The organism is Psychrobacter sp. I-STPA6b (assembly GCF_020662265.1).
Lineage (GTDB): Bacteria > Pseudomonadota > Gammaproteobacteria > Pseudomonadales > Moraxellaceae > Psychrobacter.
In genome coordinates, this window is the sequence record NZ_VEWM01000080.1 from 1 (window position 1) to 57,671 (window position 57,671).

Here is a 57,671-nt window from a genome sequence, read left to right on the forward strand (position 1 = left end):
GACTAAACTGATCGCTTCAAGCTTGAACTCTCGGCTATATCTTTTGCGTTTACTGGTCATACTGTTTCTCCTTTTTTACTGGTAGTATAACCTCTTATTTGTTGTCTAACTTTATTATGCCACTACAATCTTCACCATCTAATAAGGAAACTATCTCTTTAGCTTTTTCTAGGTCATATGTGTATAAAGGGTCTTCAAGTGTCACCGTTATGCCCTGTGATGTAATATAATAATGCATTTCAAACATATCTTGATTTTGTTCTTGCATGTTTTCCTCCTAATTAATCAGACCCCAAACATGTTGACAGGCGTCACAATAGTCTTTTCTTTTACCCAAGACTAAATATCCTGAATTTGGATTTTTATCTACTTCATAAGCCCATGTCCAACGAATATTTTTAACTCTAGTACCACCAAATAACAATTTGTCAGTAGCTCGGAATTCAGCACATCTACCCACAGTACTTGTTCCTATACAATCCCCAATCTTAACACCCATTTTGAGTGCATGTCCCCTCAATCTTGTTGAAGAGCTTCGATGTTGACCATTGAATGCTGCTACTCCTATCCCTTTCTTGTAATCAAATGCACCTGCTACAGTGTAAACTTTATTACGCTTTCTATTTCTTGCTGAATTAGGTGTGGTAGCTACTAATAGTCTTATTTTTACATGTGCCTCGACAAATCCTTTTGCATAATTACAAAAATCATTTCTTTTACCTTTACAGTTTCTAAGAGCCGTCTTAAAATAGCGAAGACCTAAGCGGTTTGCTATTGCCATACCACCTGCTGCTGAAGAGGTACTACCACTTCCAATACCCAAAACCCTAGCTGCTGCTGAGCCACCATGTGAGAGCCCCCTTATGGCAGCTGAGGATAAATTTGCTCTTATGTTAAGTCCACTCATCACACTCCCCAAGCTCATATGCCCACTCGGGTCAATATTCATCACAGGGTTAGCGTCAGCATACAAATACTTATTTAACGTTGTTGGATTACTGGCTTTACCCTGCCACGTATCCATCTGCGTAAACCTGCCCACGCCCTGATTATAATATCTGGCTCTTAAGTAATACTGATTTAGACTTCTATCGTATTGTTCTCCTGTATATAGATAAATATTATCGGTATTGCCTGTTTTGGTAGTGATTTCACCATAAACATCATACTGATAGCTATCTGTGATTTGTCCAGCCTGATTGGTTAAAAACTTAGTTGAACCTAAACCATCATAACCAAAGTAGCTGGTATTGCCATTCACATTTTGGCTGATTAAATCATCGCCATAGCTGTAGCTGGCTACAGGGGTGTTGTTCTGCTCCTCTAATATGACTTGAGCGTAAGAGCGGTTTTTGTCCGTAACACAATCAATAGTTACGCCATTTTTTGATTTGGCATTACGGATACCATCAATATCATAGCCAAAGGATACATCATTAGCTTGCACAAGCTCATTTCTGGCATTATAGCTATAGTTTGAATTTTTGAATGATTAAACATTTGTGTTAATTTAAGCCTACTATGTTTCCATCTTTGTCATAAACAAATTCTAAAAAATCACGAAAATCTATGACATCTAACGGCTCATATATTGGTAGCCCTGTAGTTTTTAATAGTTCTGCTCCACATTTTCTTAGATTAGTCCAATCCTCACCATTGTAAAACCCTTCAGCATCCATTCTAAAATTACCGTATGTCAATAAACGATGAAATTCTTTATAAACTTCAAAGTCACTATCTGACTCAAAATCAAAGTGGTCATAAAAAGCATCTTGAAACTTTTCCAGTGTGTTTAAAAATTGTACTAAATGATTACCACATTCATCTTTATTAGAGTTAATACCACCAATGATTCGTTCTTGTTCAATAGGAGGCAAAGTTAAAACACTTAACAACATCCACAAAAAATCACCAGCATCTTCATAATGTACATATGCTACAGAATATGTTTTCATTTTATACTTCATCCTCACCATTTATTGACATGATAGTGTAAGTTTCCATCTACCCAATATGATAATTCATCTCCCTTGACTCCATCAGAACCCCCATGACCTTCACGTGCTTCATGATAATCCATTCTCACTAATTGACGATTCACTATCCCTTTGGTGCCTTTGGTTTACACGCCAATACCAAACAATGAACCATATACTTCCTCTTTTTTTGCACCAAATACAATTTTAACTGGGACTTTTTTATTTCCCCAACTTACCTTGGCAGATGTTTGTATAGTGTTTTGCATATTTATACCAAAAGTCAAAGGCATATATACTAAAAAACCAGTAACTCTAACGCTTCTTTTAGAGAGGTCTTCAGACCAATTACCTAATCCTGTACCAATTGCTATAGGAAAATTAATACTTGCACTTTGAATTGCTTCCGCACTTAGTTGAACCTAAACTATCATAATCCAAAACATTGTATATCTATATCACATTTATTTATATAGGATCTACCCAAAAGAATAACTTAGCCAAATTTGAACTGTATATAAAAATTATCAACTCGTCATAGTCATCTTCTAGGATATAAACTTCCTCATATCCGTCTAATTTAAAATTATCAACATCTAACTGTTTGTTCCCTATTGTTATTACAGAATAAGGATAAATTTTAATCCGATTGATTATTACTGATATTTTTTTATAAAACTCATCTATATTGATTTCTTTATAAATAAAAGCTCTCCTTTCTTCATTAAATAAAGCCTTATTTTTTTGATTATATTCCAATTCATTAGCTTGAAACCAAACTACCTCTAAGCTTTTATCAAAGCTCAAGTTATTATGGCTTTGCTCAATCCATAGTATATCGCCATAACCTTCATCTTGAGTCTTATATTCAAGCTCTATATTCATATTTATTTACCGTATCGGATAACCTTGCAACATAATCCCATTTTAACATAGTATTGAATCTTGTAAGGTCTAATATATGCTGAAAAAACCGTAGCTAAAACCAGAAAGGGATTAGAATATCTTAGAAATTGCTATTATAAGATAATTTCCTTCTACAAATGGCTTGTTATTAAATACTTAACTCATTCTAATAGAATATATCAATTTTTTTATAAATGGTAAATAATATTTACAAAAAATCCTGTCAATATCTTTAAGTACAGGTTTGATGATAGTATGGACTTGCCAATCTTCAATACTATCTATAAAGAATATCTCTTCGAATAACTCCCAAGTCTTTATCATTTCAGGTGAAAAATTAAGTTTAGTGACACCATGTTTCTTAGCACTTTCATAATTGAAACTATATTCATTAGTTAATAATGATGTCATTAGCTCTTTGGTTGGCTCCATTATTTCTGAAGAAGTATTTGTACAACCCTCAAAATCGCATTTATATAGCGTTATGCCAATATAATTAGAGTTAATACAGCTTAAGTTACCGTTTAAGTCTACATTAAAGTTATTTTCACACTCATTTGCAAACTTTATCTCTTTGGCAGATGTTCTGATATAAGGAATAATATAGTTTCTATTTTTTACGAAGCGAATACCGAAATAGACATAAAGATTCACCTTACTATCTTTATAGATAGAAATAGAGTATGCTGAGCCTTTATTTTTCCAGTTATCTAATATTTCTATATTATAGTTATCTTGAAGTATATTAAGAGTTTCTATTAATATCATTTTTTCAAATTGTTTTAACATTCATTATAATTCTATATATTTTTAGCAAAAACTTTAGAATATTGCCTAGCAAACAAAATATCTTCTTTAAATTTACTAGAACCTATTATTTTATAATCGCAAATCTTCAGCTTCTATATTAAACCGACGTTTTAACATTATTTTCCAGTACTCTACTGCTACTGTTTCAAGATCCTCAAAAATTATTGAAAATTCATTTTCAGGCATTACTTTATTTGCTAAATATCTATTCCTTGTTAATCGACCATGTAAACGCTCTAAAGATACCATCATATAATTTCTTTGAAATTCTTCTGTAGGTTGATTTTCTCTATAATAGTCCAACCAGTAACCACAAAAGTTAAACTCATTCATCTCAGGGTCTCTCAAAGGTAAAGAATCGCTCCATCCTACAGATACTCCATACTCTCCTCTTGTATAGGCTATATTAAAGAAAACAACTAGATTTGTTTCTTTATAAAACCTTTTCAAATAAACAAAATCTGTAAGTTTTGGCAACTTAACATACAAGCTAGGCGTATTTGTCAAACTCCAACCAGAGTAATTCTGTAAAAAATTATCTTTTAAATTTGCAAGTCTATTGGTGGCATCTGCCTTATTTAATATCATTATATAGCCCTCATAAAAAAATCATCTAAAAACATTAAATCTCAATGTTAATTATAATCTCGACTCATTAACCCTACTTGAAAAACCAATCTTGTCATTTTTTGAACAATGATTTTGCTGTGCTCCATTCAAGTTAGCTGGTTTTTGGGGTTATAGTCTAAAAAGGAGAACTATCAAGCTAACGAATATTTTTAATTCTATTCAATAAAATATTGCTAAAAATTATCTATAACTTTATCCAAAATATTGATATCCTTATTATTCTTAACTAAATATAGCTTAAACCTATCAGAATAAGTCAATGACTCAATCATTTTTTCTTTGTTATTTTTCACAAAAGTTTCACTTTCAGAATGATTTATCTTTATCTCTGTACTTCCTACATAAGGTACTAGCTCGCAATCTACAAAATCTAAGATAATAGCACCTTCTTCTTTTGTGATATTATTTGAGCAATCTTTTTGATATAAATACCAAAAGAGTAGAGTCTCTTTACCTATAATCATATCTATTAGATTCAAAATATTTATAACACCATCTGTATGATATTTATCTAATAGATAGGATTGTATTTTTTTATGAAAGTAAGTGTATCTTTTGTTTTTTATTCGGTGTTTGGTGGTAATACACCCCCGTTTATTACTATAGCTTTCTTCAAATTCTAGTGATGAAAACCACCCCAAATCATATCGTTTATTTTCCCGCAACTTCCCTTTAAATCCATCAAAATTTATTTCATCTTGAATATATTCTTCATATTCTTTTTTAGCAAGTACTGATAGTTGAGGTATGACTTTAGAGATTTTTTCTGTTCCACGAATTAAATTTTTATCATGCTTTTTTAGTATTAACCTTAGCCAATAACTCAAATCAATAACATCTGACAAACCCGCCATATGACCATGGTAATCTATATACATTTGACCTATATTATCCAGTATGTGAAACACATAATCGCTGTTATCATCACTTCTATCAATACATATAAGCTCACAATAATCTACTAAAATTGCCATAATTTAAGATCCTTCGTGTTTATATCTTAATTTTAGACACAACTTTGGCATAAGCAGTTCCTGTAACTTGTACTGCCATTGATATTTTGACTGTTTAAGTCATCACCATAGCTATAACTGGCTACAAGGATTTCATTTTATTTCTCTAGCAATAATGAAAGTTATCAAGGCGTACCATATTTTAAATCATAAGGTTTAAATCCAAATTTTTCTGGTCTAACTGAAAATTCATCAATTTTATCTATTAGAAATTTTTGTTTATTTTCATTGACAAATTCAAACTCGTATTTTATTTCTACTACATTAATACTAATCGCAACTTGAATGCTATTCAAATATATAGTTATAGTATCGTTGTCATCTTCTAAAATATGGCAAAGCTTTATAATATATTCCAGTTCATTTTCTTGTATATGTTTAGTAGTAGATAAACTACTATTTCTTTCTGAAAAAAACTTCACTATGTATTTCATGGTAAAAAATACACACTATCACAGATTCTACGAGAGGGGAAAATCATAGTTAGAAGTGGTATTAGTCAACACTTAAACCATGATTTCGGTAGTGTTTCTAGGTTTGAAATATCATAATCAGTAAGATAACTATCAATAGTTTTTTTATTCTCAAAAACATCTAAAAGGCTATTGCTATAATATTCTAATATGGTATCACCAGCTCCTATATCTAAAAAATAGACTGGAGAAATGATAGATTTATCTTTATATAAGATAATAAAAAGAAATTGTGAATTATAATCACATACAGGAAATAAAGCCTCTGGCCATTGAGTATTCATTTGGCAAGACTGTTCAATAAATTCTTTATATATATAAACTGCCTCTGTAATAGGCAAAATTGATTGTTCAATGAGTAAAAACTTACCTTCATTGATAAATTTCTTATCATAATCCATGCCCAATATAAATTCTTTATATTGATAGTATATTTCTGGTAATACAAAAGGATTTATCAAGGATTCACATTGTTCAAAACAATCCATATTATTCATATTAACATTCCTATTATCTTAAACATACCAATCCATTTAAAAAACATCTTGTCTATTATAAATCGGTGCTGGGTACATATAATCTGGCAGACATATCTCAATCGGTCTTTTTAAACCAACAGGATACAACTCAACCTCTAACAATCCATCTGTTGCTAATTTTCTTACATACTGCCATTTTTTGCTATTTTTTAATTCATTTGGCTCAAACATTAAGACATCTATCTCTAAAAATGGTTTATATATACCTTCAAATATAAACGAACATAATTCTTCAAGTGACCCAGCAAATTTATTATTTGTAGTAGGAATGGATTTCATATGTGGAAAAAAGTCAGAAAAAGTATTGTATAAAAACATTTTAACAAGCTGTAGAATATAGTTACCTTCATCTGACAACCTATCATAAAAATGACCATAATCATAAGATGGTTTACCAATCATTTGCTTTTGCTCTGGATAACCCATACTAAAAAAAGTAATAATTTTCCATATCTCCGAGTATTTCATTCTTTGATTAAACATTTCATCAACTCAATTTTATATAACTCAATATTATTAAGAAGTCAGTCTAAGCTCCATTTTTTTCAAAGCCATATTTTTCTAGATTCTCAATATAGTCGTCTATGTTATCTAGCATATCTATAACTTCTTCAAGTGTGCATTCTTTATAATAGTAAGGCAGAGGTAAACTAATATCTACCAAAAAACTATAAGGCTGTTTTTCTATAGTAATATATTGTGGTATACCTGTACATATTAGCTTATTTAGTCCTGAGTATATGCCTTTATATCTTTTTTTAGGTCGGGTATCTATCATCTAAAGTAGACTTTGAAACATTATATTCCAGAGATAATAAAATTTCATCAGATTCTAGAAATCTCTAAATCACTGTCAGGTATTTTTTTAATAAATTATTTTGATGGATATAATTGATAAATACTATGATATCACCATAGTATTCATTGTAATAACTCAATAATTTATAAAAACATCCAAATATTATTCATGATTACAGATTGTAACCTTAACGCTATATATTGGTGCATAAAATAAACCCATATAAATAATCCTATATTGGTAACTTAGAGATAGCAACGGCGTCAACTGAGTCATCAACCTCAAAATACTTATTTAACCTATTGGACTACTGGTTTTATATTATAAATCCATCTGTACAAACCTATCACTTTAATAAATAAGCCACCTGCATTCATTGCCTTGATTAAGTCACTGTTTGTTAAAATCAGCTTCTCAATTTTTCTATAAATATGAATGTTCAACAAGCTTTAGTAGCATCATTTAAATATTACTTATTTAATTTTTTATCTAAAAAGCCCGATATGAGTTAACATCTGTTTTTTTCTTCGGCAAGCCCCAGCCTTATACTTTCCAGTCAACACACAAGCCGTTTGCCCAGCATGATTGTGATAGGATATATTGCTTGTGCAAGGACGCATGGTATGTATGTTTTATTTAGCCTTCAGCCTTACTTTATGACTACATAACTACTGATAACCTTATATGAACTTATAAGGATAAGTCATCAATATGATGTGTCACCATATACTGACTATGTCCTCTAAATATTGTAGTGACACACTGCTAACTGGATTTAAAAAACTGTATTCAAAAGTAGAATAAAGCATGATACTAACAACGAAAAATCCTGTAATCCATGACAATAAACAATAGCAAATAATGATAAATGATTCACCTACTCATTAATATCTGGCTTTAGACACTTTTTATCCACTTTATGTTTTAGATGGTATCCATATGACCTCAACGCATCACTCATCCAAAAGCACCCATATTCAGGCAGTATCTTATTTGTTGCTTGGGATATCAGTCATTCCAAGCATACCAACTGCATTGGCAAACACAGAAGCGCCAGCAGCTCAAGCTACAGATACAATGATTACCTCTGTAACCATTGATGAGACACCAGTGTCTCAGTATGTAGAGACAACCTCCACTGAAACAATACGCTTAGCACCACAAGCAAACAACATACAAAACAATCTTCAAAGTAGCATACAAAGTAATATTCAAAGTGGTGAGCAAAATGACGTGCAAAGCGTTGCGTTACAGACTTATATCGACCCAAAATCAGGTATGGTTATAGATGATACATACGCACTGGATGTGCCAAGTCTGCTTAGCCTAGACCAAGCTCAACGAGTACTAACACAAGTGTCACCAAAGATGGCTGCCAATAATGCTGCCATTGCTGCCAGTGAGCTTCGTGCCGAAGCAACAGAGTCTTTAAAGCAGCCGATGGTGTTTTTAAATGCCTCGGCCACACACTATGATATCAATCATGATGTGAGCTTATCTCAGCTCAAGTCTGGCATTCATGATGGTATCAATCAAGGTATTAACAATCTAGGCTTAGGAACGCTGCCACCAAGTATTGACCCTTCATCTATCATTACCAATCACATTCCTGATAATTATGAGTTTCATCGTGAGGGTAACAATACTCGTGCAGGCGTTGCTGTTGTCTGGCCAGTCTATACTGCTGGACGTACAGATGCCATTACAGGATTTGTTGATGCACGCACTCAAGAGGCTCAAGCTGATGCTTTGTTAGATGGTAATACGCTATACACGACCTTAGTACAGCGCTATTTTAATGCCCAGCTTGCCATTATTGCTGCATATTTGCGTGACGATGCACTACGCACTATCCAAGAGACTGACCACATGGCACAGCGCCTATTAGATGAAGGTTTTATCTCGACAGTAGAGCGACTAGAAGCAAAGTCCGCCCTTGCTGAAGCACAAAGTGAGGCCATCAAAGCACGCAATGATGCCAGACTTGCTATGACAGCATTACAAAGTTTATTGCGTACCCCTACACCCATTAAACCAACAACGCCACTATTTGTATATACCAGACCACTACCAGAGTTAGCCTACTTTCAAGATTTGGCATTAAAAAATCACCCTGGACTTAAAAAAGTCGATGCGAAATATCAGCAGGCCTCTCAGATAAGAGCATTTTCAGATACTGGCTTTAAACCTACCATTAATATTTTTGGTTATCATGAGATTGATAAAAATCCTAGTTGGGTTGCTGGAGTATCAGCAAACTGGAAGCTATGGGGCGGTTTAAATAAAAGTGCACAACTGGCGGCTGGCGATGCCTCTTTGCGACAAGCACAGCTTAGTAAGCTTGATGTGAGTGATAATATCCTACTATTGGTCGAAAAAAACTGGCAAGCCGTTGATAATGCTCGTGTCCGCTTTTTATCATTAGGCAGCAATGAGCAACTCACTGCTGAAGTGCTACGTCTAAAACAACTTGGATTGCAAGAAGGGGTAAATACTGCCATTGACGTTGCACAAGCACAGACTAAATACCTAAAAGCACGCACAGAAAGAGCAGCAGCAGCGAATGATTATGTTCAAGCTCTTGCCAACCTAATGGAAAGCTGTGGTACACCTTTGGCATTTAATGACTATATGAATCAAGCAGATGTACGTTTACCACAGTTATATTAGAAGCAACTATATTAGAAACAGCTATATTAGAAATGGTTAAAAAGGTTTCAGTGGTTACTGATGCTGAAACTGACAGCGAATAGAGATTTATCAAATATTTTACACACATTGAGCATCAATACACTGCAATAACCTGCCTAAAATTGATGATACAACATTGATGGCATAACAGCTTATTGTAGATAAAAGATATTATTTTAAAGGATAAACAGTATGACCCCATCGACCACAGTAAAAATAAGAAAACTGGTCATTATCTTACTGGTAATCAGCGCACTCGGCTTTATCTTTTATGGTCTGAAAAAAAGTCACGATAGCAATGATGAACCCATCACTCTACAAGGACAGATGGAAATGCAGACCACTGCCATCGCCTCCAAAGTTGCTGGACGTGTTGCCAAAGTCTTTGTCACTGAAGGTGATTTTGTAGAAGTTGGTGAGCAGCTTATCGAAATGGACTCACCAGAAATCACCGCAAAAATGAATCAAGCATTGGCAGCCAGAGAAGCCGCTCAAAGCCAGCTTGATAAAGCAGAGGCAGGCGCACGCCCCCAAGAAGTTGCGCAAGCAAAAGCGGGCTGGCAAGCACATCAAGCTGCTGCTGAGCTTGCCCAAAGTACCTATGAACGTGTCAATCGTCTTTATAATGAAGGCTTGATGGCTCGTCAAAAACGTGATGAAGCGTATACACAATATATTGCCCAACATGAGCAAGCTGAAGCTGCCCGCCAACAGTATAACTTAGCACTAGAGGGTGCAAGGTCTGAGGACAAACAAGCAGCAGCAGCACAGGTGGCACAAGTCGATGCCAAAATCGAAGAAGCGCAAGTGGCTCAAGATGAAGCAAACTTAAAAAGTCCCATTGCAGGTATTGTGGATGATGTCATCATCAATGCTGGTGAAGTTGTTGGTCAAGGTGTACCGCTGATGACCTTAGTAAACCCTGAGCAGCAGTGGGTCGTATTAAATGTCACCGAAAACTACCTTAATCAATTTGGCATTGGACAGCATTTTACTGGGCATATCCCTGCTCTATCAACACCTGAGCGTCCTTATCAACAAGAGTTTGTGGTCTATGCCAGCTCTATGCTTTCAGACTTTGCCACATGGCGTGCAACCAATAGTGAAGATGGATTTGATGTGCGTACCTTTGAAATCAAAGCACGTCCAACCACACCAAATAAAAATATCCGTGCTGGTATGAGTGTAACCATCAAGGTAGACCCCAATCTTTCTAACGCTAACCCTTCTGGTGTCAGCCATAACTAGCCCATAAGAGCAGACAGACGAAGAGCGCCTACCATGACTTTAGACGATACTTTGCGTACAAAGACCAAACGCCCCTACTCTCAAGATAGCGCCCCAGGCAATATCTTTCAACGGATGGCTCAGGCCTTCTGGCGTAGCGCACGCTACGAGGGGAATTTTTTACGCCATAATCGCTGGGATTTTAGCGTTCTATTTTGGATACCACTTGCTGTTATCGTGCTGGTCTGGTGGATTTTTTCACGCCCATTTATTGTTAATCTACCCATTGGAATGATTAATGATAGCCATAATAGCTATTCGCAAACCTTAATCCGCTATCTTGATGCCAGCCCAGACCTAGCAGTGACACAGATATTTAAAAATAGCAATGAGGCAAATGATGCTTTATTACGCCAGCAGGTCTATGCGGTCGTCATTATTCCCAGAGATTTTGGTGAAAAAATCAACCAAGCTCAAGCCTCTCCTGTATTATTAGAGGTTAACGCCCAATTTGGCTCACATTCTGGTATTATTCAGCGTGGGGTACAATCCGCAGTTGGAACATTTTCCGCTGGGGTGGAGATTAAACGTAGCATCAAACAAGGTAGTAACCCAAGCCAAGCCAAAATAGACTACTCTCCCATTTCCATTCAACGAGTTAGCCTATTTAATGCAGGCAGTAATTATCAGCTATTTTTAGCCTCTACTGTCTTACCAGCTCTACTTCATATATTGGCAATGGTTGTTGGAGCAACTACAATAGGACGAGAAATACGTGACTGCACCTTTGCTGATTGGTGTCAGTTACTCACTGCCAAAACTTATACCAATACTCATACTCCAGCAAACGAAAATTCATTAACATCAATCCACTTTCCATCATTTGCACAACAAACATTTGTTGCAACGCCGCATTCAAATGTTGGTAGCACAGGCAATGGCTATACCCTAGAACATCGCTTAGCACCCCCTCAGCACTTGCTCAATACATCAACCAAGCAAGCCACACAACCCATGCAGTCCAAACAGCACTCCCCTTCACTACTGATACTGATAGCAGGTCTTCATGGTAAATATCTGTGGGCAATATTGGCATATGCTCTATGGGGTGCCGTTGCCTTAACACTGGCACTACAGCTTAACCATGCTAGTATTGGTGCATGGGCAGTCACTTATGTTGCCTATCTACTGCTATTATTACTGTCTATATGGCTGGGTGCAATTTTTAGTCTTGCTGGCTATTCACTGCGTATGGGGTTATCAATAACGGGCTTTGTCTCTGCACCATCCTATGCCTTTGCAGGGGTCGCTTATCCTTATATTGCCATATCCGATAGTGCTAAATATTGGGCAGATGCCTTGCCATTAACCCATTATCTTAAACTTCATATTGGCTTATTACAGATGCATGCACCACTTGATACATACCGTGGTATTTTATATGGTTTATTAATTGCCACATTGGTTTCGATGCTACTTACTGCATTGTTATGCAAGCGAGCATGGGCGCATCCTGAGCGCTGGGGGGCACGCTAATGACCCATCATCTTAATCATTCTCATAAGCAACACTCTCAGCAAGATAACTCACAAGGATTTTTAGAGAGCTTTTTAACCACTTTACGCTCAATATTTACAGATAAGGGCGTTATCTTGATGTTGGTCATCGCTCCAATTATTTATGGTTTCTTTTATCCTTGGCCATATAATGACCAAATCATTGTAGATATTCCCGTTGGTATCGTGGACTATGATAATAGTAAACTGTCACATACCATTATGCGCTATAGCAGTAGTAGTCCTCGATTAGAGATTAAAACGTTTGATAATGAGCAAGCTGCAAAAGAGGCTCTATGGAATTATCAAATCGCTGGCTATTTAGTGATTCCCCCTGAGCTAGAAAAAAACGTCTATTCTGGACGACCTGCTCATGTCAGTATTTTGGGTAACGGGGGGTACTTTATACTCAATAAATATGTGCAAACAGGATTTACACAAGCAGTTGCGACCGTATCGGCAGGTATTGAGGTTAAGCGCCATGTAGCACATGGTGAGCGTATTGAGCATGCAAAAACAAATACCCAAGCAGTACCCTTGCGTATCGACCCGCTATACAACCCAATAGAAAGCTATGGTGTCTATATTGTACCTGCCGTTGCTATCTTGATTTTACAGCAAACCCTATTGATGGGTACTGCCATGCTGATTGGCACATGGGCAGAAAAACGCCAACAATATGCTTCCTTGTTAGGTTGGCTTGGACGCATCTGTGCATTAAGCTTTATTGGTATTGTTATTGGTGCATTTTATTTTGGCTGGATATTTAACTTTCAAGGCTACCCTAGAGGGCATAATCCCATTGGGGCGATGGTCTTTTTAGTTATCTTTACCTTTGCTGTCTCTGCTTTGGGCTGTTTACTAGGGTTATGGTTTCGTCAACGTGAACGTAGCTTACAGATTCTGATTTTTAGCTCACTGCCCATCTTTTTTCTTAGTGGCTACCCGTGGCCAACTCAGCAACTACCAGAAGCACTACAGTATTTACGCTGGGTAATACCGACCTCTTCTGGTATGAATGCTTCTGTACAACTGAATCAAATGGGTGCTTCCTTGGTACAGGTCAGCCACTACCTATATGCACTTGCCCTATTATTTATTGTTTATTTTTCACTATTAATCATTGTTGATAAACGACAAAAACGCAAACTTCATTCACCTTAACAACCATTACCTCATGTCACCATATGACCAGCCAGCCATCACAACGCTGGCTTTTTTCATGGTTTTTCCATCAACTCTACATCCTCCTTCCTTAGTTAACTTATAAGCTGTTATGGCTAATTAATTAAACAACTCTATCCAATAAATACTTAGCAAATATTCATACAATACTAAGGAAATGCCATGCAAAAAACACTGTTTATCAAGCTGTCCATCATCATTGGACTGTGTATTCTCTTTGCCGTTGGGCTAAGTATGATACAGTCACTGGTCTATGAGCGAAAAAACTATGCCAGCTCTGTCATTCAGGAAATTAGCACCCAGCATGTCAGACCACAAGAGCTGATGACCCCTTTTATTGTCATTCCCACCACCGTCACACCTGAGTGTCATGAGGTACAAACAAGTACACAAGCGAATGAACAAAAAAAGGACTGCAAAGAGCCTTATACACATCTCATCCCAGTTTTACCAGAACAAACACAGGCAAAACAAAACCTAAATGTTAGCACTGACACCTATCAGCGTGGTATTTATCATGCTACCAGCTACAAAGGCACACTTAACTTTTCTCAGCAGTATAATATCAAAGCAAACTTGTCGCCTGATGATATCCACAACCTCTATCTACAAACGGGAATTAAACCCCGTCAAAATACCAATAGCCCAACTGTAGATGCTGTGACAACGAATGATACACCACAACAAAGTGACCGCATTGATAAACACTTTAATGATATTCAACTTATCATTCCAGTGTCTGACTTACGTGGTGTCTCACAGCTTCCTACCGTTACTATTAACAATCAGGAAATAAGCGCCAGCTACCCAACAACGCCTTTACTCTTAGGCATCAACTATGTCACTGTAAATCTACCTGCATCTGTATTACAGAATGGCTCTCTACAAGTACAAATATCGCTACCGTTAGTTGGTATCAGTGAAATACAAACCATACCTTTAGGACAACATTTTGACTTAAATATAAATAGCAACTGGCATGCACCAAACTTTATTGGTGATGCACTGCCAAATGAAAAGAACTTTACATCTCAGGGCTTTGATGCACATTGGCAAAATCAATATCTCACCATTAATAATAATCAAACATTGACTCGTTGCCTACATGCACCACTACAGACTTGCTATATTGAAGCTCAATATAACACTGATAATGGCTCAAATACTGAGGAAGTAAACGACTTTATCCATCTAAACAGCTTTGGCGTGGACTTTGCTGAGCCGAATAATATCTACCTACAAACCCAACGTACCATGAAATATGCACTACTACTGATACTGGTTTCTTTTGGTACTTTCTTCTTATTCGAAATCATCAAATCAACCCGTATCCACCCCATACAATATGTATTAGTTGGGGCGGCACTATTGGTATTTTATGTCTTACTTCTACCACTAGCAGAGCAAGTCAAATTCTGGCAGGCCTATGCCATTGCGGCAGGTGCATGTGTCAGCCTAATTGGTTGGTATGCCTACTATATTCTTGGTAGTGTCAAACGCGCTGCCATCTTTACTGCCCTGCTTAGCGGTTTATATGGTGCATTTTATGGCATCTTAACCACCGAAGAGCTTAATCTATTATTAGGTGCAGTATTCTGCTTTATTATCTTGGCAGCAGTCATGTATATGACCCGTAAGATTGACTGGTATGAAATTGCCTAGCCAACTTCATACATTGATTTTATATATTGATATCAAATGTGGCGATAAGTTATTTCAACTCAGTATTGCACAATAGTCAAAAAAACATAGTCAAAAAACCATAGTCAAAGCAAAACTGTTTAGTGACTCTTTGACTATATTTTGACTCTTATATTTATCACCACATAGGATATGTTGAGCTTTTAGCTTGTTAAGCCAAATAATTGTAACAACTTTAACCATTTATAACTAAGGATACTCTGATGCTAGCGCAATCACATTTAAACACCAACCAAAACCATCAAGCACACTACTTAAATAGTGGCCAATTATATAGTAGAAGATTACACAGTGAGCAAAGAGCGCACACTTCACAACATCATCACTACCACTATAACCATAGTCACCAGCCCAATAAAACAATACCCCCCTCTAGCAAAGAGGCTCAGTGGCTTGGTATGAGTAAAGAGAATTGCTTGGCTAAATGCCAGACACAAGATATCAGCCAAATTGCATTTGCACATTGGCTTGCTTTACCCCAATTAGGAATTTTATTAGTTTTTAAGAAACAGCAATGTGTCGCTGTTGAGAGACTTTTAAACTGCAAGGAATTTTAGGCACAAAAAAAGCGACTCCACCAGCACATCCTCGGCACACATTGCTTCTACTACCGTTGCTACCTTCCGGTCCTGGCGGGATTCATAGAGAAATGTTGCGAGGCTACCAATGGAGCCACCGAACCCGTATTATACATCATTCATGTTGTATTGCAAGTGTTAAAAGTAAATCTACCGTTAATCATCTATGACTACTCTGAATGACAAATATCAGACCTGTTGAATACACATATCATCTATCCAGCTTTCTTTTCAGGTTTATAAGGCTATTCAACTTAATAGTAACGTTAGACACAATAAACCTACCATTATAGCCAAATAAATCTTGATATGATAAATAGGCTGTTTATTCAATAACTAACTAAGGATATCCATTATGAAAAGAATGCTTCACTCTCTACCACAAGCGATTGCTCTAAGTACAGCCATCATAGCAACACTTGGCTTTAGTGCTACTTCACATGCTGAGCCATCGGGCTATAATCAAATTAGCTTTTCAACACAAGTACAAACTGAAGTAGAAAATGATGAAATATCTGCCAGTTTATATAAGCAAGTCCAAGCCAGTACACCACAAGCATTAGCAACACAGCTAAACAGCGCCATGAACCAAGCCATCGCCACTGCCAAACGCTACCCAAGTGTTAAGGTCTCTACTGGACAGCACCACAGCTACCCTCGCTATGATGATAACCGTAAAATCATCGGCTGGACAGGTAGAGCCAGCATTCACCTAACCAGTACAGATTTAGCAAAAACCAGTGAGCTAATCGCTGAGCTACAAAATACGTTAATCTTAAATCAGATAAACTTTGGCGTCTCTCAATCCAAACAAGACCGCGTCGAAAAAGAGCTATTGACTCAAGCATCGAAGGCATTTCAACAACAGGCAAGTAGTTTAGCCAGTGCTTGGAATGCCTCAGGTTATCGAGTAGTTTCTGTTTCTTTAAACTCTCAAGGTAACTATGCACCACCTATGCTGATGCGCAATATGGCCATGAGTGAAAGTGAAAATATAACTCCACCAGCACCAAACTTTGAATCAGGCAACAGCACACTAAGTGTCAGCGCCAATGGTACAATTGAGCTGGTACAGTAAATCTATGAATCAGTTTTATTTATAAGTTATATTTAAAAGGCACTTCCACGATTACCATATGGGTTAGGTTGGGTGGTGCCTTGTTTATTTGGTATTTTGGCATTATCAGGCACGGACTGCTGTCGTAACTGAACATATGCTTTTTTATACCATGGTAAGCGATTATAAGCCTCAATACGCTCAGCTTCAGCTTGCTGTGCTTGGCGTTGCTGTCTGACATAAGTATTTTGAATCACATAAATAGTTCGATTCACTGGTGCAGTTTCTGCTCCCGTTTGTTCATTTTTAACCAGAACAGACAATGTATGTTCACCAGGATTTAGCTGAACTGTAGCTATACTAGCACTTAGACCCGTTGCAACTTGATGACCATCTAGCAGTATCATAGCAGTATCATTTGCTCTAAGTGATGGTGCTACTTGCACCTGTATATCGATACTTTGTCCAGGTTTTTGATAGGCACGACTGTCACTTGGTTGGGTAATACGAACTTGATAATTTGGCATGACTTGAGCCGATGCTGTTTGACTGTTGGTTTCAGCATGCACAATACTCATGCCAGCCATACTACCTAACGCAAATAGTACGCCAGCACAATAGGTTGTTATTATTCTCATAATGAAATTCCTCAGTTTTTTATATTATAGTCAACGAAGTTATAAACTGGTACAAGGCAGGCAAGTGCAGATAGTACGGTTGTACAGCAAGCGAGCCTAACACCGTAACAGTTATCAAGTTCATTGACTATAGTCAATTTTGTATGTTCTTTATATCATGTTACACAATATAAAAAAACCCAGCCACCATCATTCATAAAGAATTAAGTAGCTGGGTTTTCTCATGATAATTTATCATTGAAGATAAACTATCAACTTGTTATCAATGCTTAGCAGCTATAGTACATATCAAACTCTACTGGATGTACTGTTGTATTTAGACGCTGTACTTCTTCCTCTTTTAGAGCAATATAGCCTTCTAGCATATCTTTAGTAAATACATCACCTTTTAATAAGAAGTCATGGTCATCTTTTAGTGCTTGTAATGCCACTTCTAAGTTTTCAGCAACAGTAGGGATTTGTGCTTCTTCTTCAGGTGGTAAGTCATATAAGTTTTTGTCGGCTGCATCACCAGGGTGCATTTTGTTTTGGATACCGTCAAGACCTGCCATCAATAAAGCAGCAAATGCTAAGTATGGGTTTGCAGTTGGGTCAGGAAAGCGAGCCTCAACACGAACAGCTTTCGGACTAGTGACGTATGGGATACGGATTGATGCTGAGCGGTTACGTGCAGAATAAGCCAATTTAATTGGTGCTTCGTAGTGTGGCACCAAACGCTTATAACTATTGGTTGATGGGTTAACGATTGCATTCAATGCACGTGCATGCTTGATGATACCACCGATAAAGTATAGTGCTGTCTCTGAAAGACCTGCATATTCATCACCAGCAAATGTGTTTTGTCCATCTTTTGAAATAGACATATGCACATGCATTCCAGAGCCATTATCACCAACAATAGGCTTTGGCATAAAGGTTGCTGTTTTACCAAATTGATGTGCTACATTATGTATCACATATTTTAACTGTTGTACTTCATCCGCTTTACGCACCATGGTATTAAATGAAACGCCAATCTCAGACTGACATGAAGCGACTTCATGGTGATGAACTTCAACACGGTCTGCACCCATGATATCTTCTAAACGCTCACACATAACTGAACGCATATCTTGTGAGCTATCGACTGGTGGTACTGGGAAATAGCCGCCTTTTACGCGAGGACGGTGTGCCATATTGCCCCACTCGTAGTCTTCATCAGTTGACCACGCTGCCTCTTCTGCAGTGATTTTATGACGAGCACCAGACATATCAATTGACCATTTTACATCGTCAAATACGAAAAATTCAGGCTCAGGACCAAAATAAGCAGTATCACCAATACCTGTAGATTTTAGATACTCTTCAGCACGACGAGCGATTGAACGAGGGTCACGCTCATAGCCTTGCATGGTTGAAGGCTCAATGATGTCACAAGTTACAACAACTGTTGTTGCATCAAAAAATGGGTCAATAAATGCTGTTTCTGGGTCAGGGCGTAAAATCATATCTGACGCTTCGATACCTTTCCAACCAGCGATAGATGAGCCATCAAACATTTTACCATCTTCTAGTACGTCTTCATCGACTGTTGACGCAGGATAGCTAATATGTTGCTCTTTACCACGAGTATCTGTAAAACGGAAATCAACCCATTTTGCATCAGATTCTTTAATTAGGTCTAATAATTTATTTGACATAAACGCTCCATATGTATTTAACTTAAATAAAACTAACAGCAAAACTGCCCATTAGTTAGATGCCTAAAAATATGATTTATAACGAAATCTCATATATTCACACCTAAAGTTATAACCATCCACTAACTATATAGGGTGATGAGGATTTGTTTTATAAAAAATTTTCCATTTAGTATAGGGTAAGCCCGACAAAAAACCTAGTCATAATTAGCCATAATTCTAAATTCGTAGCTCTAAATGTTCAGTCCTATGACAGCATAAAGACCACAATACCCTGCTTTATCTACCCTAATCACTGTTAATAATGATACTGCAACGGGTATGCCAAGTTTACTATACTGGGGGCTATTTTTACCAAAAAAATCCTAGAGCTTATAAAAATAAAGAGAAAAAATACCATTGATACCTCAATTATTACCAGATACGTCCTCGTATTCTCGATATTTCCTACCTAAAGAGTATTTTGCTAATTCTATGGTTCTGTTATTACTTAACAGATGGATATATCAATAGCCCTCCTATATCACTGCACTAAAATAGTGCATATTATTCACATTACCAGATAAGTAAGTGCATATTTTTTGTGCATAAATATTTAACGCCCTATTTTTGTGCATACTAATCATAAAATCATGCTAAGCAGACAGTAACAAATAGATATTAGTAAACAGGCTAAAGGTAAATAGGTAGATTAGAAATACCTCAACCAATGAATATATGCGGTGAACGATAACCCGAGTGACTTAATTTCCGATATAATACGCTGCCTGTTTTTTTCTGCTGATTTTGAGCCAGTTATGTTATTAATGATTGATAACTTTGATAGCTTTACCTATAACATTGTGCAGTATTTTGAGCAACTGCAACAAAGCGTACAGGTAATAACAAACAATGCGGTTACCATTGAGCAACTAGAAGCCATGAGCTTTGATGCCATCGTTATTGGACCTGGACCTTGCACCCCATCTGACTCAGGCATCTCATTGCAAGCCATTGAACATTTTGCTGGCAAAGTACCTATTTTAGGTATTTGTTTGGGGCATCAAGCGATTGCTCAAGTTTATGGTGCATCCATTATTCGAGCAGCCGAAGTTATGCATGGGCGTACTTCATTTGTATATCATCATCAACAAGGTATCTTTGCCAATATTGCTTCTCCCTTTCTTGCAACCCGTTATCACTCACTGGTTATTGACAAAAATACATTAGCTGATACGCTTGAAGTGACAGCATGGACAGAAGATGAAGCCGGTATGCCTTTAGAAATCATGGGTATTCGCCATCGGCAACACTGTATTGAAGGGGTTCAGTTTCATCCTGAATCTATTTTAAGTGAGTCAGGATTTACCTTGCTCAATAACTTTTTGTTGCATAACAATCTTGGTGGATTACCACTAACAGCACTGCCTTCTGTTGCCTTAAACACAAACAGTTAGGGACTGATAATAGTCAGCCAAACACCCACTCTCAAATATTAAAATGAGTCACTATAAAGAGAATTTTATGAGCCAAAATACACAAGTAATGGATGAGTCTGCACACCAATTGATGACGACTGCGCTAAACCGTATGTTACAGCGTATCGACCTTACCCAAACAGAAATGCAGGAAGTGATGAACATCATCATGCAAGGCGGTTGCTCCGATGCAATGATGGGGGCATTATTGGTTGCACTACGGATGAAAGGTGAGTCTATTGAAGAGATTACGGCGGCAGCCAGTGTCATGCGCCAACTTGCCAGCACTATTGAGCCTCAAAACTGCAACTATCTTGTAGATATCGTTGGTACTGGTGGTGATGATGCCAATCTATTTAATGTTTCAACCGCCGCCGCTATGGTTACCGCAGCAGCAGGTGCGCAAGTTGCTAAACATGGAAATCGTGGCGTATCTTCCAAATCAGGTAGTTCAGACGTTTTAGAGCAAGCAGGTATTAATCTGGCACTAACACCAGAGCAAACCCAACAATGTATTGAGCAACAAGGCATTGGCTTTTTATTTGCCCCCAACCACCATAAAGCCATGAAACATGCCATCAATGTACGACGCACATTAAAAGTACGCACCATTTTTAATATTTTAGGTCCTCTCACCAATCCGGCTGGTGTACCAAATTTAGTTATTGGTGTGTTTACTCCAGAGCTATGCGAGCCTCTGGCACATGTTATGAAAAACTTGGGTGCAAAGCATGTGATGGTCGTTGGTGCAAAAGATGGGCTTGATGAAATCAGTCTGGCAACCAGCACCAAAGTTGCTGAGCTAAAAGATGGTCAAGTCTCAATTTATGAGCTACTACCAGAAGATGCTGGTATTGAGTCACAAACACTGGTTGGTTTATCTGTGCAATCATCTGAAGAAAGCTTAGAGATGATTCAACAAGCCTTGAGTGGTGAAGAAACACATAACAGTCGTATCTTAAAAGCACGAGATATGATTGCTCTAAATGCAGGGGCTGCCATTTATGTGGCAGGACTTGCCAGCAACTTCCCCAATGGAGTCAGCCAAGCACAAACCATTATCCAGACGGGGGCTGCCTTAACAAAACTGCAAGAACTGGCTAAGTTTACCCAAAGTTTTAAAGACTAGTTTCAAAGCCTAATTTTAAAAATTAGCCTTTGAAAATAATGGATGTCATATCTCTTAAACCATCTGTTGACATCATTATTACAACAACTTTTTCATTTTTAATGATTTTAAACCCTACTATAGAGCAATTATTCATGAGTGCATCCAACATACCCTCAATTTTAAAGCGAATTGTTGCAACCAAACATCAAGAAGTCCTTGATGCCAAAGCAGCTCATCCACTCACTCAACTACAAGAGCAAGTCAGCCAAATTCAACAAGATAAAGCCCTTGCTACCCGCCGTGGTTTTGTACAAGCTTTACGGCAAAAGCAACAAAATGGGCAAATCGGTGTGATTGCTGAAATCAAAAAAGCTTCTCCCTCCAAAGGCGTTATCAATCATAACTTTGACCCCACTGCATTTGCCAAACAGTATGAGCAAGCAGGGGCGGCATGTTTGTCTGTCTTAACTGACAAAGATTACTTTCAAGGTGCGGATGATTATCTCAAACAAGCGAAGGTTGCCTGCCAACTGCCTATTTTACGTAAAGACTTTATGGTAGATGACTATCAGATATACCAGTCTTATATTCTTGGCGCAGACTGCATTTTATTGATTATGGCATGCTTAGATGATGCAACTGTCAAACAGCTTCATCATACAGCTTGCCAGCTTGGTATGGATGTATTAATTGAAATACATACCCAAGAAGAGCTAGAGCGCGCCTTGGCACTACCTAAAAGTGAACACAATATCTATGGTATCAACAACCGTGATCTAAATACCTTTAATACCGATCTAAATACTTCTTTGCAACTTGCCTCACAGCTACAACAAACACTGGATAATCCATTGATTGTCAGTGAAAGTGGTATCCATACACCAGAAGACATTCATCTGATGACAGATGCACATATCAGTAGCTTTTTGATTGGAGAGCAGTTTATGAAAACCCAACATCCTGGTACACAGTTACAAACCCTACTTGATAGCGTCGCATCAAGCCAGTAAAGTAGTCACTAATTTTTTTAATTGTTAAAAGTTTATTATTATGTCAAATTCATTATTTTCTAAAGAAATGCAAAACCAGCTTAAAGAGCTAAAAGGTCAGTTAAGCCGTGGGCGAGAAACTGCCAGCACTGACCCTGAAAACCAAAAGCCTACTGAGCCAGTTGCTCTACCAACAAAAAAACAAGTCGAAAAAACCGTAAAACGCCTAGACAGTGAGCATATTGATGATGATAAAGTGCTGTTTATGCAGGCAATGGCAGGTGTCACCCCTATTCAAGATAACAACACCATCTCACCTGTGCAAAAACCAAACATCAACAAACCAGATGCTACCACTTTATCAAAACGTGCGGCTGCTCAAGGGGCAGATACAGACACATTAGGTGCAGGACTGTCTGATATGCAGGCTCTACTCAACCCTGTTTCTGGTGAATCCTATCTTGCCTATAAAGTTGCTACCTTGCAAAACAAAGTATTTAATCAGCTCAAGCAAGGCAAGTTACGCTGGTATGATGCTGTTGATATTCATGGTTGCACTATTGATGAAGCACGAGATGCCGTTACTCAGCTACTTTCCCAAGCCAAAAAGAACGGCGAAACTGTTGTCAAAATTGTACACGGCAAAGGTACGGATGCTGTCCTCAAAACCTGTGTCAATGGCTGGTTACAACAAATCCCTGATGTCTTAGCATTTTGCTCAGCACCTCCAAAAGATGGTGGTAATGGTGCTGTCTTAGTATTATTAAAAAAAGCAGCCTCTAGCAAAGACTAACCACCTACCAGTATTTTAAATCTATAAACAAAATACTATGGACCGTCAAAAAAATAAGCCTAGTTAAACTAGGCTTATTTTTTATGGCTAATACTATATATCTACATGTCTCATATCTACTCAGAATCAGCAGAATCTATCTGACCACGACGCTTTATCTGTTCAGTTAATACTGGCAGAGACTCATGACTACTGTCACTTTGTGCTGGTTTTTGGGCATTTGTATCTAACAACATTTGTTGTACTGGTAGCGCATGCTCTGCACCATATGCCTCGACTTTCGCTAACACATCAAGTAATAACTGGGTTTGTTTATCATAAAAATCAGCCGCACCTTGTGCATTAATATATGCTCGCAACTCAATCACAAAACAATCCTGACGCAGCTCTGCTAATCTAACCTGATTCCACTCACTATTAGTCAGCTCATGCTCATCAATAAACTCATTAAGACCGACAATCAACTGCTGTAATACCGCCGTATCTGTAGTACGCTTAATATACAAGTTATGCAAAAATGAAAACATATCACGCTGAGCAAAGTTTTCAATGCGCAATGAAGAGAAATCACCATTTGGCACTGTCACAACGGTTCGATTCAGTGTTCTAATCCTTGTCGAACGGATGCCAATATCAACGACTGTACCTTCTTGATCACCAAACTTACAATAATCACCAACACGTACTGGCTGGTCAGCAACCACAACCACACTACCAACCAAGTTTTCTATCATCTTTTGCGCACCCAGTGCCAGTGCCAAACCACCCACACCCAGTGCAGCTATCCCTGTGGTTAAATCAAAGCCCAAATTGCCAAAAATAAAAATCATGGCAAAAATTAGCAAAATCGCTTTTACCAATTTACGCAACAAACTTAAAATAGAAACTCGCTCTGTATGATTGCGACGATAGCTCAAACGCTCTGCACGATTAAACACCGCATCAATAACGCGCAACAACAACCATGTCAGTGCAAACCATGCCACAATATCCTTGATACGACTGACTGGCTCACGCACTGTCACAGATACGCCAGCATATACCATCACCTCTGTTAATATCATTGACGTAACTACCAACGCTAAAGGCAGAATCACCTTAGCATCAACTGGCAAAGGCTTGCGGCGAATATAGGGATATACCAGCTTGAGTAATAAATACAATACACCAACCAATAAATAGGCAATAAAACAACAAGTCAGCGCCAATAAAAAGACAGCTACAATATCTGCCAAGTTATAGCCATAAAATTTGCGCCCCTCTAATGGTGTCAGTGTATACCTATCTACCAGTGTGGACTGCGCCTCAAACCCTGCACGTTTAATCGCCCGAATTGTACCATCAGAAAACTGCCAGTAATGATTACCATGCTCTGCGATTCTTCGCTCTAAAATGAGATCAATTGTATGCTCATCACGGCTGACTGTTCCGACTTTTTCTTGGTTTGGTGGCAGTCTATCTGCCATATTACCCGCTGGACTACCACTAATCTGTAAGTCTGTCTGTAGTCGTCCACCAGTATCTAATGCCAACTGTACCTGACGTACTGTTTCATTGACATTATCATTAGGGCTCAAATGTAGATAATTGGCAGCCAATGTTGGATCATTGTCAGATAAAGCGCGAATAAACCCTTGTACCGTACCACGTGGTGTCTGCCGACCAAAAGGATCAACAATGTCCTGATCTGCTATTGTGGTAACTGCCTCAATATCTGTGGTCGAACCCACCGCAAATACTGTCGCTTGTGCAGCACTCATGCTACATAGCAGATAAATCATAAGGCTAAAAACAGTGGTCAATAACCACGTAGCGATACAAAATGATTTCTTTTTCAATGGACTCAATGGAATGAACACAGCTCGCATCATGATGACTCACAATTAGAAATAGAAAATAAATAATGAATAAACAACCTGTTATGTTAACAACTTTTTGAATCTTTGCACGCCTACTTATTATTGAATAAACAAAATAGGACACTAAGTGAGTTTTGGTAATAATTTATATACATTTTCATTTAACTTCATGAATAATATTCATCTTCACATGAATAAATTATGGCAAATTAACGTTTATTAATTGTCAAAATTTAACGATAATGTTACTCGAATTTTTCTATCAATGAATTGCCCCTAGGATGCACTATGATCTCTCACCCAGCCAACACACAAACTCGCTTTTCTCGCACTCCGCTAAATACAATTTTACTAAGTATTTTAGCAACGGCTAGCCTTACCATGACTGCCAATGCTCAAGCAGATGTAGAAACGAGTCGTACAGCCAACGTTGAGGTATCAACTGACAACTCACCAGAAACCGTACTTCCCGAAGTCGTTATTACCGCTACTCGTACCCCTACTCTCGTAAGCGACACCATCGCTCAAACTCGTATTATTGATCAAGAAGAACTGCAACGTTATCAAGGTCAAACGGTACTTGATGTGTTAAAAAAGCAACCAGGGTTTAGCTATTATCAATATGGTGGCATAGGTACAAAAAGTAGTTTTTATCTACGTGGCTATGACAGCAAACAAGTACTAGTACTCATTGATGGCATACGCTATGGAGCGATGGACTCAGGACAACCAAAACTAGCATTGTTGCCTGCCGATCAAATAGATCGTATTGAGGTATTATATGGTGCTTCAGGCTCTAGTATTTATGGCTCAGATGCCATGGGTGGGGTCATTCAAATTTTTACCAAAGGTAGAGACGCCAGCCATACCAATGCCTCTATCAATGCAGGTATCGGCTCACACAATCATTATCTATATGGTGTCACTGCTCAATGGGTAAGTCCTTCTTCAACAGGCGGGCAAACTGTTGCCAGCATTTCTGCAAGTCATAATCAGACTAAAGGAATCAATGCCACATTACCTAACGCCAGTAATCCTTTCTCACCTTACTATCCAGATAAAGATGGCTTTAAAGCAGACAATGCTAGCCTCTACCTTAAACATGATATCAATGAACAAATCAGTCTAGGATTAAGTGGTTTATATAGTAAGTCAACAACTGATTATGATAATGGTGCAACCGTACCTAATACCTATCAACAACAAGAACAAGGGGCGGCCAACGCCTTTATTCAACTAAATACAAACCAATTAAATACCAAGCTACAGTATGGTGAAAGCCTAGATAAAATCAATGCAGTAGATAAAAACTCTCCTAATGGCAATGAGTTTGAAACCAAACAAAAACAAGCCAATCTAGTAGCTACATATCCACTGCAAGTTGGTCAAGTCATTGGTGGAGCAGAATGGTTAAAACAAGAAGTAGATAGTGCGTTATATAGTACCAATAATCGTACAGTTAAAAGTGTGTTTGCTGGCTATCAAATCTCAGGTGAACCATACAACCTACAAGCCAATGTTCGTTATGATGATAACTCCCAATACAAAAGTGAAACGACTTATAACTTAGGTGCTGCATACTCTATTACCCCTTCTACTCGTGTAGGTACTTCATATGCCACCGGATTTCGTGCGCCAAACTTAAATGAACTATATGGTGGTTCAGGTAACCCAAATCTCAAGCCCGAAACCAGTGATAATTACGAAGTGTTCATTGAAAATAACAGTCAACTACAGACTACCCGCCTAACAGGATATCACTCTAAAGTCGAAAATCTTATTGACTATGATTCTAATAATAGCTGGAAGATGGGAAATATTGATAAAGCTCGTATTCAAGGCGTCACTGTAACCTCAGACTGGAATATCAATAACTATTTGTTAGGCTTTAGCTACGATTATCAAGATGCCAAAAACAAATCTGGTAACTATAAAGGTGATCAAATAAAATTCCGCCCCAGACATAAAGGCTTAGTGTATGCTGGGTATCAAGGCAATGATTTTGACGTACGTGCTGAGGTGCAACACATCAGTGACCGCTATGCTCTTGATGGTATCTCAACCAATCGTTTGGGTACAAAAATGGATGCTTATACCTTAGTAAATCTAAGTGCTAGCTACTATCTGTCACCTAGTCTTAAACTAAACACTCGTATTGATAATTTAACAAATGAAGACTACGTTACTATTGATACCTACAATACACGCTATAACACTGACGGCACCAACTTTATGGCTGCCCTAACCTATACTTGGTTCTAAAAATCAAATATGTCCTTCTGATAACAAAAAGACCAACATAACGTTGGTCTTTTTTATTTCAATCCTTAATCTCACCAACTCTTAGATAAAACTAACGATTAAATAGATTCAACAAAATACTACCAACCACACTGATAATAATCATAGTCATAACTGGAAAATAAATGCGAGTATTACCAGATTCATAGCGAATGTCTCCTGGCAGTCTTCCTATCCAAGAAAATATATTAGGAAACACTAACCACACCACACCCACTAAAACCAAAATAATGCCCAGAAAAATCAACACTTTTGCCATACTAAATTCCCACATCAAACCACTTAACCATATAATTTTACTAACATTTTATAAAATTACATGTCTACAAGTCATACTTGGTAGCTATCCTATCTGATTTTATTTGTTATAATGCGTACGCTATACAATTGAGAAATCTGACACAAATATGACTGCTCTTCAATACATCATTTGCAATCATCATAAAATGTCGCCAGTATATGACATCAATCATAACACCGCATTGATAACGCATTAATAAACTGACACTAACAGCATCAATAGCACAAAGCCTCTAAAAGACTCATTTTAATTGATAGGACAGATTGGATATGAATATTTTAATCATTGGTTCAGGTGGTAGGGAACATGCTCTGGCATGGCAGTGTGCCAAGGATAAAAACGTAAACACCGTCTATGTAGCATCTGGAAATGCTGGTACTGCCTTAGAGCCACACTGTGAAAATGTCACTCTAGATGTTACTAATCATCAAGCAGTGATTGACTTTTGCCAGTCTAGTAACATTGACTTTGTGATTGTCGGTCCAGAAGCACCACTGGTAGATGGACTGGTGGATGACTGTCAAAAAGCAGATATTGCCATTTGGGGACCTACACAGTACTGCGCACAACTTGAAGGCTCAAAAACCTTTGCCAAAGAGTTTATGATTGCCAATAATATTCCAACTGCTCACTATCAAGCATTTACTGATGCCACAGCAGCAAAAGCCTATGTTAGTGAACAAGGCGCACCAATTGTAGTCAAAGCTGATGGCTTGGCGGCTGGTAAAGGGGTCATCGTCGCAGAAAGTATCGAAGATGCTCACCAAGCCATTGATGATATGCTTGCAGACAATAAGTTTGGTGAGGCAGGAAGTCGTGTGGTCATTGAGCAGTTTTTGACGGGTGAGGAAGCCAGCTTTATTTGCATGATTGATGGTGAAAATATCCTACCAATGGCAACCAGCCAAGACCATAAACGTATCTTCGAAGGTGATACAGGGGCAAATACTGGCGGGATGGGTGCTTATTCACCAGCGCCTGTTGTTACTGCTGAAGTTCATAACAAAGTTATTGAGCGTATTATTCGCCCTGTTGTTCAAGCGATGAAAGACAGTGGTCATCCTTATACAGGCTTTTTGTACGCAGGACTAATGATTGATGAACATCAAGACCCCTACGTGATTGAGTTTAACTGTCGCTTTGGTGATCCAGAAACTCAGCCAATTATGATGCGCTTACAATCTTCACTGGTAGAGTTGGTTCAGCAAGGCATTACGGGTAACTTGCCAGCAGAAGCACAGTGGGATGAACGTGCCGCTTTAGGTATTGTTTTGGCATCAAAAGGTTACCCACAATCCTCTTCAAAAGGCGATGTTATTACTGGCTTGCCACAAATAACAACTGACAGTGACGATACTGTCAAAGTATTTCATGCAGGCACAAAATTTGGTGACACCTCTCAAGATGGTATACCAGTCGTTGAGACCAATGGCGGGCGTGTGCTGTGTGTCACTGCTTTGGGCAAAGATATTTTAGAAGCACAACAAAAAGCCTTAGTGACGACTGCCTCTATCCGCTTTGATGGCGCTCACTATCGTCGTGATATTGGACATCGTGCCATCTCTCGACAATCGTAACACCTTTATTTTTATTCTGGCAAACAGGTATTTATGGCTGATAATACGACCAAGAAAACACTCGATGAACTCAAAACATCAAGTTTTGACCGACGTTTATCAATTGCTAAAGCATCTTTACAACTTGGCAAGCGCTGGGCGGGTAATAGCATGTCTGGGCTGTTTTTGAATAAAGAGCAGCGTGACCTACGCAATCAAAACTTTCGCCAAGAGCAAGCCCAATACCTTGCTGATGAGCTGGGAAAACTGAAAGGTTCGGTGGTTAAAATTGGGCAGATGCTCGCACTATATGGTGAGCATTTTCTGCCTGCTGAGATTACACAAGCACTACACAGCCTCAATGATAATACAGCAACTTTATCATGGTCTGTTATTGAAAATGCACTCAAATCACAGCTAGGTGATGCTTATCATGAGCTTGAGATTGACCCCCAGCCCATTGGTACTGCCTCACTGGCTCAAGTACATCGAGCGACCATCACTGCTACAGGGCAAGATGTGGTACTTAAAGTGCAATATCCTGGTGTTGCCGATGCCATTGACTCTGACCTCAGCCTATTTAAGCAACTACTAAAAGTCACCAATGCTGTGCCACAAACACGCGCGCTTGATGAATGGTTTGCAGAAATCCAAGATTTGTTGCATCATGAAGTCGATTATCATGCCGAAGCTGATACCACAGAGCGCTTCTACCAGCGCCTCCAGCATGATAATCGTTATATTGTGCCACAGATTATCCGCCCCTACTCGACCAATCGCTTGCTATGTATGACCTATGAATATGGCGTACCTGTCACAGATGCTAGCTTGCAGTCACTCAGTCAGGCACGCCGTAATGCTTTAGGGCAAGCAACCATTGATATTTTATTACAAGAGATATTTCATTGGGGTGAGATGCAGACTGACCCCAACTTTGGTAACTACCTAATCCGTACCCATGACGAAACATCTGGGCTACCTGACCAAATCATTTTGCTTGATTTTGGAGCGATGCGTCAGTTTGATGAACAGCTTTTGCATATTGCACGAGACTTAATGCAAGCAGGCTTTTATCATAACCAGCAAGCCATGGAAGATGCCATGAAAGGCTATGCTTTCTTTGACAATATGAGTGATACTGTGCGCCATGATATGGCTGAAGTCTTCTTAATTGCCACTGAGCCATTTAGCCTGCCTGAGCATAATCCAGATATTCCTGCAGAGCTAATTGATGAGCAAGGACAATATCGTTGGGCAGATAGCCAGCTACACCAACGTATCATGAAAAAAGCCAGCCAATCAATGCAGTCATTAGAGTTCAGTCTGCCCCCTAAAGAATTTATGTTTATCAGTCGTAAGTTTATCGGTGCTTATACCTTTTTGACTGTATTAGACGCACGTACTGACAGCCGTAGATTAATAGAAACGGTGGTTAACGCTTCATAGCACCATATAATATCATTGCTACCCCTAGTATTCTCACTCTAAAAATACATACCTTCTTATTTAAATAGAGAAGGTATGCCACTTAGATAAATCCTAGATAAAGATAGCATTTAAATAAAACACATGGCTAGAGCAACGGCAATCACTACTGCCAATACCCAATAGAGGGTTTGATGTTATAGCAGTATTTGTATCAGCGCTTATATCAGCACCTAATTGTTTACTTTGCAATGCTTTATTTGGTAGCACCTTAACCTGTGACAGCTTATTATCGTTTAATTTACCTTTTAATAACTGTGCCAAGCGACACTCCGCCATCAACTCTTGATTTTCCTGATCACTCAATACCCAACAACCAAGCATCTGCATCGGCTCACGTATATAGTCAATATGCCAACGCTTTGCTTTTTGAGCATCATTACGCCAGTGCCGACCAACACGACTGGCTATTCCTCCCGCACCTCTAGCACTACCCACATAAAAATAAAACCCTGAAGACAAAGTAAAATCACCCAACTTTCCCACAGTTACACATACTTCATCTGCTAGGTACATGACCAAAATATAGAGACCTTTTGTCTTAGGTAGCATCTCTGCTGTTTTAATCCAAGTGAGATGTTGATTGATACTGTCATTTATTAATATGTCATCTATTAACGAAGATAGTAAAAAATCTGGCGATTGATGTACTGATTTTTTCATATACTTGACTTTCAGTGCGACAACTGCAAAAAACTAGCTAGTTATGGCTGATAATACCACTGATCAAAACGAGTTTTATAATTAACTGGTTTGCATAAAGTCAACTGCCAGCATGCCTCTCCCCTTGCCAGATACTTCACCTCAAAGTGCGTACGCTGACTATCTGCTGGTACGGGCGTCTTAATGGTTGGCAGGCACCAAACATTTACAGATTGTGATTCAGCATTGTCAATATAACTTTGGATGTTACTAGCTAAAATGATTTGTCCACCCTCTTTAAGACGTGATAATAAAAACTCAAAAAATGGCATATTTAACCACTGCTGATTTGGATTATGCGGTTCAGGGTTTGGATATAATAAATACACAGCATCAATGCTGGCAGGGGCAAGTGCATGTACCACCCATGCAATCGCATCTGCATGTATTGGAAATAAATTATTTAACTGTTTTTGCTGTGCAATTTTGGCAAAAGCTTGAAACTTTGTACGTGTACGCTCAATAGCAATCAGTTGCTGTTTGGGGTGTTGCTCTGCATACTCAACAGCATGCTTCCCCTTACCAGCACCGATTTCTATCAGTAGTGGCTGTGACTCATCAATAACAGGTATGCTAAAGTCTCTTGGTAAATGTAACTTTTCAGGTTGAAACTCTCGGTTATGACGGTGGGATAATGACATCAATTTCTTCTCTTGTATCAATATATTTCTAATATCAGCTCTGATAAACAATTTTTTGTTTAACAAATTGAGTTTATTATCGTCCGTGATATGATACTAGAGCATATCATTAATTAGAACACTTGTTTCTTTTTTTAACTCACTTATAGATGAATATCCAAACTTTATGACTCAACCGCACAGCAATACACCAAAAATGTACCCTTGCCCACGCTGTAAAACTGCAACAACATGGCAAGATAATCCCTATAAACCCTTTTGTAGTGAGCGATGCAAGCTCATTGATTTGGGTGCATGGGCAAATGAGGACTATAAAATAGCATCTGCTGATAGTCCTTTTTCTACAGAGCTACCTGAGTAATAGCCCTTTCCACTGATATATAATGATAAACTCACCTATCAATGCTTTTCTTTTATTGTGATTTATAGAATAAGGCTTTTTTATGACACACTCTTACTTAATGCCAACGTATACTCGCCAGCCCATCACCTTCACACGGGGTGAAGGCAGTTGGCTATATACTGAAGATAATACCGCCTATCTTGATGCTTTAACTGGTATCGCTGTTTGTGGGCTCGGACATTGTCACCCTGAAATCACCAAAGCCATTCAAGAGCAGGCTCAAACACTCATACATACCAGCAATTTATTTGGGATTGAATGGCAAGAGCGTGCTGGTGCAGTGTTATGCCAAGCTGCTGGGATGGATAATGTCTTTTTTGCAAACAGTGGCGCTGAGGCAAATGAAGCCGCCCTAAAACTGGCACGACTATATGCACACAATAAAGGCTTCAAACGCCCTAAAGTGATAGTTATGGAAAAGTCCTTTCATGGACGCACCTTGTTGACTGTCTCAGCAACGGCAAATCCCAAAGCACGCGAGGGTTTTTTCACCCTAGATGATGATTTTATTCGTGTACCATTTGGTGATATTGATGCCATTAAACAAGCCGCAGCAAATAATGACGAAATTGCTGCTATTTTATTAGAGCCTATCCAAGGTGAAGGTGGTCTCAATGATGCTGCTAATGGTTTTGAGTTTTTAGAGCAGATACAAGATATTTGCAATGCCAATGACTGGCTATTTATGCTTGATGAAGTACAAACCGGTAATGGACGTACAGGTAAATACTTTGCTTATCAGTATAGTAGTGCCAAACCTGATGTATTAACTACCGCAAAAGGGCTAGGTAATGGTTTTCCTGTCGGTGCATGTATGGTCAGAGGTCGTGCTAACGGACTGTTTGGTGCAGGTAGTCATGGCTCAACCTATGGTGGTACTCCCCTAGCCAGCCGTGTGGTATACAGTGTTTATGAACAACTAAAAGATGGTACTGTCATGCAAAATGCTGTGCAAGAAGGTGACTTTATCAGACAAAGCCTGACAGAAAAGCTGGCTGAATATCACGTGACTACCCGTGGACACGGTATGATGATTGGGATTGTTCTACCCAGTGACTGGGATTGTAGCACTTTAGTGGATACAGCTCGTGAACAACAAAAACTGATTATTAATGTGGTTGGTGGGCATGTTGTACGTCTATTACCACCTTTGAATATGAGCCGTAGCGAAAGTGAGCAGTTAATTGAGCGACTGGTTAATGCCATTCAAACATTGGCTAAACAACAGTAACCATAAACCACTTTGTCATTCTTTGACTATCTTACTGATACATCGTATTGAAAATGCAATATCTCAATATAATAAAACAGCCCAATAAGGGCTGTTTTTATATGCTACATCATAGTCTTAGCTGAGCAATCCAGAAACAAACGATGTCGAAGTATCTATAAAAGATACCCAATAAAGTTTTCAACTGTTGCTACAGATAAAACTCATTACTTTGAATAGTTTTCAAAGTATTCTTTTAACACTTCCAAACATCGTGTAATTTTTGCAGGTTGTTGCTCTCTATCTAAAGTTACCGCATACAATACATAATCTGGTAACTGATACTCAGGTAACACTTCCACCAACTCACCTGAATCCAATTCTTTTTGGATATCCAGTGATATCATCCGTACCAAGCCATGCCCTGACTTAGCCAATGCGGTTGCAACAAAGACATTATTGGTTTGGATACGAGTATTACACTTCACCTTTGTCTTTTTACCTGATTCACGACATACCATCTCAAGCACATTAGGGTCTTTAACCAGCTCAATACCAATTAACTCATGCTTGCTAAGGTCTTTGGGTGTTTCAATTTTATCATGCTGTTGTAGATATTCTGGTGACGCAACCAATACTTGCTTCACCTCAGCCAAAGCATGGCTACTCATTTTGCTATCTACAATACTAGGACTCATACGAATAGCAATATCAACTCGCTCATCAATCATATCTATATAATGATTGTCTGCTAAGAAATGCACAGCCAAATCATCATGTGCAGTTAGCCATGTTGATAGTGCAGGCAAAATATGATTGACGCTAAGCTCAGGTGTGGTTGCAATACGTAGGCTTCCAGCCAACTCATCACGCAACTGATTCACCCGCATACGTCCTTGTTCAGCCGCATCTACCACATCTTTAGCAGCCTCATAAAACCCTGCTCCTGCTTCAGTAAGGCTTAGCTTACGAGTTGAGCGATGTAGCAACACAACACCCAAGTCATTTTCTAATGAGCGAATTTGCTGACTAACCGCACTGGTGGTTATTCCTAATTCGCGAGCTGAGCCACTAAATGAACCATGATTAACGACACTAGCAAATACTGCCATCCCTCTTAAATTGTCTAACATATTATTGATACCTACCTTTGGAAATGAAGGGTAATAATTATAACGCAAATTCTTGTTATTTTATATTTTTCTTGTAACGAAAATTCGCCTATATGATTGATAATACAGAGATTACATTACATTTGTCCATCAACACAACGTACAATATATTTAATTATATATTAAAGATGACTTCAATGTGATTTATCTCAACTTATGTTTCTAAATTCAGTTTCAATTTAACAATACTTCCTTGTCCTTGAGACTGTAAATATTGCATTACTGGTGACTGATTTAGCTTTTGTTTCGCCATTAACTCAGCTTGCTCTAAGCGCATTTGTTGTCGTTTTTCTGGTATTAAAGTCTGTGCAGATGCTAATAAGCTTGAATCGACCTCAATACTTAAAGAAACCATGCCCAAATCTTGTTGTAATTGCTGTGCCAAAGCATGAAATGTACTGTGCATATGCTTGGTATCAAATGCCACTTTAAATACACCATCACCATGCACATCACCTGTCATCACACCTTGTCGTGCTAGTGCTAACTGGTCTTGGGCTAGCTTGCCTGCTTTGCGCGCACATTGTAACCAATAATCCCATTTTTCTGCTGTCCACTGCCCCTCTAAAAGCTGTTCTGGACAATTTAACAACGCTCTGGGGTCATCAGGCAGTAACTGAGACGTATTCTCGTTTGGTTCAACGTTTGGTTCAACGTTTGGTTCAACGTTTGGTTCAACGTTTGGTTCAACGTTTGGTTCAACGTTTGGTTCAACGTTTGGTTCAACGTTTGGTTCAACGTTTGGTTCAGCGTTTGGTTCAACGTTTGGTTCAACGTTTGGTTCAACAGCATCTAGGCTAACATTAGAGAACTGCTCAGAAAACCGCATCGCCTCTTGGTCATATCCATCATAACGACTATCTAACGCATCATATCGTATATCTTGCGTATCGTATGCACTTGCTAAGCCCGCATTATCTGTTACTCCCGTCGCATCTACCGTTTCTACAGAGCGTATATCATCATAGCTCTCTTCTCTGGTGTCTTCTCTTGTATCTTTATCTTCCCTAATATATTCCTCAGTATCTTCTTCAACAACTTGCTGAGAAGATGATATGGATACAGATTGCAATTGTTCAGCTTGTGGTTGAACGACTTCATTAACGGGTAATGGTCGAAATGCCAGCAACCGTAACAGACACATCTCTAATGCCTGCATCGGTGTATTTGCCAACTTAATATTCTCTCGACCTTGTATGGTGATTTGATAATATAACTGCAAAACATCAGGGCTTATTTGCTGTGCCAAATGCTCAATATCTTGGGCATGATAAGCACTGACATTTAAGCTCACATTAGGTACTATTTGTACCATTGCCAACTGATGAAGTAGTTCAGCAAGCCCATCAAACATACTACCAGCATCAACTAACTGCTGGCGCATCTGCTCAATTTGCGCCCCTACAGCCACCGTATCTCCCACAAAAATAGCATGCAACAACTTCACTAAATCTGCACTATCTATCAATCCCAGCATGTCATTGACAGTCTCATCACTCAAAGCACCTTGCCCAAAGGCAATGGCTTGGTCTGTCAAAGATAACGCATCACGTACTGAGCCTTTTGCAGCATGTGCTAACTGCCATAACGCAGCATCAGTAAAACTTACCTGCTCTTGAGTCAAGATATGATGAAGATGCTCACTAATCGCTTGTTGAGTTAAAGGACGCAACACAAATTGCAGACAACGAGAAATAATAGTGATAGGAAGTTTTTGGGGGTCAGTTGTTGCCAACAAAAACTTGACATGCTCTGGTGGCTCTTCTAACGTCTTTAATAGTGCATTAAAACTGTGTGTTGACAGCATATGCACTTCATCAATCAAATAAACCTTATAACGCCCTTGTGTGGGTGCATAAGGTACATTATCTAACAGCTCACGTGTATCTTCGACTTTAGTACGTGAAGCCGCATCAATCTCTATTAAATCAATAAACCGCCCTTGGTCAATTGCCACACAGCTACTACACTTCCCACATGGCTGGCTGGTGACGCCCGTATCACAGTTCAAGCATTTTGCCAAAATACGAGCAATGGTAGTTTTACCAACACCTCGTGTCCCTGTAAATAAATAAGCATGATGAAGACGACCATAATCAATCGCATTAATCAGTGCTTGTGAGACGTGCGTCTGTCCGACTAAATCATAAAAACTCTTTGGACGATATTTGCGAGCTAAAACTTGATAAGGCTGTGACATAGGGGCAATCAAACTTATAAATTAAAAGAAAAAAGTACCACAAAAAGTATAACAAAAAAGCCAACCATAAAGGCTGGCTTTATCCATATAAATTATATATAAATAAAAATATCAGAGTAATTTAACTTTCCTAACTTATTAAATTAAACCTCTAAATTTCAATTTTTGCTCCCAATACTTTAGCAAACTGTGCTAACCAAACAGGATGTGCAGGCCATGCAGGGGCTGTCACTAAATGACCATCTGTCACAGCTTCTGTCACCTCAATATCTGCATACTCACCGCCTGCCAAACGTACATCAGGTGCACAAGCGGGATAAGCAGAGCATTTTTTATCAGTCAGTACATTAGCGGTTGCCAAAAGTTGCGCCCCATGACATACGGCAGCGATTGGCTTTTTAGCACTATCAAACTCTTTGACAATCTCCAAAACCCGATCATTCAAACGCAGATATTCTGGCGCACGCCCACCGGGAATCAGTAAGCCAACATAGTCTTCTGTATTAACTGCCGCAAAGTCATAATTGATGGCAAAATTATGTCCCCGCTTTTCGCTATATGTCTGATCACCTTCAAAATCATGAATCGCAGTTGCTACCGTATCACCCGCTTTTTTATCAGGACAGACTGCATCTACTTGATAGCCCAGTGCTAATAAAAACTGGAATGGCACCATGGTTTCATAATCTTCAGCGTAATCACCAACAAGCATTAAAATCTTTTTATCTGACATCGACTGACTCCTTATCTTAGTTATAGATGTATTTGATATAAATACCAATATTTTTATTGGTACTTATATCATAGCCTCTAATATGATAAAGAACAATGACACAAAGATGACAGTTTTAAGAGCCTATATTTGTTTTTTATAGCAGGGTAATAAATATTCAATATAGACCCTCATATCACACATATCCACAGAATATGTTATCTATATAATATAGTTAATCTACTTTACGGCGCATATGCGGGAACAAAATCACATCACGAATACTTGCTGCATCAGTAAATAACATTACCAAACGGTCGATACCAATGCCTTCACCTGCGGTCGGTGGCAAGCCATACGATAATGCCTCAATATAATCGGCATCAAAGTGCATTGCTTCATCATCACCTGCATCTTTTTCAGCAACCTGACCATGAAAACGCTCAGCTTGGTCGGCAGGGTCATTCAGCTCACTAAAGCCATTTGCCAACTCACGCCCGCCAATAAACAGCTCAAAACGGTCGGTAATCTCTGGATTGTCATCATTACGGCGAGCCAATGGCGATGTTTCAGCAGGGTATTCAGTAATAAAGGTTGGCTGGCGTAGCTTATGTTCTGCCGTTTCTTCAAAGATAATGGTTTGCAGTTTACCAATACCAAAGCCTTCTTTAACCTGTTGTTTTAAGGTATTTTGGGCATAATCGGCTAAGTAATCTCTGTCGTCAATTTTGCTCATATCAAAATCTTCGGCATATTGAGCAATCGCCTCTTTCATCGTTAAGCGAGCAAATGGGGCTTTTAAGCTGATAGCCTCTTCTTGATAAGTCAGCTCTGTTGTTCCCAAAATATCATTGGCTAATTGATTAAACAGACGCTCAGTCAAATCCATCAAATCATGATAATCAGCATAAGCCTGATAAAACTCAATCATGGTAAATTCTGGGTTATGACGAGTTGAAACACCTTCATTACGAAAACTGCGGTTAATCTCAAATACCCGCTCAAAGCCACCGACTACCAAGCGTTTTAGGTACAACTCAGGGGCAATACGCAAATATAACGGCATATCTAACGCATTATGATGAGTAATAAATGGACGAGCCACTGCACCACCGGGGATTGGGTGCATCATTGGCGTTTCTACTTCCATAAAGCGTTCATTCAACATAAATTTGCGAATACCACTAATCACCTGACTGCGAATGATAAAGGTATCACGACTGGCTTCATTGGTCATCAAATCCAAATGGCGATTGCGATAACGTGCCTCAACATCAGCTAAACCATGAAACTTATTCGGCATTGGACGCAAAGATTTGGTTAATAAAGTAATCTGTTCGATATGCACATACAAGTCGCCTTTACCTGAGCGACCGATATAACCTGATACGCCCACAATATCACCCAAATCAAGTGATTTAATCAATGCTAACGTGTCTTTATCAAGCTCTTTGCGAGCGACATAAAGCTGAATACGCCCTGTCATGTCTTGGATAACGATAAATGCCCCACGATTGAGCATCACTCGCCCTGCAACATTAACTTGCGTTTTCTCACCTGCAGATACTTTCTCTTCAATCTCTTGCTTAGAAATATCAGCAAACTTGGTCTGCAAATCTTGAGCATAGTCGGTGCGTTTAAAGCCATTGGGATAAGCAGGCTTGCCCGTTGCAGTTATCTCATCAAGTTTGGCTTGACGCTGAGCAATTAGCTCATTGGCATCTTGTGGATTTTCGTTTTGCTCTTGGTGATTTTGATTTGACATAAAACTCTCAAAATTGTTAATTAAAAAAATAAATATAAGTTGCTAATATCATTAGCAACCTAATAGTAAAAATAGATTCGCTGGGTTAATCGACACAAAGCATACCTTGTGCCACACCTTTTTCAATGACTTGGTAACAGCCAAAGGGACTGCTGTTTGCTGAACACTGTCCAGTTTGATTACTCAACCCTGCCTCAATATATTGTTCTGTATTTCGGCAAGTCCCTTGACACTCTGAGCTATCTTGGCAAGTTTTGCCTGCATCTGCATACTCAACCACACACTGATAACAACCCAACATACCGCCCACTTGTAAGCTTCCACCCTGCTGTTGACACTGCTGAACCATGGCTGTTGGAGGTTTATTAGATGGCGTATAACAACCTGAATATTCTGCATTCTCTGTTGTGCTTTCCAATGTACTTTTTGGCGTTTTCTCTAAGTTTTCTGTGATTTTAACAGAGCTATCTGGGTTTTGATTGTCTGCTTTAGTTAATGAAGACGTACATGCAGATAACCCAAATAAAAGCACCATTATAAAACCAATCAAGGTTAATTTATTGCTCAATGGTGCTAATGTGAATGATGTCTTTACCATAAAAAATTTCACTATTGGGTTAAGGTTTTTCTATCGCTAAGTTTAGAGTCATTCGCTATTCAGGCTGTTTCCATATTGTTTTTGGTAAAAAATAAAATATGGATAATAACGTACCTACCTTATTCCTCACCGCCAATGCTTGCCATTAAATCTGCCTGATGCTCACGCAATAACGCATCTAACAACTCGTCCAAATCGCCTTCCATAATGCTGTCTAACTTATATAGAGTCAGATTAATGCGGTGGTCGGTCATACGCCCTTGTGGGAAGTTATAGGTACGAATACGCTCACTACGGTCGCCACTACCAACCAAATCTCGACGCATCTCATCGGCAGTATCTACTTGGGCTTGCACTTTGGCTTGCTGAATACGTGATACCAGCATTTTCATCGCTTTATCGCGGTTTTTGTGTTGGCTACGTTCTTGCTGACACTCAACCACGGTACCAGTTGGAATGTGCGTTAAACGTACTGCCGAATCAGTGGTATTGACGTGCTGACCACCCGCCCCACTTGAGCGGAAAGTATCCATACGAATATCGGCAGGGTTAATATCCACCGTATCATCAATTTCAACTTCTGGCATGACTGCAACGGTACACGCTGAGGTATGCACTCGCCCTTGACTTTCAGTCTCTGGCACACGTTGCACTCGATGCGCCCCTGATTCAAACTTTAAGCGACCATATACACCCGTTCCTGATACTCGGGTGATGATTTCTTTGTAACCACCATGTTCGCCTTCATTGGCAGACAGCACTTCCACTGTCCAGCCTTGATTTTGAGCATATTTTTGGTACATACGGAACAAGTCACCTGAAAATATCGCCGCTTCATCACCACCTGTCCCTGCACGAATTTCCAAAAAGGCAGGTACTTTGTCATTGGGGTCTTTGGGCAACATCATGACGTTTAACTCTTCTTCCATATCAATAATGGCTTGGCGAGCAGTGTCAATTTCATCTTGCATCATTTCTTTCATTTCAGGGTCAATTGCTTCAGCTATCATCTCTTCAGCATCGGCTTGGTCAGCTTCTGCTTGTAGATAACGCTGCCAAAGAGTAGTGATTTCGCTTAAATCACTGTGCTCCATTGACAGTTCACGAAACTGATTATTATCACTAATAACATCAGGGTCAGATAATAATGCAGTGACTTCTTCAAAGCGGTCAACCATTTGGTCGAGGCGTAGGCGTAAGGATTCTTTCATATTGGTATTTTAATGTGGTTAAAACAAAGGGGGATTATAACAAAAAACCCAACCTATCACAGCGACAGGTTGAGTCTTTATACAAATTTTGACAAGGTTTTATCCATTGTCTGATACAAGTCGGGCAGATTTATACCTTTCTGACCAATACTGAGCCAATCGAATAGCCTGCACCAAATGAACAAATAACCCCTAAATCACCCGAGCTTAGCTGGTCTTGATAACGGTGAAAAACAATCATTGGGCTGGCTGAGCTGGTATTGGCAAACTCATCAATCACACTTGGAGCAATAGATTTATCTGCTTCTTTACCGACAACCATACGCAAAATTAAATCGAGCATATTAGCATTGGCTTGGTGTAACCACATCATCTTAATTTCGCTAGGCTGTAAGTCATTTTCTTGCAGATGGGTACTGATGATTTCAGCAACTTTCGGGCAGACTTCCTTAAAGACTTTACGCCCATGTTGCAAAAACAGCTTATCTGTCACTGGCTCTTTGATATCGGGATACATTGGCGTACCCGCTGCCAAAAACTCGGCTCTATCCATAAAGCCATATTCATTTTTGATATTGGTTGAAAACTGAGTAAACAGTTTACTATCTAAGATTTCATAGCCTTTTGGTGTTTCTAGCTCTTCAACAATGGTTGCAGTCGCCACGTCACCAAAAATAAAATGACTGTCACGATTACGCCAGTTTAAATGTGCTGAGGTAATCTCAACATTAATCACAGCCACGCGCTTACCCAAGCCAGCACGAATTGAGCCTACCACTTGAGACAAACCGAAAGTTGCCGCACTACAGGCAACGTTCATATCAAAGGCAAAGCCTCTCTTCATACCAATCGCATGTTGAATTTCAATGGCAACGGCAGGATAGGTTCGCTGAAAATTTGAACACGCTAAAATTACCCCATCCAAGTCATCTGCTGTTAATCCTGCATTATCTAGTGCTTGTTGTAATGCTGATACGCCCATCTCTGCCATCACGGACAGCTCTTCACCCAACTTGCGATATGGGATAACAGGTGCCATGATTTCAGGGTCTAAAATGCCTGATTTTTCCATCACATAGCGTGATTTAATACCTGATACTTTTTCAATAAACTCTGCTGATGAATGTTGTAGTGGCTCAATATCACCTGCGTCAATCTGCGCTTGATGCTCAGCATTATAGTTGTCTACATACTGATTAAACGTAGCAACCAGCTCTTCATTGCTGATTTTATAAGGTGGGATATATAACCCTGTGGCGGTGATACAAATACTCATAGATATTCCTTATGTCTATATTTTTAGCAACCCTAGTATTTCATAAATCTAGTGTTTAGTGAATAACTGTAAACTCATATTAATATGGGCTATTATGCCTTGATTTAGCAAATTTGACCATATTTTGTTACATTTATTGTCGTTTGGGTATAAAGTTAAGTGACATTGATGATGATATGGTTACGTTATATAGTTACTTTATATCCTTCTTTGTATGTCCATGAAATCACTCTCGCCACAAATAAAAATAAACAATATTTCATCATAACTTCATTATAGATTCTGGATTATATTAAAATAAACATGCACTGATATTCAAATAATATTAAATAATAACCAATGATAATAAAACCCAAATACTTTATCAAAATACACAATACAATTTACCTGCATAAAACCCACCACCTTTGTACAATCCCAATCATTAGTATAGAATGGTTCTCATTCTCTTAGGAAACCTGACTATGCTAGACATTTTTAATTGGTTATTTGGGCAATATGCCGAATACGAACCCATCTTTATTGTCCTTGAACTCATCGCCTCTGTATTTGGTATTGCCAGTGTATTATTAGCACGTAAAGGTAATGTTCTGGTTTATCCTGTGGGGCTGGTTAGTACCGCTTTATATGTCTATCTACTTTGGAATTGGCAACTATTTGGTGATATGTTGATTAATGCTTACTATACCGCCATGAGCTTATATGGTTGGTATAACTGGTCACAAAATTCTGATGCTAATAACAGTAACTCTGATGATAATACAGTGCGTATTGAGCGTATGAGCAAACGTGACTTACCCATCATGCTTGGGCTTGCCAGCGTTACAGTCGCCTTTGTGGCATTGGTTTATTATTTCCGCCCAGTGATTAATAATCACTTTAGCTTTACTGGTGTGGAGTTAGGCATACATTTATTCACATGGGTAGACTACGCTGATATGGTCACCACAGCGTTATTTTTAATGGGTATGTGGCTGATGGCAAGCCGTAAAATCGAAAACTGGATTGTATGGATTATCGCTGATAGCATCTCTGTACCATTATATTTTTATAAAGGCTATACCTTCACCTCAGTGCAATATATTATCTTTACTGCCATTGCCATTTGGGCTTATATCGGCTGGCGTAAACTATATCGTGAGCAACAACTCTCCCATACACCGAATGCCAAACTTGCCTAATTATGCAAAATTCCAACCCAACACTCACCGCTTATCAGCCTAACTTAATCCACTGTGACCTTAGCCAATATCAGCCAGAGTCAATCACTAAAGTGCTGATACTGGGGGCAGAAAGTACAGGAAAGACAACTTTGTGTCAGGATTTAGCGACTCATTTTAATGAGCCGTGGGTGCTGGAATATATGCGTCCTTATTTGCAAGAAAAATGGGATAAAGAGCAAAAAACCTGTGAATGGCAGGATTTATTACCCATCGCTCAAGGGCAGATTGACTTAGAAAATAAACTGGCAAAACAAGCTCAAAAATATTTGTTTTGTGATACCAGTTTGTTTGAATTGATGGTGTATTCACATTGGTATTATAACGACTGCCCTAGTCAGATTGAGCAAGCAGTCTTATCACACCATTATGATTTAATTTTGCTCACCAAAGTTGATGTGCCGTGGGTGGCAGATGATTTGCGTGATTGTCCACATGAACGCGATAAAATGGCACAAAAGTTTGCAGACACACTACGCCATTACAATAAAGACTTTCGCTGGATTGGTGGTAGTCGGCAACAGCGAGTACAAACGGTGGTGGGTTGGCTTAATGACTTATTAGCTTAGTGCAATCAATAAATTAAAACCAATTTTGTGCCACATACCAGCCAGCAAATAACCCAATAATACTGCCCACCAAGCCCATCACCAAGCTGGTTGGCGACCAATAACTTGCACCAAATACCCCCGCTAATAAACTACCTGCATAACCAAAACCGATACTAAATACTGCCATCATTAGACGATTCATTTTTATTCCTGTGTATAATTCATTATAGTCAATCTAAAAACACAGTATAATATAAATTGTGTCAAGTATTTGATAAATAACATTCCCATTTAACTAATTTTTCGTTACATTAGCTATATTCGACCCAAATACTGACAAACCCTTTAGGAATAAATCCATGTCCATGTCTAAAACAAATAGCCCTGTTAAAACACACCATATCTTAAGCCTTAGCTTATTAGCCATTGCCATCAGTGGCTGTGGTGGTCGCGATGACAGTAAGATTAACCGAGAATACGAGCGTATTGAAAATCAAGTCAAAGATGAATACAAACGGGTAGAAAATAAACTGTCAAACAATGAAAAAAGTATGGCAGAGATTTTAAAGTCTGTCTTTTTACCTGAGCAAAGCCTTGATAGATTTTTGGATAAAATCACCCCTGAAGGTGGGCGTGGTGGCTTATATGTTGGGCATTTTGTAGAGCTAGATGATGGTGATAGCAATGATATTGATATTGGAGCGATTTATTTTGATATTAGCGAAGATGTCGCAGGCAGTGTAAATGGTCGTGTTAGCTATCAACAGCAACCTTGCCAAGATAATCGCACCTTAGCAACGGATACTGCGGTTAAAGTCAATAATAATATCGTCGGTAAACTCTCTGGTAGCCTCGATACGCCTAAGTTTCTTGACATGAAATATTTCAATAAACTTGATATAAGAACGCCCAGTATTTTAACCACATTTGCTGGTAGCTTTAGTGAAAGTGCAAGTGGTCATCCGTGGTTAGGTAGCTTTGAATATCAAGATGGCTTGGGTGGACAAAAACTCTCATCAGGCAAAGATGACTGTCATGTTCGCTATACTCTTGGGGGACGAGCCAACTATAGCAGTTATCCGCTTGATTACCATCTTGGTGATATGAAGCTTGAGGTGGTCAATAATACGCTTCAATGGCAAAACCCTGCTAATACTGCATTGGTTTTGGTTAGTCAGATAAATATTGATAAGGCAAAATCTGCTGATAATGGCTTTGAGCGTAATCAAGTGTTCCATCAGCAAGAAACGCAATTTACACCTGTTATCACCGCCCAACGAACCAACTATGCCTTTGTTGCCCAAGCCTTTGATAAAAATAATGCATTAATTGGTTATCAAGCAATTGTGATGGATTTGCCAAACGGTAAATAATTAATTGTTTTTTAGGCTAAAGTTAAAGTAAGCCAGTTATTTTATTGGCTTACTTTTTTGCTAAATATTGATATAAAATGAATGACTATCTCGTATGTCCCAAATGTCAAAAACTTGTTAAAAGTAAAATTCAAGAACGTACATCAGGTCTATACTGCTCAACCTGTGATGAATGGACTGTCGTCACCAGCCACTTTTCAGCCATTGAAACTGACCCAAATCAATACACATTAACTTTTCAGTTAACCTCTCTTCCACCGAAACAGACACTTAAAACTTTATCCCATAAACTTAAACTAAATTATATTACCATCAAAAATAAAATAGATAAAAAACATGACTTTATTTTTAAGGGTAATGCAAGTGATGTATTAGAACTGATAGAAGTTTTAGATAATACTGATAATACCTATCTGATAGAACCAAATTTTTATTATTAGTAGCTGTTAACTCACCTTTTCCCATACTTTACTTAGGCGTTTTTGCGAAACGGCTTGACGGGTTTTCATTGGTTGGGCAAATAGTTGGATACGATATTCTTCGACCAGCCAGCGATAATCGCTGATTGTCTCATCATCAGCACGTCCTGCCAGTCGCTCCATGTGTATGTCTAGCTCGTACACACCATCAAGGTCACTATCAAGGTTATGTTGCAAGCGTTCGATACGGATTTCTAAGGCTTCAAGGTAGCGAGGATATTGTTGCCAGTGTTCATAATCCATACGATAGACAAAGTCGGCTAGGTGTAAGTCCTCAAGCTGGTCTTCAATGTCATCAATAGATTCGCCAAAGATTTCTCTATCAAGCATAAGCAGGCTTTGGCGGATACGTTGCCAACGGGTGTAAACCTCTTTAAGCAAATGCAATATGCGTTGCCCGACCAATAGGAAATTTGCAAGGACAGCTTGGGAAGTTTGCTGATATTCACTGTTGCTTAAAGGTAATTGCTCAATAAGGTTTTGGGCAATTTGGTCAGCAGTATTATTGTTGCTATTGATATGCTCAGGCAAGAAATCTTGATGGTCAAACACAATACCATGCTCGCTTAGGGTAGCGTCAAGACTGGCATCAGTGACGATGGTTTTAAGTTTATCCATCTCACCTAATGGGGCAAAGGCAAGTTTAAAGGCTTTGTCAATTTGTGAGGTTAGCTGTTTTTGTTTTGCCCCCAACTGCCCTTTGATAAGAGTCAGCACCCCTTGGCGATGGGCTTTTAGACAGGCGGTAATGTCGGTGTAATGGTGGATAGATACCGCTTCGCCTTGCTCATCAGCGACAAGGGCAGAAAATTGCTTCATCACCACGCCTGCACTGTGGCGATTTTTACTAAAACGGAAGTGTTCGGGAAAATCGTGGTGTATGCCTTGAGCGTCACCCTCTTTATGGCTTAGAGCTTGAGCGGTGGTGCTGGCATGGCGAAGTTGCAAGGTTTGTAAGTCACGCCCCTTTTCAATCAGACGGTTTTTATCATCAACCACACAAATTTGCGGTTGTAGATAGCGGTCAATATTGGCAGGGTTAAAGTGTTCAGGGGTGACCCCTGTAATACCTCGACGCTGTAGGGCTTGGCAAAGCTGTTTTAGCAAGCCTTGTTGGTGGTCACGCTCAAGCTCATCAAATAAGCTGTCGGCAGTATCAGGAATAGGAACGATTTGCCGACGTATGTCTTTGGGCAATGATTTAAGCAATTGTAACACCAATTCAAACCGCCAACCTGCAATACCCCAAAGCAGTTCAACAGCGTCCAGTTGCGGTAAGGCAACCAATGGCACGCGGATACTCACACCATCATCATCACTGGCAGGGTCAAAAACATAAGTTAAGGGTAGTTTTAAATCACCCAGTTGCCACACTTCGGGGAAATCGCCTGTAGTCGGGGCGGTTTCTTTGAGTACGTCTTCATCGGTAAAGAATAGATACTGTGGGTCGCTACTTTCGACTTCAGCTCGCCAATCCTCAAAGGCTTTGCGACTGGCGATGTGTTCGGGAATTTTACGCTCATAAAATTGGTATAAGGCTTCTTCATCGACCAATAAATCACGACGACGCAGTTTATCCTCAATGCGTTCGACATCAGCGATTTTATTTAGGTTATGTTGCAAAAATTTGGCGTCACGTCCCAACTGCCCTGTTACTAAGCCATCACGAATAAAGATTTCTCTGGCTTCAGCAAGGTTGACTTGCTCATAATTGGTTAGCTGTTTGTGAATGACGATTAGACCAAATAGACTAATTTGGGCGTAAGCTCGCACTCGTCCTGTTTTCTTTGACCAATGCGGTTCAAAGTAGTGATATTTAAGCAAATCCCCTGCACAAGCGATAACCCATTCAGGTTCAATTTTGGCAACGGTTCGCATAAATACTTGTGAGGTTTCCACCACTTCAAACGCCATCACCCATGCAGGCATTTGTTTAAAGACGGTACTGGCAGGGAAAATCTTGGCTTTTTGCTGGCGAGCAACCAAATACTCTCCGCGATTTTCGGTTTTATGGGCAATCACCGATAATAACCCTGTTAATAAGGCTCGGTGCAGATTGGCATATTTAACCGCCTTTAATTGTTCGTCTGCTTGTTCGTTTTGCTCATTGCCTTTGTTTTTGTTATTACCATTACTACTATCCGATGACAATAACCCCAATTCACTAACCATTTGCGTTAATTGTTGATAGGTTTTTTGCCATTCTCGCAGGCGTGGAAAACTTAGGTAATGCTTTTTGGCAAATTGTTTGCGTTGGTTATTCGACAGCTTATCGCCATTGTCATCACTGCAAAATACCGCTTTCCATAAGTTAATATAAAATAAAAAGTCGGAATTTTCGGCTCGGAATAAGGCGTGTTTTTGGTCGGCTTGGGTGCGTTTTTCGGCAGGGCGTTCTCGTGGGTCTTGTACCGCCAATGCCGAAACGATAATCAGCATATCTTGCATACAGTCAAAGTCACTGCCTGCCACCAACATTCTAGCAAGGCGTGGGTCGATGGGCATACGTGCCATTTTCTGCCCAATACGAGTTAGTTTAATGTCGTTTAGGGTTTGTTTGCTGATTGGTTTAGTTTTGGCTTTGGAATTTTTGGCAGTCAATGCCCCCAACTCATCTAACAATTTGCGTCCATCTTTGACCAAACGGCTGTCAGGTGGCTCAATAAAGTCAAAGTTTTCCACCGTTCCCAAACGTAGGCTTGCCATCTGCAAAATCACTGAGGCAAGGTTGGTACGTAAGATTTCAGGCTCGGTAAATTCGGGACGAGAATTAAAATCCTCCTCACTATATAGGCGGATACACATACCCGCTGCCACCCGACCACAGCGACCTTTACGCTGATTTGCTGCTGCTTGGCTAATCGCCTCAATCGGCAAACGTTGCACCCGTGAGCGATAAGAATAACGAGAGATACGGGCAAAACCTAAGTCAATCACATAGCGAATACCGGGGACAGTCAATGCCGTTTCAGCAACGTTGGTAGCAATAACAATGCGTCGCCCTTTACCTGATGGTTGGAAAATGCGTTGTTGCTCAGCGTAGCTTTGACGGGCAAATAACGGCAATACTTCGGTATGGCGAGGACCATGCGTCTGTAATACCTCTTGCAAATCACGAATTTCTGCCTCAGTGGCGGCAAAAATCAAAATATCAGCTTGGTCAGGGTGTCCTTTTTGCTTGGCATCAGCAAAACACTCCTCCACCGCCGCTGTCACAGCTCGAGGCAAGTTATCCTCAAAGTCATCAAAAGCGTCATCATCTGAGCTACTGACAGGCTCATCAGTCAATGGTCGATAACGCACTTCTACTGGATAACTGCGACCTTCAACATTGATAACAGGGGCAGGCACAAGGCGTTTTTTTGCCTTATCATATTGAGCAAAATAATTGCTAAACCGCTGGGTATCAAGGGTCGCTGAGGTGATAATTACCTTTAAATCAGGGCGTTTGGGCAGTAAATTTTTAAGATAGCCCATGATAAAGTCAATATTCAGGCTGCGTTCGTGTGCCTCATCAATAATGATGGTGTCATAACGGGTCAAAAAGCGGTCATGACCAAGCTCAGCAAGCAAAATACCATCGGTCATTAACTTAACAATCGAGTCTGCACTGCCCTGCTCATTAAAGCGGATTTTAAAACTGACCGTTTCACCCAATGGCTCGCCAAGCTCTTCGGCAATGCGATTGGCGACACTACGAGCTGCTAACCTGCGTGGCTGAGTGTGTCCAATCTGCCCTGTAATCCCACGCCCTGCCATCATTGCCAGTTTGGGTAGTTGAGTGGTTTTGCCCGATCCTGTCTCCCCTGCGACGATAATCACTTGATGGTCAATAATCGCCTGTACCAAATCTTCAGCACGTTGGCTAACAGGTAAGTCATGGTTCAGTTTTTGGGCTAGGTTTTTAGGTAGGCTGTCAATACGCGCTTGCACCGCTTGCTGTGAGCGGGCTTTGATTTTGTCAAATTTGCTTTGCTGGTCATTATGATTATTGCCGTTATGGTTTTTATGACTGTTTTTGCTGTTAGTATGGCTTTGTTTATCTGATGGCTTGCCATTTTGTTTGCCAAGCTGATGTTGCAACCGACTAAGATAATGACGGTCTTTGGCTAAAACAGGCAATTCATCATATTTTTTAGTCGTTTGCATGTCATTGCTGGCAGTGATGGGGCTATCAGTGTTTACAGTTTGCTCTGTTTTTTGTGTTAGTTCTTGTATTGCATCTTGCTTGGAAGTAGTTGGGGTTTGTGTAGTGGCTTGCTTAGAATGAGTTGCAGTTTTCTTAGAAGTATCAGTCATTGGCTTAGGCTATTTTTGGCTAAAGTTTGCACTAATATGAGGGTTATTGGTGCTATAATCAAGAGCGTTATCACCATTATCTAACAGCCTTTAGGGCTAATAATAAATCACTAAAACATAAGGACAACCCTTATGGATACACTAAAAGACCCTTACTCTCAGAATTTAAATTTTTGGATTGTCATTCCACTGACTTGCTTTATTGCTTTTTTAAATTATCAATATTTTTATCATATTGGCACGATTGTACCTACAGTGCAGCGTATACAACAGTATTTTGATAGCCTACACAACCCCATCAGCATTACCCTATTTGTGGTGGGTGCTTTTATTGCGACTTGGTTATTTATCATGCTCACAAGCATTGTTGCAAGCATCATTTTTATAATACAAATACAGCTTGTATTGCCCCTTTCTTATATTGTTGAAAAAATCGCGTATGATAGAAAGCAACAGTCTCAATCATTATCAGATACTGACAAAACAGCAAAAGAATTGCTAGATACACAGCAAGAAATAATTAGTTTTAAATCACAAGAATCATCTGAGCCACCCAAACCACCCAGTATTAAAGCCGTCATCATTCAATTATTCGTCGGTTTTCTTTGTTTCCCATTATTATATTTAAATTTTTTTGCTCCCAATTTTAGTTTTGTAGATTATTCGGTGGGGCAGATAACAATATATATGCTATTGCATAACCTGCTATTTTTTGCCTTTTTAGGCATAACGCTTGTATCAATTTATTTCCAGAAAGGTATCATTTTACTAATCATGCTATTACTGCCATTTATCAGCCTTTATCTCATGGTATTTTATTATCCATTTGATAATGCCTTGATGATGTTGCTGGTCAATTCACTATATAGCAATTTTTTGCTGTTAAGTATGGCAATGTTATTTCTGTTATGGATAATTTGTATGATGTCTGATTGAGGTGATATTTATAAATCCTTCCAATAAACTAATGATAGTCATTCTAAGATGTGCAGATGGTACTACGTAAGTATATCTACCATTAGCATATCTCAAGCTATAAAAAAAACAGGCTCTAATTATACAAATTAGAACCTATTTATGGTTTTATGGTTATTTAAAAAATATCTAGCGCTGAGAGTCCAATATTTTTAAACGGCTTTCACTGGCAACTTTTGCCAATACTTCTGGCAAGTTATCCACTGCTTTATTAATAACCATCTGTACAGTCGCTTCAGCAGCACCAGCAAATCCAAGCTTTTCTGCCAATGTTGGTTTTTGTCTTGAATGCAACGCATACACATCATGCTCTTCCATCAGCTCTAACAGATAGCTGTCTGAGGTTTTTAACTCATCAACCAGTTGCAAATGTAGTGCATCTTCACCATACCAATGGTCACCATTTGCAACTTTATCCAGCTCAAGCTGTGGGCGATATGTGGTCACAAAATGTTTAAATAGTTTGTGAGTTTGCTCTAGCTCTTCTTTATATTTAGCACGGTCATCATCATCATTTTCACCAAACAATGTGACGGTACGTTTATATTCACCCGCAGTGAACATTTCATAATCAATGTCATGATTTTTTAGCCATTTATGAAAGTTTGGCATTTGTGACACCACACCAATAGAGCCAATAACTGCAAAAGGAGCTGCCAACACTTTATCCGCTACACATGCCATCATATAACCACCACTGGCAGCTATTTTATCCACACAGACAGTCAGTGTTAGCCCTGCATCTTTTAAGCGAACCAACTGCGCAGCTGCTAGTCCGTAACTATGCACCATGCCACCACCTGACTCCAAACGCACGACGACTTCATCACCTTTTTTTGCTGTACTGATAAGTGTACTAATTTCTTCTCGTAGGTGCTTCACACCACTGGCTTTGATATCGCCATCAAAGTCTAAAACAAAAACATGCTTTTGCGCTTTTTTCTCTGTACTTTTCTCAGCATGTTTTGCCTTTGCCTTCTCTTGTAACATCTGCTTGGCTTTTTTTGCCAGTTGTTGCTTGAGCTGTTTACGTTCTGACTCATGATTCATCGCCTCTTTTAAGTCATCACGGCGCTGTTGTTGAGTTTTGTTTAGATGAATAACTCGAAGCTCAACAGGATTTTTTGGTGGATGAAATAGCATGTTTCGTTTCCTTAATATTTAAATACTTATATCACTACAATGAATGTCATGGTTTAAACGTAATATCACAACGTTACAATCTCACCTACTCATCCTCCATATTGCCACAATTACAATATAAAGGCTGACAAGATGACAAACACAAGATTTTAACTATGCGCTTAGATATGCGACTAATGACAATCATTTTCAAGTCTAAACTTTGTATATTATTGTGACGATGGCTAGAAGAGCTAGAAGCTCAAAGCCTGTATTTATAGCCTTGAAATGTTTAATTTTGCCCAATATATCCTGATTTTAATGGATGAATACAGGTTCTAAGTTGTGTCAATGCCGAAATTTAGGCATAATGGACGTTTGATAAAAATTTTACAGTTTATCTGTGTTATTCAGAACACACTAAATAAACTGATAAAAATGATTTATTTAATTAATATACAGCTTTTTTAAGTTATTGGGATGGCAAGTTTATGATGCGTAGTGAATATTGCGGGGCAGTTACCGAAGCCCTATTGGATCAAACCATTACGATTACAGGTTGGGTACACCGTCGCCGTGATCATGGCGGTGTCATTTTCCTAGATATGCGTGACCGTGAAGGCCTACTACAAGTGGTTGTCGACCCTGATACCCCTGAAGCATTTGCTACTGCGGATGCTGTACGTCCAGAGTACGTGTTAAAAATCACTGGTCGAGTACGCAAGCGTTATGAAGGCACAGAAAACCCCAATATGACCAGCGGTCAAGTCGAGTTGTTGGGTAAAGAAATCGAAGTATTGGCAAAGTCAGAGACACCACCATTCCCACTGAATGATGAAAATACCACTGTTTCTGAAGATTTGCGCTTAAAATATCGTTATTTAGATATGCGTCGCCCGCAAATGCAAGAGCGCATGGTATTCCGTGCCAAAGCCACATCAACGATTCGTCGTTATTTAGATGATCATGGCTTTTTGGATGTCGAAACACCTATCTTAACTCGTGCCACACCTGAAGGCGCTCGTGACTATCTAGTACCATCTCGTACACGTCAAGGTAACTTTTTTGCCCTGCCTCAGTCACCACAGCTATTTAAACAGTTATTGATGGTATCTGGCTTTGACCGCTATTATCAGATTGCTAAATGCTTCCGTGATGAAGACTTACGTGCAGACCGTCAACCTGAGTTTACACAGATTGATATTGAAACTTCATTTTTATCTGATCAAGAAATCATGGATATCAATGAAGGTCTTATCAAAAACCTTTTCCAAACCATGCTAGATGTAGACTTAGGTGACTTCCCACGTATGACCTATGCAGAAGCAATGCGTGACTATGCTTCAGATAAGCCAGATTTACGTATTCCTTTAAAACTTATTGACGTTGCAGATCTGATGCAAAGTGTTGATTTTAAAGTGTTTGCAGGTCCTGCAAATGATCCAAAAGGGCGTGTTGTTGCCTTACGTGTACCAAATGGTGGTACGCTAACTCGTAAACAAATCGACGATTACACCAAGTTTGTTGGTATTTATGGTGCACGTGGCTTGGCTTATATTAAAGTCAATGACATCAGCAATATCAACAATGGCGTCGATAAAGAGTCTGGACTACAGTCTCCTATCATCAAAAACATGACTGACGATGTCTTGGTCAGCTTAATTGAGCGTACCGAAGCGCAAAATGGTGATATCATCTTCTTCGGTGCAGACAAAGCCCGAGTAGTTAATGATGCCATGGGCGCACTACGTGTCAAAGTAGGTCATGATATGGAGATGGCAACTTGTGAATGGGCGCCTCTATGGGTCGTTGACTTCCCAATGTTTGAAGAGACAGACGATGGCAAATGGACATCAATGCACCACCCATTTACCAAACCAAAAGGCTCTGTACAAGAGCTAAAAGACAGCCCAGAGACGGCATTATCTATCGCCTATGATATGGTATTAAACGGTACAGAAATCGGTGGTGGTAGCTTGCGTATCAACACAGTTGAAATGCAAAAAGCGGTCTTTGATGCACTTGGTATTAGTGATGAAGAAGCCGAAGAAAAATTCAGCTTCCTACTTGATGCGCTTAAATTTGGTGCGCCACCACACGGTGGACTAGCATTTGGACTTGACCGCCTAATTATGCTCATGGTTGGTGCGAGCTCTATCCGTGATGTGATCGCCTTCCCGAAAACCAAAACTGCGGACTGCCCACTAACTGAAGCACCTGCCGAAGTTGATAACAAGCAGTTACGTGAGCTTGGTATTCGTCTGCGTGAAAAACCACAAGCAGACAACAAATCTTCATAATTTTAACTATTCATTTATTATGAATATATTTTCATTATTTAAATATGTGCCATTATCCGTTTTGCGGGTAATGGCACGTTTTGTCGCTTGGGCAATGGCTTTAATGCCTAACCTTAAAGTTAATCATACAATTAATACCAATTTACAGCTTGCCTGCCCTCAGCTCAGTGATTCTCAGCGCCAACAGATGGCTCACAACATCTTACGTAACCAAGCATTAAGCAGTGTTGAGTCAGTCAAAGCATGGGCAATGCCTCCTGAATGGAGCATCGCTCAAATCAAACAAGTACATAATCAGCATATCCTGCAAAAAGGGTTACAAAACCCCAAGGGGATGCTTGCCATTGTGCCACATTTAGGCACATGGGAGATGATGAACGCTTGGCTAAACCAGTTTGGCAAGCCTACCATCATGTATAAGCCCATCAAAGGCAAACAAGCAAACGACTTTGTTTTACAAGGACGACAAAGGCTACATGCTACCTTAGTCCCTACTGATGGTACAGGCGTTAAAGCCATCTTTAAAACCCTAAAACAAGGTGGTTTTAGCATCATTCTACCCGATCACGTTCCAGACCTATCCGGTGGCGTTATTGTGCCATTTTTTGGTGTACCTACCTTAACCAGTACCCTAGCACCAAAACTAGCCAGTAAAACCCACTGTGCCATGGTTGGACTGTCATGTATCCGCCGACCTGATGGGGATGGCTTTGATATTCACTGCTATGATTTAAATCATAAAGATATCTATAGCCGTGATATCACCACTGCCACACAGGCACTTAATCTTGCCATGCAACATATGATTACCCCATTTATGCCTCATTATGTATGGGGTTATCGACGTTTTAAACACGTTCCATTTGCAGTCAATCCATATAAACTTAGTACAATGGAAATGCAAAAAGCTCAGCAAGATTTATTACAAACACCATCTGAACCACCCCCAAAGATGACACAAACTGACTCAGAAAAAGTCACAATGGTAGATAAACAGATAGACCAGAAAATAGATGAATAATATAAATGCTCTAACCTCATAGTGGTTTATTTAGTCAGTCTCTCTTTGATAACACTCATCAACCATATTCAATAAAATCTGATTAACAAGGCAATGTAATAAGGAACGGTACTTATGTCAGCCAGCTCAATAAATGATACCTCTGATAATCGCTATATTATCTGTATGAAATGGGGAACAAAATATGGGGCTGAGTATGTCAATCGCCTATATAACATGGTCAAGCGTCACCTAAGCTTAGACTTCCAGATGGTCTGTCTAACAGATGACGTCACTGGTATTGACCCTGCGGTGCAATGCTACCCCATTCCTGAGCTAAATCTTCCCGAAGGACTGCCAGAGCGTGGCTGGAAAAAACTTACCACCTTTAAACCAGAATTGTACGACTTACAGGGAACGGCATTATTCTTAGACATTGATATTGTCATTGTTGATAATATTGACTGCTTTTTTACCCATCAAGCCGAGCATGAAGATAGCGTTATGATTATTCGTGACTGGAAAAAACCATGGCGAATGGTCGGTAATAGCTCTGTTTACCGCTTTAAAGTGGGACAAAACACCTACCCTAACTTACTCAGCAATTTTGAAAAAAACTTTGATAGTATTCGCAAACAAGTTCGTCATGAGCAGGCTTATTTATCCAATTATTTACGAGAGCATCATCACTTAGAATATTGGGATGGCTCATGGTGTGTCAGCTTTAAATATCACTGTATCCAACCATTCCCACTCAGCTTTATCAAAGCCCCTCGCCTTCCTGATGGTGCAAAAATCATCATCTTTCATGGAGAAGTTAATCCACCTGATGCCATCAAAGGTGGTGGTGGTAAATGGTATCGCCATGTCAAAGCCAGTAAATGGTTAGAAACATATTGGCGTTAATAAACCATAATATAGCTCATCACCCCCAATAAAATATGAAAACCTGATATACTCGTTATCTGATATATTTAATGATATTAATGATTAAAAACTATAATCAATATTATATATATTAAGATCTGTTGAGCCTTTACTCTATTAAGATAAATTTTTCTCAATTTTTCCTATATAAATAAAAGTTCAACCACCTTTATACTCATTTAGAAATAATTTATTCACTCATAATAATGCTAAAAATACTATGGT

General features: G+C 39.1%; 53 protein-coding genes and 1 other RNA gene (1 of these 54 running past the window's edge). 25 read left to right on the top strand and 29 right to left on the bottom strand.

Annotation, left to right across the window (positions count from 1 at the left end; translation table 11 throughout):
• Window positions 1–94: 94 nt before the first annotated feature.
• From FHK88_RS09770 to FHK88_RS09820, 12 genes are all read right to left on the bottom strand, one after another.
• Entirely contained in the window at window positions 95–268 is a 174-nt protein-coding gene (locus FHK88_RS09770) for a hypothetical protein (protein WP_227430563.1), read from the bottom strand.
• Between the two features lie 9 nt (window positions 269–277).
• Complete coding sequence (locus tag FHK88_RS09775; RefSeq protein WP_227430564.1) at window positions 278–1,447, bottom strand: RHS repeat-associated core domain-containing protein; 1,170 nt, start codon at window positions 1,445–1,447, stop codon at window positions 278–280.
• Between the two features lie 58 nt (window positions 1,448–1,505).
• A complete protein-coding gene (locus FHK88_RS09780) occupies window positions 1,506–1,955 on the bottom strand; it encodes a hypothetical protein (RefSeq protein ID WP_227430565.1) in 450 nt (149 codons plus the stop codon).
• A 167-nt stretch (window positions 1,956–2,122) separates the two neighbouring features.
• Window positions 2,123–2,245: a hypothetical protein gene (locus FHK88_RS14205; RefSeq protein WP_264480659.1), complete on the bottom strand. Its 123-nt coding sequence runs from the start codon at window positions 2,243–2,245 to the stop codon at window positions 2,123–2,125.
• Between the two features lie 199 nt (window positions 2,246–2,444).
• The gene (locus tag FHK88_RS09785; RefSeq protein WP_227430566.1) at window positions 2,445–2,861 is read right to left on the bottom strand and encodes a hypothetical protein; all 417 of its coding nucleotides are present in this window, start codon (window positions 2,859–2,861) and stop codon (window positions 2,445–2,447) included.
• Window positions 2,862–3,038: 177 nt separating this feature from the next.
• Window positions 3,039–3,671 carry a hypothetical protein gene (locus FHK88_RS09790; RefSeq protein ID WP_227430567.1) on the bottom strand — a complete coding sequence of 211 codons (633 nt, stop codon included), beginning with the start codon at window positions 3,669–3,671 and terminating at the stop codon, window positions 3,039–3,041.
• A 90-nt stretch (window positions 3,672–3,761) separates the two neighbouring features.
• Window positions 3,762–4,280, bottom strand: a complete 519-nt coding sequence (locus tag FHK88_RS09795) for a hypothetical protein (protein WP_227430568.1) — start codon at window positions 4,278–4,280, stop codon at window positions 3,762–3,764.
• Window positions 4,281–4,495: 215 nt separating this feature from the next.
• A complete protein-coding gene (locus FHK88_RS09800; protein ID WP_227430569.1) occupies window positions 4,496–5,296 on the bottom strand; it encodes a hypothetical protein in 801 nt (266 codons plus the stop codon).
• A 164-nt stretch (window positions 5,297–5,460) separates the two neighbouring features.
• The gene (locus FHK88_RS09805) at window positions 5,461–5,757 is read right to left on the bottom strand and encodes a hypothetical protein (RefSeq protein WP_227430570.1); all 297 of its coding nucleotides are present in this window, start codon (window positions 5,755–5,757) and stop codon (window positions 5,461–5,463) included.
• Between the two features lie 77 nt (window positions 5,758–5,834).
• Window positions 5,835–6,305 (bottom strand): hypothetical protein, encoded by a 471-nt coding sequence (locus FHK88_RS09810; RefSeq protein WP_227430571.1) that lies wholly within the window; start codon window positions 6,303–6,305, stop codon window positions 5,835–5,837.
• A gap of 36 nt (window positions 6,306–6,341) precedes the next feature.
• Window positions 6,342–6,830, bottom strand: a complete 489-nt coding sequence (locus FHK88_RS09815) for a hypothetical protein (protein WP_227430572.1) — start codon at window positions 6,828–6,830, stop codon at window positions 6,342–6,344.
• A gap of 46 nt (window positions 6,831–6,876) precedes the next feature.
• Window positions 6,877–7,125: a hypothetical protein gene (locus tag FHK88_RS09820; RefSeq protein WP_227430573.1), complete on the bottom strand. Its 249-nt coding sequence runs from the start codon at window positions 7,123–7,125 to the stop codon at window positions 6,877–6,879.
• 960 nt (window positions 7,126–8,085) lie between these two features.
• On the opposite strand from FHK88_RS09820, the gene FHK88_RS09825 reads away from it, so the two are divergent.
• The 6 genes from FHK88_RS09825 (at window position 8,086) to FHK88_RS09850 (ending at window position 16,063) form a co-directional block, all read left to right on the top strand.
• On the top strand, window positions 8,086–9,816 hold the full coding sequence (locus FHK88_RS09825; protein ID WP_227430574.1) for a TolC family protein: 1,731 nt from the start codon (window positions 8,086–8,088) through the stop codon (window positions 9,814–9,816).
• A gap of 213 nt (window positions 9,817–10,029) precedes the next feature.
• The gene (locus FHK88_RS09830) at window positions 10,030–11,085 is read left to right on the top strand and encodes an HlyD family secretion protein (protein WP_227430575.1); all 1,056 of its coding nucleotides are present in this window, start codon (window positions 10,030–10,032) and stop codon (window positions 11,083–11,085) included.
• 33 nt (window positions 11,086–11,118) lie between these two features.
• Window positions 11,119–12,600: an ABC transporter permease gene (locus FHK88_RS09835; protein ID WP_227430576.1), complete on the top strand. Its 1,482-nt coding sequence runs from the start codon at window positions 11,119–11,121 to the stop codon at window positions 12,598–12,600.
• Window positions 12,600–13,784: an ABC transporter permease gene (locus FHK88_RS09840; protein WP_227430577.1), complete on the top strand. Its 1,185-nt coding sequence runs from the start codon at window positions 12,600–12,602 to the stop codon at window positions 13,782–13,784. The genes FHK88_RS09835 and FHK88_RS09840 overlap by 1 nt, the downstream gene beginning before the upstream one ends.
• A gap of 183 nt (window positions 13,785–13,967) precedes the next feature.
• Window positions 13,968–15,467 (top strand): cell envelope integrity protein CreD, encoded by a 1,500-nt coding sequence (gene creD / locus FHK88_RS09845; protein ID WP_227430578.1) that lies wholly within the window; start codon window positions 13,968–13,970, stop codon window positions 15,465–15,467.
• A gap of 242 nt (window positions 15,468–15,709) precedes the next feature.
• Window positions 15,710–16,063: a hypothetical protein gene (locus FHK88_RS09850; protein ID WP_227430579.1), complete on the top strand. Its 354-nt coding sequence runs from the start codon at window positions 15,710–15,712 to the stop codon at window positions 16,061–16,063.
• A 15-nt stretch (window positions 16,064–16,078) separates the two neighbouring features.
• Here FHK88_RS09850 and ffs read toward each other — a convergent pair.
• Window positions 16,079–16,175, bottom strand: an RNA gene (gene ffs / locus FHK88_RS09855) — signal recognition particle sRNA small type.
• A 264-nt stretch (window positions 16,176–16,439) separates the two neighbouring features.
• Here ffs and FHK88_RS09860 point away from each other — a divergent pair.
• Window positions 16,440–17,162, top strand: a complete 723-nt coding sequence (locus tag FHK88_RS09860) for an SIMPL domain-containing protein (protein ID WP_227430580.1) — start codon at window positions 16,440–16,442, stop codon at window positions 17,160–17,162.
• A gap of 32 nt (window positions 17,163–17,194) precedes the next feature.
• Here the strand turns inward: FHK88_RS09860 and FHK88_RS09865 are convergent, their stop codons facing one another.
• On the bottom strand, window positions 17,195–17,779 hold the full coding sequence (locus FHK88_RS09865; protein WP_227430581.1) for a hypothetical protein: 585 nt from the start codon (window positions 17,777–17,779) through the stop codon (window positions 17,195–17,197).
• A 269-nt stretch (window positions 17,780–18,048) separates the two neighbouring features.
• The gene (gene glnA, locus FHK88_RS09870; protein WP_227430582.1) at window positions 18,049–19,458 is read right to left on the bottom strand and encodes a type I glutamate--ammonia ligase; all 1,410 of its coding nucleotides are present in this window, start codon (window positions 19,456–19,458) and stop codon (window positions 18,049–18,051) included.
• Window positions 19,459–20,255: 797 nt separating this feature from the next.
• Between glnA and FHK88_RS09875 the strand changes: the two genes are divergently transcribed.
• The 4 genes from FHK88_RS09875 (at window position 20,256) to FHK88_RS09890 (ending at window position 23,808) form a co-directional block, all read left to right on the top strand.
• On the top strand, window positions 20,256–20,894 hold the full coding sequence (locus FHK88_RS09875; protein ID WP_227430583.1) for an anthranilate synthase component II: 639 nt from the start codon (window positions 20,256–20,258) through the stop codon (window positions 20,892–20,894).
• A gap of 67 nt (window positions 20,895–20,961) precedes the next feature.
• Window positions 20,962–22,044, top strand: coding sequence for an anthranilate phosphoribosyltransferase (gene trpD, locus FHK88_RS09880; RefSeq protein ID WP_227430584.1), 1,083 nt, complete (start codon window positions 20,962–20,964; stop codon window positions 22,042–22,044).
• A 134-nt stretch (window positions 22,045–22,178) separates the two neighbouring features.
• Window positions 22,179–23,036: an indole-3-glycerol phosphate synthase TrpC gene (gene trpC, locus FHK88_RS09885; RefSeq protein ID WP_227430585.1), complete on the top strand. Its 858-nt coding sequence runs from the start codon at window positions 22,179–22,181 to the stop codon at window positions 23,034–23,036.
• A gap of 40 nt (window positions 23,037–23,076) precedes the next feature.
• Entirely contained in the window at window positions 23,077–23,808 is a 732-nt protein-coding gene (locus FHK88_RS09890; RefSeq protein ID WP_227430586.1) for a Smr/MutS family protein, read from the top strand.
• Window positions 23,809–23,924: 116 nt separating this feature from the next.
• Here the strand turns inward: FHK88_RS09890 and FHK88_RS09895 are convergent, their stop codons facing one another.
• Window positions 23,925–25,679 carry a mechanosensitive ion channel family protein gene (locus FHK88_RS09895; protein ID WP_227430587.1) on the bottom strand — a complete coding sequence of 585 codons (1,755 nt, stop codon included), beginning with the start codon at window positions 25,677–25,679 and terminating at the stop codon, window positions 23,925–23,927.
• Between the two features lie 276 nt (window positions 25,680–25,955).
• On the opposite strand from FHK88_RS09895, the gene FHK88_RS09900 reads away from it, so the two are divergent.
• Window positions 25,956–27,929, top strand: coding sequence for a TonB-dependent receptor domain-containing protein (locus FHK88_RS09900; protein WP_227430588.1), 1,974 nt, complete (start codon window positions 25,956–25,958; stop codon window positions 27,927–27,929).
• Window positions 27,930–28,020: 91 nt separating this feature from the next.
• On the opposite strand, the gene FHK88_RS09905 is transcribed toward FHK88_RS09900, so the two are convergent.
• On the bottom strand, window positions 28,021–28,227 hold the full coding sequence (locus FHK88_RS09905; RefSeq protein ID WP_227430589.1) for a DUF2905 domain-containing protein: 207 nt from the start codon (window positions 28,225–28,227) through the stop codon (window positions 28,021–28,023).
• Window positions 28,228–28,538: 311 nt separating this feature from the next.
• Between FHK88_RS09905 and purD the strand changes: the two genes are divergently transcribed.
• Together purD and FHK88_RS09915 are read left to right on the top strand one after the other, a co-directional pair.
• Window positions 28,539–29,846 (top strand): phosphoribosylamine--glycine ligase, encoded by a 1,308-nt coding sequence (purD, locus tag FHK88_RS09910; RefSeq protein ID WP_227430590.1) that lies wholly within the window; start codon window positions 28,539–28,541, stop codon window positions 29,844–29,846.
• Between the two features lie 33 nt (window positions 29,847–29,879).
• Entirely contained in the window at window positions 29,880–31,271 is a 1,392-nt protein-coding gene (locus tag FHK88_RS09915) for an ABC1 kinase family protein (RefSeq protein ID WP_227430591.1), read from the top strand.
• 93 nt (window positions 31,272–31,364) lie between these two features.
• Here the strand turns inward: FHK88_RS09915 and FHK88_RS09920 are convergent, their stop codons facing one another.
• Entirely contained in the window at window positions 31,365–31,973 is a 609-nt protein-coding gene (locus tag FHK88_RS09920; protein WP_227430592.1) for a GIY-YIG nuclease family protein, read from the bottom strand.
• Between the two features lie 41 nt (window positions 31,974–32,014).
• A complete protein-coding gene (locus FHK88_RS09925) occupies window positions 32,015–32,653 on the bottom strand; it encodes a DUF938 domain-containing protein (RefSeq protein WP_227430593.1) in 639 nt (212 codons plus the stop codon).
• 166 nt (window positions 32,654–32,819) lie between these two features.
• On the opposite strand from FHK88_RS09925, the gene FHK88_RS09930 reads away from it, so the two are divergent.
• Both FHK88_RS09930 and FHK88_RS09935 read left to right on the top strand, forming a co-directional pair.
• On the top strand, window positions 32,820–33,014 hold the full coding sequence (locus FHK88_RS09930) for a DNA gyrase inhibitor YacG (protein WP_227430594.1): 195 nt from the start codon (window positions 32,820–32,822) through the stop codon (window positions 33,012–33,014).
• Between the two features lie 82 nt (window positions 33,015–33,096).
• The gene (locus FHK88_RS09935) at window positions 33,097–34,287 is read left to right on the top strand and encodes an aspartate aminotransferase family protein (protein ID WP_227430595.1); all 1,191 of its coding nucleotides are present in this window, start codon (window positions 33,097–33,099) and stop codon (window positions 34,285–34,287) included.
• A gap of 206 nt (window positions 34,288–34,493) precedes the next feature.
• Here the strand turns inward: FHK88_RS09935 and FHK88_RS09940 are convergent, their stop codons facing one another.
• The 7 genes from FHK88_RS09940 to FHK88_RS09970 form a co-directional block, all read right to left on the bottom strand.
• The gene (locus FHK88_RS09940) at window positions 34,494–35,399 is read right to left on the bottom strand and encodes a LysR family transcriptional regulator (RefSeq protein WP_227430596.1); all 906 of its coding nucleotides are present in this window, start codon (window positions 35,397–35,399) and stop codon (window positions 34,494–34,496) included.
• Between the two features lie 193 nt (window positions 35,400–35,592).
• A complete protein-coding gene (dnaX, locus tag FHK88_RS09945; protein WP_227430597.1) occupies window positions 35,593–37,638 on the bottom strand; it encodes a DNA polymerase III subunit gamma/tau in 2,046 nt (681 codons plus the stop codon).
• Between the two features lie 151 nt (window positions 37,639–37,789).
• Complete coding sequence (locus FHK88_RS09950; RefSeq protein ID WP_227430598.1) at window positions 37,790–38,371, bottom strand: DJ-1/PfpI family protein; 582 nt, start codon at window positions 38,369–38,371, stop codon at window positions 37,790–37,792.
• 214 nt (window positions 38,372–38,585) lie between these two features.
• Window positions 38,586–40,115, bottom strand: coding sequence for a lysine--tRNA ligase (gene lysS / locus FHK88_RS09955; protein ID WP_227430599.1), 1,530 nt, complete (start codon window positions 40,113–40,115; stop codon window positions 38,586–38,588).
• Between the two features lie 85 nt (window positions 40,116–40,200).
• Entirely contained in the window at window positions 40,201–40,713 is a 513-nt protein-coding gene (locus FHK88_RS09960) for a hypothetical protein (RefSeq protein ID WP_227430600.1), read from the bottom strand.
• Window positions 40,714–40,832: 119 nt separating this feature from the next.
• Entirely contained in the window at window positions 40,833–41,924 is a 1,092-nt protein-coding gene (prfA, locus tag FHK88_RS09965) for a peptide chain release factor 1 (protein ID WP_227430601.1), read from the bottom strand.
• 130 nt (window positions 41,925–42,054) lie between these two features.
• The gene (locus tag FHK88_RS09970) at window positions 42,055–43,200 is read right to left on the bottom strand and encodes a beta-ketoacyl-ACP synthase III (protein WP_227430602.1); all 1,146 of its coding nucleotides are present in this window, start codon (window positions 43,198–43,200) and stop codon (window positions 42,055–42,057) included.
• 464 nt (window positions 43,201–43,664) lie between these two features.
• Between FHK88_RS09970 and pnuC the strand changes: the two genes are divergently transcribed.
• Window positions 43,665–44,381 (top strand): nicotinamide riboside transporter PnuC, encoded by a 717-nt coding sequence (gene pnuC / locus FHK88_RS09975; RefSeq protein WP_227430603.1) that lies wholly within the window; start codon window positions 43,665–43,667, stop codon window positions 44,379–44,381.
• Window positions 44,382–44,383: 2 nt separating this feature from the next.
• Window positions 44,384–44,989: an AAA family ATPase gene (locus FHK88_RS09980; protein ID WP_227430604.1), complete on the top strand. Its 606-nt coding sequence runs from the start codon at window positions 44,384–44,386 to the stop codon at window positions 44,987–44,989.
• Window positions 44,990–45,002: 13 nt separating this feature from the next.
• Here FHK88_RS09980 and FHK88_RS09985 read toward each other — a convergent pair whose 3' ends face one another.
• Complete coding sequence (locus FHK88_RS09985; protein WP_227430605.1) at window positions 45,003–45,173, bottom strand: hypothetical protein; 171 nt, start codon at window positions 45,171–45,173, stop codon at window positions 45,003–45,005.
• 157 nt (window positions 45,174–45,330) lie between these two features.
• Between FHK88_RS09985 and FHK88_RS09990 the strand changes: the two genes are divergently transcribed.
• Together FHK88_RS09990 and FHK88_RS09995 are read left to right on the top strand one after the other, a co-directional pair.
• Complete coding sequence (locus FHK88_RS09990; protein ID WP_227430606.1) at window positions 45,331–46,344, top strand: hypothetical protein; 1,014 nt, start codon at window positions 45,331–45,333, stop codon at window positions 46,342–46,344.
• A gap of 77 nt (window positions 46,345–46,421) precedes the next feature.
• On the top strand, window positions 46,422–46,784 hold the full coding sequence (locus tag FHK88_RS09995) for a hypothetical protein (protein ID WP_227430607.1): 363 nt from the start codon (window positions 46,422–46,424) through the stop codon (window positions 46,782–46,784).
• Between the two features lie 6 nt (window positions 46,785–46,790).
• On the opposite strand, the gene hrpA is transcribed toward FHK88_RS09995, so the two are convergent.
• Complete coding sequence (gene hrpA / locus FHK88_RS10000) at window positions 46,791–50,972, bottom strand: ATP-dependent RNA helicase HrpA (protein ID WP_227430856.1); 4,182 nt, start codon at window positions 50,970–50,972, stop codon at window positions 46,791–46,793.
• A 282-nt stretch (window positions 50,973–51,254) separates the two neighbouring features.
• On the opposite strand from hrpA, the gene FHK88_RS10005 reads away from it, so the two are divergent.
• Window positions 51,255–52,058, top strand: a complete 804-nt coding sequence (locus FHK88_RS10005) for a hypothetical protein (protein WP_227430608.1) — start codon at window positions 51,255–51,257, stop codon at window positions 52,056–52,058.
• Between the two features lie 168 nt (window positions 52,059–52,226).
• Here the strand turns inward: FHK88_RS10005 and sohB are convergent, their stop codons facing one another.
• Window positions 52,227–53,240 carry a protease SohB gene (gene sohB / locus FHK88_RS10010; protein ID WP_227430609.1) on the bottom strand — a complete coding sequence of 338 codons (1,014 nt, stop codon included), beginning with the start codon at window positions 53,238–53,240 and terminating at the stop codon, window positions 52,227–52,229.
• A 470-nt stretch (window positions 53,241–53,710) separates the two neighbouring features.
• Here sohB and aspS point away from each other — a divergent pair, with 470 nt between their 5' ends.
• From aspS to FHK88_RS10030, 4 genes are all read left to right on the top strand, one after another.
• Window positions 53,711–55,519: an aspartate--tRNA ligase gene (gene aspS, locus FHK88_RS10015; RefSeq protein ID WP_227430610.1), complete on the top strand. Its 1,809-nt coding sequence runs from the start codon at window positions 53,711–53,713 to the stop codon at window positions 55,517–55,519.
• On the top strand, window positions 55,485–56,540 hold the full coding sequence (locus FHK88_RS10020; protein ID WP_227430611.1) for a lysophospholipid acyltransferase family protein: 1,056 nt from the start codon (window positions 55,485–55,487) through the stop codon (window positions 56,538–56,540). The genes aspS and FHK88_RS10020 overlap by 35 nt, the downstream gene beginning before the upstream one ends.
• A gap of 114 nt (window positions 56,541–56,654) precedes the next feature.
• Window positions 56,655–57,425: a glycosyltransferase gene (locus FHK88_RS10025; RefSeq protein WP_227430612.1), complete on the top strand. Its 771-nt coding sequence runs from the start codon at window positions 56,655–56,657 to the stop codon at window positions 57,423–57,425.
• Between the two features lie 241 nt (window positions 57,426–57,666).
• Window positions 57,667–57,671, top strand: the start of a protein-coding gene (locus FHK88_RS10030; protein ID WP_227430613.1) for a hypothetical protein. 754 nt of this gene lie beyond the right edge of the window; 5 of the gene's 759 nt are visible here — the first part of the coding sequence; its start codon is at window positions 57,667–57,669; the stop codon falls past the right edge of the window.

Excerpts from the sequence above, each read along its gene's own strand:
- FHK88_RS09770 (WP_227430563.1), bottom strand. The coding sequence starts at position 268 with ATGCAAGAACAAAATCAAGATATGTTTGAAATGCATTATTATATTACA.
- FHK88_RS09780 (WP_227430565.1), bottom strand. The coding sequence starts at position 1,955 with ATGAAAACATATTCTGTAGCATATGTACATTATGAAGATGCTGGTGAT.
- FHK88_RS14205 (WP_264480659.1), bottom strand. The coding sequence starts at position 2,245 with ATGCAAAACACTATACAAACATCTGCCAAGGTAAGTTGGGGAAATAAA.
- FHK88_RS09785 (WP_227430566.1), bottom strand. The coding sequence starts at position 2,861 with ATGAATATAGAGCTTGAATATAAGACTCAAGATGAAGGTTATGGCGAT.
- FHK88_RS09790 (WP_227430567.1), bottom strand. The coding sequence starts at position 3,671 with ATGTTAAAACAATTTGAAAAAATGATATTAATAGAAACTCTTAATATA.
- FHK88_RS09795 (WP_227430568.1), bottom strand. The coding sequence starts at position 4,280 with ATGATATTAAATAAGGCAGATGCCACCAATAGACTTGCAAATTTAAAA.
- FHK88_RS09800 (WP_227430569.1), bottom strand. The coding sequence starts at position 5,296 with ATGGCAATTTTAGTAGATTATTGTGAGCTTATATGTATTGATAGAAGT.
- FHK88_RS09810 (WP_227430571.1), bottom strand. The coding sequence starts at position 6,305 with ATGAATAATATGGATTGTTTTGAACAATGTGAATCCTTGATAAATCCT.
- FHK88_RS09815 (WP_227430572.1), bottom strand. The coding sequence starts at position 6,830 with ATGTTTAATCAAAGAATGAAATACTCGGAGATATGGAAAATTATTACT.
- FHK88_RS09820 (WP_227430573.1), bottom strand. The coding sequence starts at position 7,125 with ATGATAGATACCCGACCTAAAAAAAGATATAAAGGCATATACTCAGGA.
- FHK88_RS09825 (WP_227430574.1), top strand. The coding sequence starts at position 8,086 with ATGACCTCAACGCATCACTCATCCAAAAGCACCCATATTCAGGCAGTA.
- FHK88_RS09830 (WP_227430575.1), top strand. The coding sequence starts at position 10,030 with ATGACCCCATCGACCACAGTAAAAATAAGAAAACTGGTCATTATCTTA.
- FHK88_RS09835 (WP_227430576.1), top strand. The coding sequence starts at position 11,119 with ATGACTTTAGACGATACTTTGCGTACAAAGACCAAACGCCCCTACTCT.
- FHK88_RS09840 (WP_227430577.1), top strand. The coding sequence starts at position 12,600 with ATGACCCATCATCTTAATCATTCTCATAAGCAACACTCTCAGCAAGAT.
- creD (WP_227430578.1), top strand. The coding sequence starts at position 13,968 with ATGCAAAAAACACTGTTTATCAAGCTGTCCATCATCATTGGACTGTGT.
- FHK88_RS09850 (WP_227430579.1), top strand. The coding sequence starts at position 15,710 with ATGCTAGCGCAATCACATTTAAACACCAACCAAAACCATCAAGCACAC.
- FHK88_RS09860 (WP_227430580.1), top strand. The coding sequence starts at position 16,440 with ATGAAAAGAATGCTTCACTCTCTACCACAAGCGATTGCTCTAAGTACA.
- FHK88_RS09865 (WP_227430581.1), bottom strand. The coding sequence starts at position 17,779 with ATGAGAATAATAACAACCTATTGTGCTGGCGTACTATTTGCGTTAGGT.
- glnA (WP_227430582.1), bottom strand. The coding sequence starts at position 19,458 with ATGTCAAATAAATTATTAGACCTAATTAAAGAATCTGATGCAAAATGG.
- FHK88_RS09875 (WP_227430583.1), top strand. The coding sequence starts at position 20,256 with ATGTTATTAATGATTGATAACTTTGATAGCTTTACCTATAACATTGTG.
- trpD (WP_227430584.1), top strand. The coding sequence starts at position 20,962 with ATGAGCCAAAATACACAAGTAATGGATGAGTCTGCACACCAATTGATG.
- trpC (WP_227430585.1), top strand. The coding sequence starts at position 22,179 with ATGAGTGCATCCAACATACCCTCAATTTTAAAGCGAATTGTTGCAACC.
- FHK88_RS09890 (WP_227430586.1), top strand. The coding sequence starts at position 23,077 with ATGTCAAATTCATTATTTTCTAAAGAAATGCAAAACCAGCTTAAAGAG.
- FHK88_RS09895 (WP_227430587.1), bottom strand. The coding sequence starts at position 25,679 with ATGATGCGAGCTGTGTTCATTCCATTGAGTCCATTGAAAAAGAAATCA.
- FHK88_RS09900 (WP_227430588.1), top strand. The coding sequence starts at position 25,956 with ATGATCTCTCACCCAGCCAACACACAAACTCGCTTTTCTCGCACTCCG.
- FHK88_RS09905 (WP_227430589.1), bottom strand. The coding sequence starts at position 28,227 with ATGGCAAAAGTGTTGATTTTTCTGGGCATTATTTTGGTTTTAGTGGGT.
- purD (WP_227430590.1), top strand. The coding sequence starts at position 28,539 with ATGAATATTTTAATCATTGGTTCAGGTGGTAGGGAACATGCTCTGGCA.
- FHK88_RS09915 (WP_227430591.1), top strand. The coding sequence starts at position 29,880 with ATGGCTGATAATACGACCAAGAAAACACTCGATGAACTCAAAACATCA.
- FHK88_RS09920 (WP_227430592.1), bottom strand. The coding sequence starts at position 31,973 with ATGAAAAAATCAGTACATCAATCGCCAGATTTTTTACTATCTTCGTTA.
- FHK88_RS09925 (WP_227430593.1), bottom strand. The coding sequence starts at position 32,653 with ATGTCATTATCCCACCGTCATAACCGAGAGTTTCAACCTGAAAAGTTA.
- FHK88_RS09930 (WP_227430594.1), top strand. The coding sequence starts at position 32,820 with ATGACTCAACCGCACAGCAATACACCAAAAATGTACCCTTGCCCACGC.
- FHK88_RS09935 (WP_227430595.1), top strand. The coding sequence starts at position 33,097 with ATGACACACTCTTACTTAATGCCAACGTATACTCGCCAGCCCATCACC.
- FHK88_RS09940 (WP_227430596.1), bottom strand. The coding sequence starts at position 35,399 with ATGTTAGACAATTTAAGAGGGATGGCAGTATTTGCTAGTGTCGTTAAT.
- dnaX (WP_227430597.1), bottom strand. The coding sequence starts at position 37,638 with ATGTCACAGCCTTATCAAGTTTTAGCTCGCAAATATCGTCCAAAGAGT.
- FHK88_RS09950 (WP_227430598.1), bottom strand. The coding sequence starts at position 38,371 with ATGTCAGATAAAAAGATTTTAATGCTTGTTGGTGATTACGCTGAAGAT.
- lysS (WP_227430599.1), bottom strand. The coding sequence starts at position 40,115 with ATGTCAAATCAAAATCACCAAGAGCAAAACGAAAATCCACAAGATGCC.
- FHK88_RS09960 (WP_227430600.1), bottom strand. The coding sequence starts at position 40,713 with ATGGTAAAGACATCATTCACATTAGCACCATTGAGCAATAAATTAACC.
- prfA (WP_227430601.1), bottom strand. The coding sequence starts at position 41,924 with ATGAAAGAATCCTTACGCCTACGCCTCGACCAAATGGTTGACCGCTTT.
- FHK88_RS09970 (WP_227430602.1), bottom strand. The coding sequence starts at position 43,200 with ATGAGTATTTGTATCACCGCCACAGGGTTATATATCCCACCTTATAAA.
- pnuC (WP_227430603.1), top strand. The coding sequence starts at position 43,665 with ATGCTAGACATTTTTAATTGGTTATTTGGGCAATATGCCGAATACGAA.
- FHK88_RS09980 (WP_227430604.1), top strand. The coding sequence starts at position 44,384 with ATGCAAAATTCCAACCCAACACTCACCGCTTATCAGCCTAACTTAATC.
- FHK88_RS09985 (WP_227430605.1), bottom strand. The coding sequence starts at position 45,173 with ATGAATCGTCTAATGATGGCAGTATTTAGTATCGGTTTTGGTTATGCA.
- FHK88_RS09990 (WP_227430606.1), top strand. The coding sequence starts at position 45,331 with ATGTCCATGTCTAAAACAAATAGCCCTGTTAAAACACACCATATCTTA.
- FHK88_RS09995 (WP_227430607.1), top strand. The coding sequence starts at position 46,422 with ATGAATGACTATCTCGTATGTCCCAAATGTCAAAAACTTGTTAAAAGT.
- hrpA (WP_227430856.1), bottom strand. The coding sequence starts at position 50,972 with ATGCAAACGACTAAAAAATATGATGAATTGCCTGTTTTAGCCAAAGAC.
- FHK88_RS10005 (WP_227430608.1), top strand. The coding sequence starts at position 51,255 with ATGGATACACTAAAAGACCCTTACTCTCAGAATTTAAATTTTTGGATT.
- sohB (WP_227430609.1), bottom strand. The coding sequence starts at position 53,240 with ATGCTATTTCATCCACCAAAAAATCCTGTTGAGCTTCGAGTTATTCAT.
- aspS (WP_227430610.1), top strand. The coding sequence starts at position 53,711 with ATGATGCGTAGTGAATATTGCGGGGCAGTTACCGAAGCCCTATTGGAT.
- FHK88_RS10025 (WP_227430612.1), top strand. The coding sequence starts at position 56,655 with ATGTCAGCCAGCTCAATAAATGATACCTCTGATAATCGCTATATTATC.